The organism is Pelagerythrobacter aerophilus (genome assembly GCF_003581645.1).
Classification (GTDB): Bacteria; Pseudomonadota; Alphaproteobacteria; order Sphingomonadales; family Sphingomonadaceae; genus Pelagerythrobacter; species Pelagerythrobacter aerophilus.
In genome coordinates this window covers 395,858-451,380 of record NZ_QXFK01000014.1, presented here as the reverse complement: position 1 = coordinate 451,380, position 55,523 = coordinate 395,858, and the positions used below count along the sequence as shown (strand labels likewise).

The window sequence follows — 55,523 nt, the reverse complement described above, 5'->3', positions numbered from 1 at the left end:
AGCGACGGTGCATCGTGGTCCGTGGGCCGACTGATGAGCGGCTACCTCGCCTCGATCGCGCACAAGCCATCGCACAGTCGGCGGCAGGATGCGTGGAAGGCGATGAAGCCCTTCTGGGAGAACGTTGAGCCGGATCTGATCGGTGAGCCGATGTGCAAGGCGTACCGCAAGACCCGCCGAGTCGCCGACGCGACCGCGCGCTACGAACTCCTCCAGCTATCGACCGCGCTCAAATGGGGCAGGCGGGAAGGGCATATCACCGCAGCGCCAGCTATCTGGCTTCCACCGACGCCGGAGCGAGAGACGCGTCATCTATCCCGCGCCGAGTTCGCCAAGTTCTTCGGGGGCATCCGCGCTGAGCACGCGAAGGTCTACGTCATGCTCGGGCTGCACACGATGGCGCGCCCGTCGGCGATTCTCGATCTGACCTGGGATCGCGTCGACTTCATGCGCCGGCTGATCGATTTTCGGCCACCGGGCCGGGCGCAGACGGCGAAGCGGCGCACCATCGTGCCGATCAGCGATGAGCTACTCGAGACACTGCAGCGCGCCTACGAAGCGCGCACCTGCGAATACGTGGTCGAGCGCGGCGGGAAGAAGGTCGGCAACATCAAGAAGGCGTTTCAGGCGGCATCCGAAAGGAGCGCTGTCCATGCGACCCCTTACACGCTGCGCCACACCGGGGCGGTCTGGGCGGCCGAAGCGGGCGTGCCGATGGCGCAACTCGCTCAATTCATGGGCCATGATGATGATCGAACGACCCAGAAGCACTACGCGCGCTACAGCCCCGACTACCTTCGCAACGTCGCTAACGCGATTGGAAAAGGTTCGGTTGCGACCTCTGACCCCTGTTCCGGGGAGGTGTTAAGTGCTTGAAAGTAATTGGTCGGGGAGAGAGGATTCGAACCTCCGGCCCCTGCCTCCCGAAGACAGTGCTCTACCAGGCTGAGCTACTCCCCGACCGTGTCGGTCCCGTCCGGCGAAGTGCCGTGCGGGTCGAGGCAAGGCGGGCCCTATAGGCAGCGCGCGTCGGGGTGGCAAGCCGGCAATTGCAGGTCTAGGAAGTTGGCATGGCCAGCGCCGCACTTTCTGCCGATTCTTCGAATCGCGATCATCCCGAACAGCAGTATCTCGACCTCATGCGCCGCATCTGGAACGAGGGGAGCGAACGGGTGGACCGCACCGGTATCGGCACGCGATCGGTGTTCGGTGCGATGCTGCGCTTCGATCTCGCGGACGGCGCGATGCCGCTGCTCACCACCAAGCGGGTCTACTGGAAGACCGCGACGCGGGAGATGCTGTGGTTCCTCACCGGCGAGACGAACATTCGCCCGCTGGTGCTGCAGGGCGTGAAGATCTGGAACGAGTGGCCGCACGCCCAGTACGTGCGCGAGACGGGTGATGCGATCGCGCTGGAGGACTTCGTGCAGCGGATCGCCGAGGACGAGGCGTTCGCCGAACGGTGGGGCGATCTCGGCCCGGTCTACGGCAAACAGTGGGTCGACTGGCCAACGTACCGCTATCGGCCTGACGGCACCTACGAGAAGGGGCCGGGGATCAACCAGGTCGCGCAAGTGATCGAATCGCTGCGCACCAATCCGGGCAGCCGGCGCCATATCATCGAGGGATGGAATGTCGCCGAGCTCGACCGCATGGCGCTGCCGCCGTGCCACAAGACCTACCAGTTCCACGTTGCCGACGGCCGGCTCAATTGCGCGCTTTACCAGCGGAGCTGCGACGTTGCGCTGGGTCTGCCATTCAATCTTTGGTCGGGCGCGCTGCTTCAGCGGATGATCGCGCAGCAGGTTGAGCTCGAGCCGGGCGAATTCGTGTGGATGGGCGGCGACGTGCACCTCTATCTCAACCACGAGCACCTGATTACCGAGCAGCTTTCGAGGGAACCGCAGGGGCGGCCGCGGCTTGAGATAGTGCGGCGGCCGGAGACGATTTTCGACTATCGTCTCGAGGATTTCGAGGTCCGCGATTACACGCCGCTGGGGCCGATCAAGGCCCCTGTGGCGGTCTGAGACGGGAGAGCTTGACCCCTCCCGAGCTGTGAAATAAAATAACTCACACGTATAAGAATGCGTCTCACGCTTTGGGAGATCACCCTATGGCCGACAGGCCCGACGCGGACCGGGAAGCAGGGGCCAACAAGCCCACGCTCCGGCTTCACGTTCCCGAACCCAAATTCCGCCCTGGCGACACGGTGGACTTCAGTCATATCAAGGTCAGCGAGCCCGGTGCACAGCCGCGCCCCGACGAGGCGTGCGACGCCAAGGAGACGGCACCGCTCTGCCATGACCTGATCCGCGTTCTCGGCGACGACAATAAGGCTCACGGTCCGTGGGACCCGAAGCTCGATCCCGACACGCTGCGCACCATGCTCGGCCATTTCGCGCTCGTCCGCGCGTTCGACGAGCGCATGTTCCGCGGTCAGCGGCAGGGCAAAACCAGCTTCTACATGAAGTGCACCGGGGAAGAGGCGACCTCGGTTGCCGCCGCAATGGCGCTGGCGAGCGACGACATGGTGTTCCCCAGCTATCGCCAGCAGGGCGTGCTGATCGTGCGCGGCTACGACCTCGTCGAGATGATCAACCAGATCTATTCGAACAAGGGCGACAAGCTGAAGGGCCGCCAGCTCCCGATCATGTACTCGAGCCGCGAGCACAGCTTCTTCTCGATCAGCGGCAACCTCGCGACGCAGACGCCGCAGGCGGTAGGCTGGGCGATGGCGAGCGCGATGAAGGGTGACAGCCGCATCGCTGCGACCTGGGTGGGCGAGGGCAGCACGGCGGAAGGCGATTTCCATTCGGCCTGCACTTTTGCGACCGTCTATAATGCACCGGTTATCCTCAACGTTATCAACAACCAGTGGGCGATCTCCAGCTTCTCCGGTTTCGCCGGCGCGGAGCGGACGACCTTTGCCGCGCGCGCACTGGGATACGGGCTGGCGGGCTTGCGGGTCGACGGCAACGACGCGCTCGCGGTCTATGCCGCGCAGCGCTGGGCGGCGAACCGTGCGCGGGCCAATGCCGGGCCGACGCTGATCGAATACTTCACCTATCGGGCCGAGGGACACTCGACCTCCGACGATCCGACCGGCTACCGCAGCGCCCAGGAGCGTGAGGAGTGGCCGCTGGGCGATCCAGTGATGCGGCTCAAGAACCACCTGATCGCGCTGGGTGAATGGGACGAGGACCGCCAAGCGGAGATGGATCGCGAGGCGGCCGAGCGAGTCAAGGCCGCGACCAAGGAGGCCGAGAAGAACGGCACCCTCGGCCACGGCATGCACCAGCCGTTCCGCACCATGTTCGAGGACGTGTTCGAGGAACTGCCGTGGCATCTGAAGGAACAGGCCGAACAGGCGACGCGCGAGCGGCTGATCAAGTTCCACGGGGGGCGCCCGCAATGAGCGCCGAAGTGAAGGAAAACCAGGCTATAGAGAGCGGCACCGAGCGCCGCCTCAACATGATCGAGGCGATTAACGACGCGCTCGACATCATGCTGGAGCGCGACCCCGACGTGATCGTTATGGGGGAGGACGTCGGCTATTTCGGCGGCGTCTTCCGCTGCACCGCGGGCCTGCAGGAAAAGCACGGCAAGACGCGCGTGTTCGACACACCGATCTCCGAATGCGGTATCATCGGCGTCGCGGTGGGGATGGGGGCCTATGGCTTGCGGCCGGTGCCCGAAATCCAGTTCGCGGACTATATCTATCCCGGTCTGGATCAGCTGATCAGTGAGGCGGCGCGGCTGCGCTATCGCTCTGCGACCGAATACATCGCGCCGATGACGGTGCGCTCGCCGTTCGGCGGGGGGATCTTCGGCGGTCAGACGCACAGCCAGAGCCCTGAAGCGATCTTCACTCACGTCTCGGGTCTCAAGACGGTGATTCCATCGACGCCGTATGACGCGAAGGGCCTGCTGATCTCGTGCATCGAGGACAACGACCCGGTCATCTTCTTCGAACCGAAGCGGATCTACAACGGGCCCTTCAGCGGCTACTACGATAAGCCGGCCGAGCCGTGGAAACGCCACCCGCAGAGCGTGGTGCCGGAGGGGTACTACAAGATCCCGCTCGGCAAGGCGCGCACGGTGACCGAAGGCGACGCGATGACCGTGCTGACCTACGGCGCGATGGTCCACGTGGTCGAATCGGTCTGCCGCGAGAAGGGCATCGAGGCGGAAATCCTCGACCTGCGCACGCTCGTGCCGATCGATATCGAGGCGATCGAAGCCTCGGTCGAGCGCACCGGCAAATGCCTGATCGTGCACGAGGCGACCCGTACCTCCGGCTTTGGCGCGGAGCTCTCCGCGCTCGTCACCGAGCGCTGCTTCTATCACCTCGAGGCCCCGGTCGAACGCGTGACCGGCTTCGACACCCCTTATCCGCACAGCCTCGAATGGGCCTATTTCCCCGGCCCGGTTCGCATCGGCGAAGCGATCGACAAGCTCCTGAAGGATTGACGCACATGGCGAAGTTCACCTTCAATCTCCCCGACATCGGCGAAGGCATTGCCGAGGCCGAAATCGTCGACTGGCACGTGAAGATCGGCGACACGGTCGAGGAAGACGACCGCCTCGCCGACATGATGACCGACAAGGCGACCGTCGAGATGGAAAGCCCCGTCGCGGGCAAAGTCGTCGAGGTCGCCGGCGAGATCGGCGACACGATCGCGATCGGCTCCATGCTCGTCGTGATCGAGACCGAGGGCGAAGTGCCCGACGATGTGCAGGAGGAGGCGGAAGCCGCTCCCGCACCCAAGGCCGACGAGGTCGAGGAACGGATCGAAGTCGAGACCTCCGATGCGAGCGACGCCGACGATGCGATTGCGGCGGATCCCGAACCCGAACCGGCCGCTACGCCCGCACCTGCACCGGCAGCGACGCCGCATACGAAAGTCCTCGCCTCCCCTGCCGTGCGCGCCCGCGCGAAGGACCTCGGCATCGACCTCGCCGAAGTGAAACCGGCCGAGGACGGGCGCATCCGCCACGCGGATCTCGACGCGTTCCTCTCCTACAACGCCGGCAGCGGCTTCTCGCCCGCGGGCCGTGCGCGGTCGGACGAGCAGATCAAGGTCATCGGCCTGCGCAAGCGCATCGCGCAGAACATGGCCGAATCGAAGCGCAACATCCCGCATTTCTCCTATGTCGAGGAATGCGACGTGACTGAGCTCGAGCGGCTGCGTGCCGATCTCAACGCCAATCGCGGCAACAAGCCGAAGCTGACCATGCTGCCGCTGCTGATCTCCGCGATTTGCAGGACGTTGCCCGACTTCCCGATGATCAATGCGCGCTATGACGACGAAGCGGGTATGGTCACGCGCCACGGTTCCGTCCATCTCGGCATGGCGACCCAGACCGACAAGGGCCTGATGGTCCCCGTGATCCGCGACGCCCAGGCGAAGAACCTGTGGCAGCTCGCGCGCGAGATCGGCCGTCTGGCGGAAGCCGCGCGCGACGGGTCCGCGAAGTCGGACGAGCTCTCCGGCTCCACGCTCACGCTCACCTCGCTCGGTCCGTTGGGTGGCGTGGCGACGACGCCCGTCATCAACCGCCCCGAAGTCGCGATCATCGGGCCGAACCGGATCATCGAGCGACCGATGTTCGTGTCCGACGGCATGGGCGGCGAACGGATCGAGAAGCGCAAGCTGATGAACGTCTCGATCAGCTGCGACCACCGCGTGGTCGACGGCTACGACGCGGCGAGCTTTGTGCAGGAACTCAAGAAGTTGCTGGAAACGCCGGTGCTGCTGCTGGCGGACTGACCTGAATCCTCCCCATTTGCGCTTCGCGAAGATGGGGAGGATCGGGTAGGGTGCTTCCATGCGCACCGACCCACACATCGACGCCTATATCGACAAGGCCGAGGACTTCGCGCAGCCGATCCTCCGGCATGTCCGCGCTCTGGTGCATTCCGCGCTGCCGGAGGCCGAGGAAGCGATCAAATGGGGCATGCCGCATTTCATGGTCGGCGGGAAGAACGTGGTCGGGATGGCCGCGTTCAAGGCACATGCGGCAGTGATGATTCACGGCGAAGATGACTCGGCGGAAGGCATGGGTACTCTCGGCAAGATCGCGTCGCTCGAAGAACTGCCGCCGGACGAAGACCTCGCGGCGCGCTTCCGGGCGGCTGCCGACGCGTTCATTTCGGGAAAGGCGTCCAAGCGCGCGGCGAAGCCCAAGCCGAGATTCCGGTCCCGGAGGATTTCGCTCGGGCCCTCGACGCGGCGCCACGGGCGCGTGCGTTCTTCGATACGCTCGCGCCCTCCTATCGCCGCGAGTATCTGGAATGGATCGTCGAGGCCAAGCGCCCGGCGACCCGCACGAAGCGCATCGCCACCGCAGTCGAGTGGCTGGCCGAGGGCAAGAAGCGCAACTGGAAGTACGAGAGCTGCTAGTCGGCCGGCTCAGCGCACGATAGCACTGTAGGTCACCCGCGCGGCGCGCGCTGCGACGCTGCCGTCGTCGAAACGCCAGCGCAGATGCGTGACGTCTTCGGGCGAGGCGAGGCGCATACCGTCGCCGTCCGCGATTCGCATCGTGCCGAGCCGGCCCCAGTTGCGGCCGCCGTCGACCGACACCTCGAGCGCGTCGGAACTGCTGCGCTGGAAGGCGAGGGTGCGGGGTACTGCGCTGGAGACGGTGACCGGATCGCCGCTCCGCCTGCCGCGCCATTCGACCATCAGCACGACCTTGTCGCCGGGCCGCAGGTCCTCGGCCGGCTCGATCGTGCGAACCCGCTCCCCGTCGGGCGTGGTCGCGGTGCGTTCCACATAGACTGCGCGCGAGATACCGCTCGCCGATTGGGCCGCGACGCCGCTGGCGGCGAAGCAGGCAAGGCTGCCGATCACGAGGCCGATACGCATGGACTTCCCCCTCTGTCTCCTCGTGGTCCGAGGTGGCGGGAAGAGACGAAAATATGGTTAACGAAAGCCTCCGCACGGATGCTTTTCAACACCGTGAAAAAGCCGCGCGCGAGGCCATTGACAGCCCATTCAGGCTGCCCTAGTGGCGCGGCTCCCAAGCGGTGCACCGCCCGAGAATGCGCGGGTGTAGCTCAGTTGGTTAGAGCGCCGGCCTGTCACGCCGGAGGTCGCGGGTTCGAGTCCCGTCACTCGCGCCACTTGGGATTTTCTTCGAGATTTTGTTGGTAAGCATCGCAGCGGGTTGGCGGCAACGCCGCGCCGCACGTCAGCCCCAGCGGCCGGTTTCCATCCAGATCAGGAAGCGCCTGAGCGGCAACAGCCAGACGAGGCCCAGCGCGAGGTAGATCGGCGTCTGCGCCCAGGCGGGCCAGCCGCCGATGAGATCGGGCACGTAGCGCGCGATCAGCAGGCCGTAGACCGTCAGGCCGGCAAGCAGCCCCAGGATGCCTACCGGGAGGCGCCAGCTCGGTTCCTGCCGCATCAGAACGGTCCGTAGAGCCGCGTCGGCGTGACGACCAGGTCGAGCGGCATGTCGTGCGGCTCTACCGGCAGTTCGCCGACGAGCTGGCTGTCCCATGCAAGCCCGATCCGCAGCGTGTCCGGATGCGCTGCCAGCCAGCGGTCGTAATGCCCGCCGCCTTGTCCCAGGCGGTCGCCGCGATCGGTGAAGCCGAGCAGTGGCATGAACAGCACCTGCGGCTCGATCGCTTCGGCATCGGCGGCGGGCTGGCGAATCGCAAACGGGCCTTCGACGAGATCGCTCTCCCCGAACGGATCGGTGTGGAGCGCGAATTCCATCGGAGCCTCGCGCGTGGCGAAGCGGGGGAGGGCGACCGCGTGTCCGCGCTCGGCGAAGAACCGCGCATAGGATGCCGCCGGCGCCTCGTGCGGGTGCGCGACGTAGAGGCCGATCGCGGCAACTTCGGGCACGCGTTCGAGCAGCGGTGCAGGCGGCCGGTGGAAAACGAGCGCCCGAACCTGCTCCGGCAAGGCCGCGACATGCTCGCGGCGTGCGGCGCGCAGCGCCTTCCTCAGTTCGGCCTTGGTCATAGCCTCGCGTATATCGGGGAAATCGAGTGGCGGAACCACCATGGGTCGTTTTCCGGCGAAATCCTCTGACGCCTAAACGTCAGGTGGGCGCCGTATGCCCGGGTCCCCCGGACGAACCAGTGGACCAAGGCAGGGACAGCTCCCGTTGGATTGCTTATAGCCTCAGGGATATTCTAGCGGCTCGTGCCGGGCAGTCCCGCCGTCCTCTATTTAGGAGGTCGCCCGCTTGCTCTCAAGCTTCTCGGCGCAATTCTCCAGCAAATCGGCGAATCGTTCGAGAGCGGGGGCGAGATCCGGGTCGCGGAACAGGTCGGGCGTGGTCGATGGCGCCGTCTGTCCGGCCTTCAGGTCGTCGAGCTCCTTGCGCAGCGTTTCGATCTCGGCCCGGGCGGCTGCGGCGTCCACTTCCGCATCCTGATGGGCGGCGCGAAGCCGCTCGATCTCGTCGTCGCGCTCGGCGATCGCCTGACGCGCTTCTCCCCCTTCGGGCGCACCGCGGCGCTGTTCGTCGAGCTCGTCTGCGAGCAGGATCGAGGCGAAGAGCAGGTTCTGCGCGTCACGGGCGGTGAGATTGCTGCCGAGCTGCTGCAGCTTGGCGTCGACCATCTCGCCGAGGCGCGTGACGTGCGCCTCCTCACCGTCGGCACAGCCGACAGTGTACTCGCGCCCGCCGACAAGGAGCCTGACCTCGCTCATCGCTCGAGTCTCTCGATCAGCGTGTCCAGTTCCTTGAGAGCACCGACGGTCGCCTCGCGCAGCCGCTCGTGCTCGACCACCAGGCCGGAGACCGAGGGCGGGGCCGGGTTATAGTCGTCCGCCGCCTTGGCGATCCGGCCGAGTGCAGCCTCTATGCGCTGCACGGCGCGTTCGATACGCTCGCCATCCATGAGACCAAACTATCGCAAATGTGTGACCGCGCAAAGCCTTGCCGTCACCTGTTGATAACTTGCGCCCGCTCGGCGGCCGGGGACGTGCCGCTGCGCGCTGTTGACCTGCGCCTGCGCGTCCGCAAAGGCTTCGCGCGCCCGAATCGACCGGGCATGCGCATTACCTCACGTCCTCCAGGAGCATACCCCGCATGAGCCTCGATCCGACCCGCCTGGCGCCGATGGCCAATGCCATCCGGGCGCTGTCGATGGATGCGGTGCAGGCAGCGAATTCGGGGCATCCCGGCATGCCGATGGGCATGGCCGACGTCGCCGCCGTTCTGTGGTCGAAGTATCTGAAGTTCGACCCGTCCACGCCCGACTGGGCGGACCGCGACCGCTTCGTGCTCAGCGCCGGGCATGGCTCGATGCTGATCTACTCGCTGCTCCACCTCTCGGGCTATGCGCATCCGACGATGGAGGAGATCCGGAATTTCCGCCAGCTCGGTAGCCCCTGCGCCGGCCACCCGGAGAACTTCCTGCTCGACGGTGTCGAATGCACGACCGGGCCGCTTGGTCAGGGCCTGGCGATGGCGGTCGGCATGGCGATTGCCGAGCGGCATCTCAACGCCGAGTTCGGCGACGAACTGGTCGACCACCGCACCTGGGTGGTCGCCGGCGACGGATGTCTGATGGAAGGCATCAACCACGAGGCGATCGGGATCGCCGGGCACCTCAAGCTCGGCCGCATGATCGTGCTGTGGGACGACAACCGGATCACCATCGACGGCTCGACCGACCTGTCGACGAGCGAGGACATCTGCGCCCGCTATGAAGCGACCGGGTGGCATGTCGTATCGTGCGACGGTCACGATCCGGCCGACATCCAGCGCGCGCTGGACGAGGCGTTGGCGGACGAGCGCCCCTCGCTGGTCGCCTGCCGTACCGTCATCGGCAAGGGCGCTCCCAACAAGCAGGGCACGTCCGCGACCCACGGTGCGGCGCTCGGTGCCGAGGAAGTCGCTGCGGCGCGTGTGGAACTGGGCTGGGATGCGGAGCCGTTCGAGGTTCCCGAAGCGATTCTCGCCGATTGGCGCGCTACCGGGGAGCGCGGCGCCCGCACGCGCGGCGAATGGCACGAGCGGCTCGCGGCATCGGACCGCAAGGCCGAATTCGAGCGGCGCATGGCCGGCGATCTGCCGGCCGGCGAGGAGATCGCCGAGGCATTCGCCGAATGGCTCGGCAAGGACCAGAAGGTCGCCACCCGCAAGGCGTCCGAAATGGCGCTCGAGGTTCTCACGCCGCGTCTGCCCGAGATGGTCGGCGGCTCGGCCGACCTGACGGGCTCGAACAACACCAAGACCAAGGCAATGGAGCCGCTCACTGCCGACGACTACGGCGGGCGCTACGTCTATTACGGCATCCGTGAATTCGGCATGGCCGCGGCGATGAACGGCATGGCGCTGCACGGCGGCGTGATCCCCTACGGCGGCACGTTCCTGATCTTCAGCGACTACTGCCGCAACGCAGTGCGGCTCTCCGCCCTGCAGCAGACGCGGACGATCTATGTCTTCACCCACGATTCGATCGGGCTGGGCGAGGATGGGCCGACCCACCAGCCGGTCGAGCAGTTGATGAGCTTGCGGTTGATCCCCAACCTCAACGTGTTCCGCCCGGCAGATATCATCGAGACTGCCGAATGCTGGAACCTCGCGCTGCAGACCAAGGGCACGCCCTCGGTGCTCGCGCTGAGCCGGCAGGGTCTGCCTCAGCTCCGCCATGAGGGCGAGATGCTGAGCGGCAAGGGCGCCTACCGCCTGCGCGCGGCCGAGGCAGGGCGCAAGGTCGTGCTTATCGCGACCGGCTCCGAAGTGCAGGTCGCCTGCGATGTGGCCGATGCGCTTGAAAGCCAGGGCATCGGCACCGATGTGGTGTCCATGCCGTGCATGGAACTGTTCGAGGCGCAGGACGAGGCCTATCGGCGCGGCCTGCTGCCGGCGGATGCACTCAAGGTCTCGATCGAGGCCGGCTCGACCCTCGGCTGGGAGCGGTACACCGGCACGGACGGGCTGCAGATCGGCCTCGACCGCTTCGGCGCCTCCGCTCCGGCCGAGGCACTGTTCGAGAAATTCGGCTTCACCGCTGAAGCCATCGTTCCCAAAATTCAGGCCAAACTCAGCACTTAGCAGGAGCTCTTCATATGGCGACCAAGGTTGCGATCAACGGTTTCGGACGTATCGGGCGGCTCGTGGCGCGGGCTATCCTGGAGCGCGACGACCATGATCTCGAACTCGTCTCGATCAACGATCTCGCCGACACCAAGTCCAACGCCCTGCTGTTCGCGTTCGACAGCACGCATGGCCGTTTCCCCGGCAAGGTCGAGACCGACGGCAACGACCTGGTCGTCAACGGCAAGCGCATCCACGTCACCGCCGAGCGCGACCCGGGCAAGCTGCCGCACAAGGCGAACGGCGTCGACATCGTGCTCGAATGCACCGGCTTCTTCCAGTCCGACGAGGCAAGCCGTCCGCATCTCGACGCGGGCGCCAAGCGCGTCCTGATCTCCGCCCCGGCGACGGGCGTGTCCAAGACCATCGTGTTCGGCGTCAATCAGGACACGCTGACCGCGGACGACGTGATCGTCTCCAACGCGAGCTGCACTACCAACTGCCTCGCACCGGTCGCCAAGGTGCTGCACGAGACGGTGGGCATCGAGCGCGGCTTCATGACCACGATCCACAGCTACACCAACGACCAGCGCATGCTCGACCAGATCCACAAGGACCTGCGCCGCGCCCGCGCCGGCGCGCAGAACATGATCCCGACCACCACCGGCGCCGCGCGCGCGGTCGGGCTGGTCCTGCCCGAGCTCAAGGGCAAGCTCGACGGTTCCTCGGTCCGCGTGCCGACGCCCAACGTCAGCCTGATCGATCTCGCCTTCACGCCCGGCCGCGACACGAGCGCGGAGGAACTCAACGCGGCGCTCAAGGCTGCGTCGGAAGGCGCGATGAAGGGCGTGCTCGACTACACTGACCAGCCGCTCGTCTCGAGCGACTTCAACCACTATCCGGCAAGCTCGACCGTCGACAGTCTCGAGACCGCGGTGCTCGAAGGCAAGCTCGCGCGCGTGGTGAGCTGGTACGACAACGAGTGGGGCTTCTCCAACCGCATGATCGACACGGCCGGCGTGATGGCGGGGCTGCTTTGAGGGCTTGCCCCCTCCCGCTTGCGGGAGGGGCGCGAGACTTGCGGGCGCGAAGCGACCGCTAGTCGCAGCGGGGTGGGCCCTTTGCGGGCCCATGCCCACCCCGATCCCTCGCTGACGGGGGGCGAAGGAGATGCAAATGGCCAAGTTCAAGACCCTCGACGATCTCGGTGACGTGGCCGGAAAGGTCGCGCTCGTCCGAGTCGACCTCAACCTGCCGATGAAGGATGGCTCCGCCACCGACGTCACCCGCGTCGAGGCGAGCATGCCGACGATCCTCGAACTGGCCGATGCAGGCGCCAAAGTGCTGCTGCTCGCGCACTTCGGCCGGCCCAAGGGTCAGCGTCATTCGACCCTGAGCACGAGCTACGTCCAGGGCGACGTGTCGCGCGTTCTCGGGCGCGAGATCATGTTCATCTCCGAGGTGGCGGGCCCGGTGGTCGAGCAGTCGATCTCGATCCTGCGCAACGGCGACATCGGCCTGCTCGACAACGTCCGCTTCTGGCCGGGCGAGGAAGCGAACGATCCCGAGTTCGCGAAGGGCATCGCCGCCAACGCCGACTTCTACGTCAACGACGCTTTCTCCGCCGCACATCGCGCCCATGCCAGCACCGAGGGCCTAGCGCATCTGCTGCCCGCCTACGCCGGTCGCGCGATGGAGAAGGAACTGACCGCGCTCGACAAGGCGCTCGGCAATCCCGAGCAGCCGGTCGCGGCGGTGGTCGGCGGGGCCAAGGTCTCGACCAAGCTGGCGGTGCTCGAAAACCTCGTCGGGCGGGTGCAGCACCTGATCATCGGCGGCGGCATGGCCAACACCTTCCTCGCCGCGCGCGGGGTCGATGTCGGCAAGTCGCTGTGCGAGCACGAGCTGACCGCGACGGCCAACGCGATCATGGACAAGGCCGATCACGCGGGCTGCACGGTGCATCTGCCCTATGACGTCGTGGTGGCGAAGGAATTCGCCGCGAATCCGCCGTCTCTGCGTACCTGCAACGTGCACGAAGTCGCCGCCGACGAAATGATCCTCGACATCGGTCCGCAGGCGACCGAGGCACTCGCCGACGTGCTCAAGACCTGCCGCACCCTGGTCTGGAACGGCCCTCTCGGCGCGTTCGAGACCGAGCCGTTCGACACCGCCACCGTCGCGCTCGCCCGCACTGCCGCCGCGCTGACGCAGGACGGTTCGCTCGTCTCGGTCGCGGGAGGCGGCGATACGGTGGCGGCGCTCAATCATGCGGGTGTGGCGAAGGAATTCACTTACGTTTCAACCGCCGGTGGTGCCTTCCTCGAATGGATGGAGGGTAAGGAGCTTCCTGGCGTGGCGGCTTTGACGTGTTGAGATGGTTGGTCGCGCTCGCGCTGGCGGTCATGCCTCTGCCGGCCTCGGCTCAGGACGACTATGCCGAGTTCGGCGCGTTCCTCGAACAGGTCCGCAAGGATAGCGCAACACCCTCGCTCAGCGCGGTTATCGTCAAGGACGGCCGGATCGCCTGGGAAGGCTATTTCGGGACATACGACGACGAGGGGGATCTGCCGACAACGGCCGACACCACTTATTCGATCGCCTCGGTAACGAAGCCCATCGCGGCCACCGCGATTCTGGCCGAAGGACTTGCCGGCGATCTCGCTCTGGACACTCCCATGAGCGCGGACCCGGGTTGGGCCGACACCTGCGAATGGCTGTCGGGATCGCCGATCCCGTTCGGCGGTGGGGGCATCGACCGTCTCGGAAATCCCATAGCGCCGATGGATTGCGCCCGGCCGACGACGCTCGCCGAGATGCTCGACATGCGCGCCAACGGCGACGCGTTCGTCTACAACCCGATCGCCTTCGCCCGGATCGACCGTGCGATTTCGGGCGCCGGCGGCCGGACCCTGCGAGCGATCGTGCGCGACCGCGTGGCTGAGCCGTCAGGTATGCGCAACGTTGCGCTGGGGTGGCACGATCCCGAAGGCGGCGATGCATTGCGCTTTCTCGCGCCCCCGTTCCACGTGATCCACGGACGCCCGGTCAAGCAGGCGATATCCGACGACGATTTTCGGGCCGCGGCCGGGATCAAAGCCTCCCCGCGGGCGCTCGCCGCGTTCGATATCGCTTACGATGCCGGGGTGCTGATCCCACCCGCTTTGCGGAAGCGCCTGCTGGAAGACGTGGAGATCGGCCCACTCGGCGACTACCGGCAGGGCTGGTGGCTCGAGGACTGGAACGGCCAGCGCCTGATGTGGCACTCGGGTTGGGACGAGAAGCGATATTCGGCGCTCTATCTCAAAGTCCCGGGCAAGCGCCTGACATTGATCGTTCTCGCCAATACCGAGGCGCTGTGGTGGGGCAATTCGCTGGTCAAGACCGAGGTTTCCGAAAGTCCGGTCGCCCGGCAATTCCTCGAACGCTACGCGGAGTAGACTGGATGACCGTCTGGAGAAGAATGGCATGAGCGAGGCGTCGGCGGTTGGCGAGGGAAGCGGGCTCGCCCTGATTACCGAGGGCGAGTGGGCCGGCTGGTCCAGATGGATCGGCGACCCGTTCGAAGATCGCGCGGGCCCGTTCTACGACAAGGAGTTGGAGGACGGCTCGTTCGTCTCCGCCTTCCGCGCGGAAGAGCGGCACATGAACGGCGCCGGCTTCATGCACGGCGGATGTCTGATGACCTTCGCCGATTCGGCGATCTTCACGATCGCGCGCAAGGCGATGGACGGTAGTCACGGCGTCACGCTCCACCTCACCGGCGACTTCCTCGATCCAGCCCGCGTGGGCCAGTTGATCGAGGCACGCGGAGAGGTCGTGCGCGCGGGCGGCAAGACCGTGTTCGTGCAGGGCATCGTCACCGCCGACGGCCAGCCCGTGCTGCGCTTCGACGGGATCATCCGCAAGGTTTCCGGCACGCGCACCTGAACCCGGTTGCGGGCGCGGCGGGTGCTGGCTAAGGGCTCGCGCGCATACGAATGCATAAGCCAAGGGGTAGATGATGAATCAGCAGGAAATGACCGATCGCATCGCAACGGGCCGGGGCTTCATCGCCGCGCTCGACCAGTCGGGAGGTTCGACCCCGAAGGCGCTGCGCGGTTACGGCATCGAGGAAGGCGCCTGGAACGGCGACGACGAGATGTTCGCGCTGATTCACCAGATGCGCAGCCGCATCATCGAGAGCCCCTGCTTCGGTAACGGCAAGGTCCTCGGCGCGATCCTGTTCGAGAAGACCATGGACGGCACGAGCGGCGGCAAGCCCGTGCCCGAACGCCTGAAGGAACGCGGCATCGTCCCGTTCCTCAAGGTCGACAAGGGGCTGGAGGACGAGGCGAACGGCGTTCAGCTGATGAAGCCGATGCCCGATCTCGAGAACCTGCTCGCCCGCGCCCGGGACAAGGGCGTGTTCGGGACCAAGATGCGCTCGGTCATCAACGCAAATAACACTGCCGGGATCAAGGCGATCGTCCATCAGCAGTTTGCCGAAGGCGCGCGCATCCTGGCGATGGGCCTGATGCCGATCCTGGAGCCGGAATACGACATCAAGTCACCCGACCGCGCCGAGGGCGAGAAGGTCCTGCTCGAGGCGATCATGGAAGGGCTCGACGCGCTTCCCGAAGGCCAGCAGGTCATGCTCAAGCTGTCGATCCCGGCCGAGGCGGACCTCTATCGCCCCGCGATCGAGCATCCCGCCGTGCTGCGCGTGGTCGCGCTCTCGGGCGGCTACAGCACCGACGAAGCCTGCGCCGAGCTGTCGAAGAACCCCGGCATGATTGCGAGCTTCAGCCGCGGCCTGCTCCAGGACCTGCGCGCGGGCCAGAGCGACGAGGAATTCGACGCCACGCTCGGGGCGGCGATCAACCGTATCCACGCGGCCAGCGTGGCCTGACATCCTCCCCATTTGTGCTGCGAAAAAATGGAGAGGACCTGATTACCGCGCCTCGTACACGAACCGGTACTCCTCCGGCCGGGTCTCGCGATCGGCCTTCTTCTCGGGAATGCCCGAAACCAGTGCGATCACGCGGTCGTGGGTGCCGTAGGTTTCGCCCAGCGTGATATCGGTCGTGTCGCGCCAGCCGGTGCCGTCGATCTGCGTCTTCACGATCAGCCGTCCGGCCCAGACGCAGCGCGCGTTGTCGGGGCAGCGGCTGTCCTCCACCACGCCCTTGGGCGTCACCACCAGATCGCCGACCTGAACCGGCTGCCCGATCGGCACCGCGTAGCCCGCGGGCTTCGGCGTCCGCTCCACGTTCGGCGCGTCGGGAACCACCATGCAGGCGGCGAGCGAGAGCGAGGCGAGGCCGGCAGAGGCGAAGGCGAGGGCGCGGTTCATGAGCGCAATAAACGCGCACGGCCGCTTTCCGGGTCCTGAACGCGTGACGAATCCCCTCGGCCGCACTACCTACCGCGCGATGACCGATACGCCCCACAGCACGCAGCTCTACCTCATCTCGCCGCTCGACGTCGGCGGCGGCTTTCCCGACCGTCTGGCGCGCGCGCTCGATGCGGACGAGGTGGCGGCGTTCCAGTTCCGCGTGAAGGACGTGGACCAGCATGACGCGGCCCGGCTCGCCGCGCCGCTGCAAGAGATTTGCGCCGCGCACGACTGCGCCTTCATCGTCAACGATTCGATCGCGCTGGCGAAGCGCCTGGGGGCCGACGGCGTGCACCTCGGGCAATCCGACGGTTCGCCGAAGGAAGCGCGCGAGGCACTCGGGCGGGAGGCGCAGATCGGCGTCACCTGCCACGCCTCCAGGCATCTGGCGCTCGAAGCGGGCGAGGCCGGGGCGGACTACGTCGCCTTCGGCAGCTTCTTCCCGAGCGAGACCAAGGCGAGCGAGCACCGGCCCGATCTCGAGCTGCTCGCCTGGTGGCAGGCGGTAGTCGAGATTCCCTGCGTGGCGATCGGCGGCATCACGCCCGAGAATTGCGGTCCGCTGGTGGCGGCCGGTGCCGACTTCCTCGCGGTGAGCCATGCCATTTGGGGCGGCGATGAGGGCGAAGCCGTGCGTGCATTCCACCGCGCGATCGCCGCTGCGGCGCCGAAGGACTAGGCGCCTTTTTCCCCGCTTTCCGGGTATTTGCGCGGCAGGCGCGGAAATATCCCCGGCATCGCGCGTTCTTCGGGGCGAGGGGGCGGCCGCGCCCCGCCAACCGGGAGAACTCCATGCGCCTTGCACTTGCCGCCGCTTCCCTGATCGCCCTGTCCGCCTGCGGATTGAACGGCACCGACGGCGACGGGGCCGACAGCGAAGCGACTGCGGCTCCCGCCGCGCCGGCGGACGATAACCTCGCCGATTCGATGGCCTCGCACGATCCCGCACAGGGAGAGCGCACGGTGCCCGAGATTCCCGACAGCGAGGAACGGCCGATGATGCAGGCGCAGGTCGTGCTCGATCGGCAGGGCTTCGGTCCCGGCGTGGTCGACGGCGCCATGGGCATGAGCACCCGGAACGCGCTGCGGGGCTTCCAGGAGGCGAACGGACTGGAGGCGACCGGCGAGCTGGACGAACCGACGCGCCAGGCTCTCGCGCAGTGGGACAATATCGCCGCGACGCGCGTGGTGCGTATCCCCGAGGCCTGGGGGAAGCTCACCTTCACGCCGATCCCCGAAGATCCGGCCGAACAGGCGGAGATGGAGCGGCTCGGTTACGCGTCGCTGGCGGAGAAGCTGGCCGAGCGTTTTCATACCACCGTGGAGGTGCTCGCGGCGCTCAACCCCGGCGGAAAGCCAGCGGGTGCGGCGGGAGCCGCCGGGACGCCGGCAACGTCCGAGCCGACTGCAACGCCGGCTGCGCGCGGCAAGTCCGACGCGCAGGTGTCTTTCAGGGCAGGGCAGCTCATCCGCGTCCCCAACGTCGGGGCGGACCGGATCGCGCCGGGGACGATCGAGAATCCCGACTGGCAGCGCACACTGCAGATGCTCGGCGTCGGCAGCGAGCAGCCGGAGGTGGCGCGGATCGTCGTCAGCAAATCCAAGGGCACGCTGCGTGCCTATGACGGCGAGGACAAGCTCGTGGCGCTGTTCACCGTCACCTCGGGCTCGGAGCACGACCCGCTGCCCCTTGGCGAGTGGGGGGTGAAGGGCGTCGCCTTCAATCCGCCCTTCGCCTACGATCCCTCGCTGTTCTGGGACGTGCCCGACCACGAGGAGGAACAGCAGATTCCGCCGGGGCCGAACAACCCCGTGGGGGTCGTGTGGATCGATCTCACCAAGGAGCATTACGGCATCCACGGCACGCCGGAGCCGCAGACGATCGGCCGCACCCAGAGCCACGGCTGCGTGCGGCTGACCAACTGGGATGCGGCCCGGCTCGCGGAAATGGTGACGGGGAGCACGAAAGTGCTATTCGAGGCCTGATGGCGCTGAACTTTGTCGACAGGATGCTCACGGTGGTCATCACGGCCACGCTCACCTCGGCGGTGTGGATCGTCGCGGGTGGCAGCCTGATCGAGCTGGCCGACGGCGAGCATCAGCGCGACGCCACCCATCCGGCCGACGCGGCGCCGAGTCCGACTCCCTCGCCGAACGAAGACGGCGCCGTGCGGCGGGCGGATGCCGTCGGTGCCGCTGCCGCCCGTGCGCCCGATGCGATCGAGCTGCGCGAGCTGATCGTCCCGGTGCTTAACGTGCGGGCGCAGGATCTCTCCGATACCTTCACCGACGAGCGCGCCGACGCGCAGCGCCTGCATGAGGCGATCGACATCATGGCGCCCCGCGGCACGACGGTGATCGCGGCGGCGCCGGGGCGGATCGAGAAGCTGTTCCGCTCAAAGGCCGGCGGCAACACGATCTATGTCCGCTCGAACGACGGGCAGACGATCTACTACTACGCCCATCTCGACAAATACGCCGAAGGGTTGCGGGAAGGGCAGCGCATCCGGCGCGGGCAGCGGCTGGGTTCGGTCGGCAGCACCGGCAACGCCTCGGAGGACGCGCCGCACCTCCATTTCGCGATCCTGCGCACCACCGCCGATGCCGACTGGTGGGAGCCGGCGAACGCGGTCAATCCCTATCCGCTGCTGACGGCCAAGGCGCCCTAGCGCGACGGTCCGCGGACGCAGCGCACCCGGCGGGGCACGCCCTTGCTGTCGGTCCGCTGCAGCGTCGTGGTGCCCGTGCGGATGAACCGCTCGCCCTTGAGCGGGCCTCGGGTGAAGACCAGTCGATCGTCGGTCAGCAGATAAGTGCCCGATCCGGTCGCCGTCTCGTAGGTGGAGGCAGTGTCGATGGTGAACGCGCCGCCGGGAATCAGATTCCACGGCGCGCCCATCGCATCGCCCGGGGTCGAGCAGACGTAGGTCCCGTGCGGCAGCGTTCCGAGCTTGCCGCCCGGCGCGGCCTGCGCGGTGAGAGCGAGCGAGGCGAGGCCCGCCGCGGTGAGAAAGGCGATCGTGCGTCCCATCATGACGCGCCCGCTCCTAACAGCGCCGCCCGCCATACGCCAGCGACCTTGCCCGCGCCCCGCGGCTCCGCTAAGGCGCGGCGCGCGATTGCGGGCGGGATTTCTTCTCGCCCTTCCAACGAAGGCTCCTTGAACCATGAAAATCAGCGGCGTGGACATCCGTCCCGGCAACATCCTCGAATACGAAGGCGGCATCTGGAAGGTCGCCAAGATCCAGCACACCCAGCCCGGCAAGGGCGGGGCCTACATGCAGGTCGAGATGAAGAACCTGCAGGACGGCCGCAAGACCAACGTGCGCTTCCGCAGCGCCGACACGGTCGAGCGGGTGCGGCTCGACACCAAGGATTTCCAGTACCTCTACGAGGATGGCGAGATGCTGGTGTTCATGGACCAGGACACGTACGAGCAGATCCACCTGCCCGCCGACCTGCTGGGCGACGCCAAGGCGTTCCTGCAGGACGGGATGCAGGTCACGCTTGAGCTGTGGGACGAGAAGCCGATCTCGGTCGCGCTGCCCGAGCAGGTCGAGGCGACGATCGTCGAGGCCGACGCGGTGGTGAAGGGGCAGACCGCCTCCTCCAGCTACAAGCCCGCGGTGCTCGACAATGGCGTGCGCGTGATGGTGCCGCCGCACATCGAGAGCGGCACGCGCATCGTGGTCGACGTGTACGAGCGGACTTACGTGGGCAAGGCCGGGTAAGATGAGCGGAGGCGGCGACCCGAAGCTGGACGGGATCGACCTTCCCGCCAGCTATGTCCTGGGCGTGATCTACGACGACGAGTCGCTCACGCTGGAGATGGATTTCCGCCTTCTCGAATCGCATCCCCGATACCAGCCGCCCGGCGACGGGTCGGACGGCTGCTACGGCAAGGGCTTCATCCGCTTCGCCGATCTCGACGACCTGCGCCTGCGCAAGGCCAAGCCGGAAGAGGGGCGCGAAGTGAACTACAGCGACATCTACTCGGCCACGATCGACGGCGACTACGCCAATATCTCGAGCGGCTGGGGCGAAATCGAACTGACCGCGCGATCGATCCGCATCGCGCTCGACTGACGAGTACGGACACACAATGGCTCTTCCAGGACTGATCCGCGTGATGGAACGCGCCGCGCGCAAGGCGGGCGGCCGTCTGCGGCGCGACTTCGGCGAGATCGAACACCTGCAGGTGAGCCGCAAGGGGCCCTCGGACTTCGTCTCCAAGGCCGACCGGATCGCCGAACGCACGATCTACGACGAACTGCTCCACGCGCGCCCCGACTGGGGCTTCGTGATGGAGGAAGCCGGCACGATCGAGGGCGACCCCACCAAGCCACGCTGGGTCGTCGATCCGCTCGACGGCACCAGCAACTTCCTCCACGGCATTCCGCACTTCGCGGTCTCGATCGCGGCGCAAGAACCGAAGCTCGACGGCTCGGGCTGGGGCGAAGTGACCGCGGGCGTGGTGTACCAGCCGATCACCGACGAGACCTACTGGGCCGAGAAATCGCGCGGCGCCTGGCTGCACGACGGGCGGCTGCGTGTCTCCTCTCGCTCGCGCCTGTCCGATGCCCTGATCGGCACCGGCATCCCCTACGGCGGCCACGGCGATTTCGCCGAGTGGGGCCGGATCTTCGCCGCGATCGGCCCGCAGGTCGCCGGCATCCGCCGCTACGGCGCGGCCTCGCTCGATCTCGCATGGCTCGCCGCGGGCCGCTTCGACGGGTTCTGGGAAAGCGATCTCGCCGACTGGGACACCGCCGCGGGGTGCCTGCTCGTGCGCGAAGCCGGCGGCTTCGTCAGCGACTACCGCGGCCGTTCGCAGCCGATCCACGCGAAGCAGGTCCTCGCCGCCAACGACAGCCTCCATTCCAGGCTGCACAAGCTGCTGGCAGGCGCGCTGAAGGTCTAAGTGCGTTCTTGCCGGGGGGATACGGCTCCGCTATCCGCGCCCTCCCGCATCAGTGCCCCTGTGGCGGAATTGGTAGACGCGTTCGACTCAAAATCGAATTTCTACGGAAGTGCCGGTTCGAGTCCGGCCAGGGGCACCACAGCCTGCAAGGCGGCCAACCTCCGGCCTCCCGCACACTTCGGATGATAAAGGCCGCCGCCGCAACGGAACTACCGCTGCGAGCTACCGTTGTGCCGACACGGAACGGATTGGATCCGTGCATCGGAGTGAGGAAAATGAAGAAGCTTCTGACAATGCTGGCTTTAGGCGGCTCAGTGATGTTCCTGTCGGCCTGCAACACCGTTGAAGGGGCTGGTGAAGACGTAGAATCCGTCGGAGATTGCGCCGATGGAGTGGAAGGAAACTGCTAGCAGCAGCACGCCCAGAGAACTTCTGATGAGACGTCCAGAGGACTTCCGATGAGGCGGGCGCCGCCTCCATTTTGATCCTCTGGCGTCTCCTCAGTCCAACGTCTGCCGTCGCGTCGCTTGCAGACAAACTTGCGAAGGTGATTTCGGCGCCATGCGCGCTTGGGCCTCTGTGCGGGCCTGCGATACCCTGCCGTAAGCCCGCTGATCGCTCCAGCGCGGTGCCTGCGTTCGCCTCCTGAACATCCAGAATTTCCCGCAACTGCAACGGCCTATTGGAAGGGCTTCCCTTTCCGTCAGGCGGAATTGGCTTGATCTTGGCGGGCGGCTCTGGGAATTGCCCGGTAGATGTTCCCCGGCGTCCCTTCTTTCCACGCGATCGCCGCCATGGCGGTTACGGTCGCGATGTTCGTCGCTTTTGCCCGCGGGCGGATGTCGACCGAGATCATCTCGCTGCTCACCATCGCGGTGATCGCGGTCGGGCTGTACTTCTTCCCGCTTGAGGGCACCGGGCCCACCGACGGCCTCCAGCTCGCCTTCTCCGGCTTCGGGCACTATGCGCTGATCACGATCTGCGCGCTGATGATCATGGGCCGCGGCCTGGTGACGACCGGCGCGCTGGAACCTGCCGCGCGGTTCCTCGAGCGGGTGTTCAAGATCAATCTCCAGCTCGGCTTGCTGATTTCGCTGCTGATCGCCTTCGCGCTGTCGATGGCCGTGAACGACACACCGGTGCTGGTCCTGCTGCTGCCGATCTTCGTCAGCCTCGCGGCGCGGGGCGCCATGCCTGCCTCGAAGACCCTGATCCCGCTCAACGCAGCGGTGCTGATCGGCGGCATGGCAACCACGATCGGCACCTCGACCAACATCCTCGTCGTGTCGATCGCGCGCGATCTGGGCATGCCGCAGATGGGCGTGTTCCACTACACGCCGATCGTGCTCGTCGCGGCGCTGGTGGCCTTGCCCTACCTGTGGCTGGTCATGCCGCGTCTCCTCGGCGACAACCGGACGGAGGACAACCACGCGGCGCGGCGGTTCCACACCCGGCTGCGCGTGGGCGACGAGAGCGCGCTGAACGGTCAGGTTCTCGCGTCGATCCTGCCGAAATTGCCCGCGGATCTCGAATTCCACGACGCGCCGCAGGGCCCGATCCAGCCGCAGCAGCGGCTCAGCGTCTCCGGCACCCACGAGGCGCTGGAAGAAGCCATGCGCACGCTCAAGGGCGAGGTGGCGCCGGACTGGGTGCTCGACCGCATCCGCCGCAGTTCATCGGCCAGCGGCGAAGACATCGCGGTCGTCGAGATGACAGTGACGGCGGACTCGCGCCTGATCAACCGCACCCTGCCCACCTCCGGCATCGCCGACCTCTACGGCGTGGCCGTGCTGGGCATCCATCGCCCGCAGCGGCTGGTGGGCGAGCGGGACCGCTATAACGAAGGCGGCGACTTGCGCATCGCGGAAGGCGATGTGCTGCTGGTCATGGGTATTCCCAAGGATCTCACCAACTTCGCGCGCGCCGACAGCCTGCTGACGCTGGAGGGCATGCGCGAGCTTCCCCGCCGGTCGAAGGCGGTGCTCGCCGGCGGCATCATGGTCGGTTCGGTCGGGCTCGCTTCGATCGGGCTGCTGCCGATCGCGATTTCGGCGCTGGCGGGCGCGATCCTGATGTTCGTGACCGGGTGCGTGAAGTTCGACCGCGTCGGCCGCGCGCTTTCGGCACAGGTCATCGTGCTCGTGGCCGCGAGCATCGCGATCGGGCGGATCATTCTCGAAAGCGGTGCCGCTGCATGGCTCGGCGAAGCCATGGCGTCGGGGCTGCAGTTCCTCCCGCCGGCGGTGGTTCTCGCGGCGATCATGCTGTTCGTCACCCTGCTGACGAACTTTGCCTCGAATGCCACGGCGGCAACGGTGGGGACGCCGATCGCGTTCAACATCGCGCATCAGCTCGGCCTGCCGCCGGAGCCGCTGATCCTGGCCGTGCTGTTCGGGTGCAACCTCTGCTACGCGACGCCGATCGCCTACCAGACGAACATGCTGATCATGTCGGAAGGCGGATACGAGTTCAAAGACTACATCCGCACCGGCGTGCCGCTGGTGCTGCTGATGGTAACGACGCTCTCGATTCTGCTGGTGACCACCTACGGCATGTAGGGCCACGACGCCGCTGCCGAGGCGCGTGGCACGGTCTTTCCTACACGTCCTCGATCTGCAATGATCCTTTCCGATGACACGTGCGAGGGCGAGAGGGGCGGCCGAGGGCCTGGAGCTGACGGCAAATCCCAAGGTGACAGTCGAAAGTCACACTCGCGTGACCGCGGGTTCGGAAGGTCACGACAACCAGGGGATTATTCAATGATTGCAGTAGGTTCGCCGAACGCATTTGCCCGTCGAGTGTCAGCCTTGGCGGCTTCGGCCCTGGCTCTGGCGCTCGCTGCTCCGGCCCATGCCGACGAGTTGCGCGATGCGGTGGCGGCCGACATGCCCGCCCTGATGGAACTCTACCGCGATCTCCATGCCCATCCGGAGCTGAGCTTCGAGGAAGTCGAGACTGCGAAGAAGCTCGCCGCCCGCATGCGCGATCTCGGCTTCACGGTGACCGAGAACGTCGGCAAGACCGGCGTCGTCGCGGTGATGGAGAACGGCGCGGGGCCGACGGTCATGCTGCGGGCCGACATGGACGGGCTGCCGGTGGTCGAGCAGACCGGGCTGCCGTTCGCCTCGAAGGAAGTGGCCGTTCCTGCCTCCGGCGTGGAGACCGGCGTCATGCACGCCTGCGGGCACGACACGCACATGACCGCCTGGATCGGCGCGGCGCAGCAGCTCGCCGAGCGCAAGGACGAATGGTCCGGCACGCTGGTGATGATCCTGCAGCCGGCCGAGGAGATCGGCGAGGGCGCGCTGGCGATGATCGAGGACGGGCTCTACACGCGCTTTCCGAAGCCCGATTACGTGGTTGCCTTCCACGACGCTGCGCAGTTTCCCGCGGGGACGATCGGCTATTCGCCCGGCTACGCGCTGGCCAACGTCGACAGCGTCGACATCACGGTTCCCGGGGTCGGCGGGCACGGCGCCTATCCGCACACGACGAAGGATCCGATCGTACTCGCGAGCGCGATCGTGACGAAGCTGCAGACGCTGGTCAGCCGCGAGAGCAGCCCGCTCGACCCGACCGTGGTGACAGTCGGCAGCTTCCATGCGGGGGCCAAGCACAACATCATCTCCGACGAAGCGAAGCTGCAGCTGACCGTCCGCTCCTACAGCGACGAGACGCGCAAGATGCTGCTCGACGGCATTGCCCGCATCGCGCGGGGCGAGGCGATCGCGGCGGGCATGCCGGAGGACAAGATGCCGACGGTCACGGTCGCCGATCCCTATACGCCCTCGACCTTCAACTCGCCGGACTTCACCGAGGAAGTCATGGCCGGCTTCCGTACCCGCTTCGGCGAGGATCGCGTGGTCGAGGTGCCTTCGGTCATGGGCGGGGAGGACTTCAGCCAGTACCTGCGCGCCGATCCCGATGGGCTCAAGTCGCTGATCTTCTGGGTCGGCGGCGTGCCGCAGGCGCAGTTCGATGCCGCGAAGAACGGGGAGGGCACGCTGCCCTCGCTGCACAGCCCGTTCTGGGCGCCCGACGCGGAGAAGGTGATCGCGACCGCCGCCGAAGCGCTGACCGCGGCGACGCTCGACCTGCTGCCCGCTGCCGGTCAGTAGTCGAGCGAGCTCCCGCCGCCGCGCGCGAGCGAGCCTTCGAGCAGCGAGCGCGCCTGGCGGGAGCGGAGCTGGCGGAACTCGCGCAGCAGCGCTTCCTGTTCCGAGGGATCGAGCCGCTCGAACTCCTCCTTGGTGACGCCGAGCGCTGCATAGTCGATGCCGGTGCCGACCCGAGTGGTGCTGTTGTGCGGGAGATAGCCGCTTTCGCCCTGGGTGCTGGCGCCGGCGGTATCCATCGGCGCGCCGAACGTGCTCGCGGTGCCGCCGTAGTCGAAGGACGCCGCGTGGCCGCCGCGCAGGGCGGAGCTGGTGATCAATTCGGGCGTGCCGAACTTCTCCGCCTCCGCGCGCTTCAGCTCCGCCTGCCGGTCGCGCCGGGCCAGTTCGTCCGCCACCGCCTCGCGATTTTCGCCGTCCGCGAGGATCGCGAGCGCACTCGTCAGGCACACGGTGACGACGGCGAAGTGCCGGTACATCTTGGCGTTCAACACCGCCGGGTTCACACGCCGTGCCATCGGCCTCGAGGGCTGTCAGAAAATGGTTAAGATCCGGCAACGAGCCGCTTGAAACCATGACGGCCGCCGAGGTCCGAGGAACCCCGACGGCCGTACTCTCCTCCCCAGGAGATCGTTCGTCTGCTCAGTTATATGTTCCGAGCCGGTGATGCAGGGCGTTGATCCGGGCGAGCTCGTCGCGGTCTTCGGTCGTGCGAGCATGGCTGGCCAGCGCGGCGCGCAGCAGCTTGAAGTCCGCGGTCGAGAACAGCGCGCGGGCGCGGGACGGTTCTCGTGGCAGCGTTTCGTTGCTCATGATGCCTTCTCCTTCGGGCGGTGTCCGCGGCGGCTCGGGGGGCTCAGGCCGCCGCGAACTGGTTCATCGTGTTCGCCGTGCCGCCGGCTTTCAGCGCGGCCTCTCCGGCGAAGTATTCCTTGTGGTCGTCACCGATGTCGGAGCCGGCCATGTTCTGGTGCTTCACGCAGGCGATGCCCTGGCGGATCTCCTCGCGCTGCACCTGCTTGACGTAGCCGAGCATCCCTTCCTCGCCGAAGTAGCGCTTGGCGAGATTGTCGGTGCTGAGCGCCGCGGTGTGGTAGGTCGGCAGCGTGATGAGGTGGTGGAAGATCCCCGCCTCGCGCGCAGCGTCGGCCTGGAAGGTACGGATGCGCTCGTCGGCCTCGGCGGCGAGATCGGTGCCGTCGTAGTCGACGCTCATCAGCTTCGCCCGGTCGTAGGCGGCCAGGTCGCGTCCTTCCGCTTCCCAGGCATCGTAGACCTGCTGGCGGAAATTGAGCGTCCAGTTGAAGCTGGGCGAGTTGTTGTAGACCAGCTTCGCGTCCGGGATCACTTCGCGGATGCGGCTGACCATCCCGCCGATCTGGCCGATGTGCGGCTTCTCGGTCTCGATCCACAGCAGGTCCGCACCGTTCTGGAGCGCGGTCACGCAGTCGAGCACGCAGCGGTCCTCGCCCGTGCCGGGGCGGAACTGGTAGAGGTTGCTCGGCAGACGCTTGGGCCGCAGCAGCTTTCCATTCCGGGTGATCAGCACCTCACCGTTGCCGATCTGCGAGGGATCGACATCCTCGCAGTCGAGGAAGCCGTTGTACTGATCGCCGAGATCGCCCGGCTCGGTGCTGTAAGCGATCTGCTTGGTCAGCCCGGCGCCGAGGCTGTCGGTGCGGGCGACGATGATCCCGTCCTCCACGCCGAGCTCGAGGAAGGCGTAGCGGATCGCGCGGATCTTCTGCAGGAAGTCCTCGTGCGGCACGGTGACCTTGCCGTCCTGGTGCCCGCACTGCTTCTCGTCGCTGACCTGGTTCTCGATCTGCAGCGCGCAGGCGCCGGCCTCGATCATCTTCTTGGCGAGGAGATAGGTCGCCTCGGCATTGCCGAAGCCCGCATCGATATCCGCGATGATCGGCACGACGTGCGTCTCGTGGTTCTCGATCGCATGCTCCAGCCGCTTGGTCTCGACTTCGTCGCCACGCTCCCGGGCGGCGTCGAGATCGCGGAACAGCATGCCGAGCTCGCGCGCGTCGGCCTGTCGCAGGAAAGTGTAGAGTTCCTCGATCAGCGCGGGCACCGAGGTCTTCTCGTGCATCGACTGGTCGGGCAGGGGGCCGAATTCGCTTCGCAGCGCGGCGATCATCCACCCGGACAGGTAGAGATATCGGCCCTTGGTCGTGCCGAAATGCTTCTTGATGCTGATCAGCTTCTGCTGTCCGATGAACCCGTGCCAGCAGCCGAGCGACTGGGTGTAGGCGGCGGGGTCGGCGTCGTAAGCCGCCATATCCTCGCGCATGATCTTCGCGGTGTAGCGCGCGATATCGAGCCCGGTGGAAAAGCGGTTCTGGATCCGCATGCGTGCGACAGCTTCGGCATCGATCGCATTCCACGGCGCGCCCTGCGCGGCGATGGTGGTCCTGAACTCGTCGATCTTGCCCTGGTAGGTCACGTCGGTCGTCTCCTGAATCGATCTGCCGCTTCCGGCTTCGGAGACATTGATCGCGGGTTGGATCGCGCCTGGACAGATAAAATTACAAAGTTTCTTGTCCGATTGCGCAGAGTAGATCATCATGTGCTGTAAATTTGTAAAGGAATTTACATGGCGGATGATGCTATCTTCGCTGGTCCGGCCTTGCGACGCTTGCGCAAACGCGAGGGGCTGACCCAGTCTGCAATGGCCGCGCAACTGGCGATCTCGCCGAGTTATCTCAACTTGATAGAGCGCAACCAGCGCCCGTTGACGGCCCGGGTCATGGTGCAGGTGGTCGAGCGGTTCGATTTCGATCCCCGCAGCCTGCGCGAGTCCGAGAGTGTCGGCGGGATCGACGGACTCGCGCGGCGGCTTGCCGACCAGCGTTTCGCCGGGCTCACCATCGATCGCGACGAGATCGGCGAAGTGCTGGCCATGGCGCCTCACTTCGCGACCGCTTTTGCGCAGCTCTACGATACGGCGGGCGAAGGGGACCCCGAGGGCGAGGATCCGCTCGCCGGGTCCCGGCGCGAGATCGAGCGGTGGCGCAATCACTTCGCCGATCTCGACGCCGCGGCAGAGGAGCTTGCCGACGAACTGCGCTTGTCGCGCGCCGATATCGGCACCGCACTGGTCGAGCGTCTGCGGGAGCGGCACCAGATCGCGCTGCGCATCCTGCCGCGTGAAGTCATGCCGGAAGCGATCCGGCGGCTCGATTTGCATGCGCGGCAGTTGCAGCTTTCGGAAATGCTCTCGCCCGCGTCGCGCAACTTCCAGATCGCGGCACAGCTTGCGCAACTGGAGCAACGCGAAGCGATCCGCACGCTCGCGGCGGGCGGCCAGTTCCAGAGCGACGACGCGCGCAAGCTGTTCGAGCGGCACCTGCAAGGCTACTTCGCTGCGGCCCTGATCATGCCCTATGGCCGGTTCCTGCGGGCCTGCGATGCAACGGGGTACGATTTTCCGGTTCTCATGCGGCGCTTCGGCGTCAGTTTCGAGCAGCTTGCCCATCGGCTGACGACCCTTCAGCGGGTGGGCCAGCGCGGGCTTCCCTTCTTCATGGCCCGCCTCGACCGCGCGGGGCAGTTCTCCAAGCGGTTCGCCGGAGCGAGCGGGGCGACTTTCCTCGAATCCGAGGCAAGCTGCCCGCTATGGCACGTTCACCGGACCTTCGAGCGCGCCGGCGAATGGTGCGTGCAGGAGATCGCGCCGGACGTGGCGGAAGGAGCCCCCGATCACTGGCTGACGGTCTCCCGGCTGACCGAGGGCGTTGCTGCCGAAGGGGAGGCGCAGTTCGCCGTGGTCGTCGGAGTGGAAGCGCGTTTCGCTGCGGATCTGGCGGCCGCGCGGGGACATTCGCTCCGGCGTGAGCAGGCACAGCAGATCGGCCCCGGATGCCGTGCCTGCCACATCCCCGGCTGCCGCCAACGCTCGCTGCCGCCGCGCAATGCTCGGCTCGCGTTCGAGAACCACCAGCGCGGCATTACGCCGTTTCGCTTCGGCGCGGAGGGCTGACGAGGGAACCGCCGCTGGCGATCGGGAGTTTCCAGACCGGTAAGGGAGTAGAGACATGGTAGAAGAGCGCACCACCGAAGTCGAAACACCGCGAGGTGATACCCACACGCACACCACGGTCGTCACCGACGAGCCCCGCCGCGGTTCGAGCGGATGGATCATCGCGCTCGTGCTGATCGTGGCGCTTATCGTCGGCATCTATCTGTTCAGCCAGACCGGCGGCGCCGAAATCGCCAAGGACAATGCTGTTGCAGAAGCTGCCGGCGAAGTGGGCGACGCTGCCCAGCAGGCGGGCGATGCGGTCGATCGTGCGGCCGACGAAGTTACCGACGGGAACTGATTCCCGCTGATACCGTGCCCGTCCGCCTCTTCGGTGGACGGGGAGCGGTGTAAAATTTACCGACATTTCATTTCTGCATCGTAGTCCGGCTGTCCTTCGCAAGGATTTTCCGGACCGGGACAGAGATGATCCGCCTGTTCAAGCACTATATTCCCCATGCGGTGGTGCTGCTGGGGCTAGTCGACCTGCTACTGCTCATCGCGGCGGGCGAACTGGCTTGGCTGGCGCGCGCGACGCAGGCTGGGATCGACACCGGACCGCTATCCGAGCGGGTCGCGCCGCTCGCCGGCTTTGCGTTGACCGTGTGGACCGCAATGATCGCGGTCGGGGTCTACGGCAGCGAAGCCCTGCGTTCGATGCGCTATGCCTGTGCGCGGCTGCTGGTCGCGATCAGCCTTGCGATCATCGCGCTGTCGTTCATCGACTTCTTCCTTCCGGGGCTGACCTTCTGGCGCTCCACGCTCCTGTTCGCGATGGTCATTTCGGCGGCGCTGCTGGTGTTCGCGCGGCTTCTGATCGGTTCTTTCATCGGCACATCTATCTTTCGCCGGCGCGTGATGGTGCTTGGAGCGGGTCGGCGCGCACAACGCCTCCGCAAACTGGCGGAGCGCCCGGAGAGCGGTTTCGCGATCGTGTCCTATATCGCGATGACCGATGGCGAGCCGATGGTGGAGGAGGCGATCGCACGCTCGGCTATTCGCGACCTGGGCCGTTTCGTGGAGAACCTGGGCGTGAGCGAAGTCGTCCTCGCGCTGGAGGAACGGCGCAATGCGTTGCCGCTCAAGGACCTCCTGCGGGTCAAGACGATGGGCGTGCACGTCAACGACTTCAGCAGCTTCATCGAACGCGAGACCGGCCGGGTCGATCTCGATTCGCTCAACCCGAGCTGGCTGATCTTCTCCGACGGATTCTCCTCCGGCCGAATGGTATCGAGCGCGGCCAAGCGCCTGTTCGACATTGCCGCGAGCGGTCTGCTGCTGCTGCTCACGCTGCCGGTGATCGCGCTTTTCGCCTTGCTGGTGAAGCTCGACAGCAGAGGACCCGCCTTCTTCCGCCAGACGCGGGTCGGGCTCTACGGGCAGACGTTCAACCTCATCAAGCTCCGCTCGATGACGGCCGACGCCGAGAAGGACGGTGCGAAATGGGCGGAGCGCAACGATCCGCGGGTGACGCGGATCGGCAAGTTCATCCGCAAGGTGCGGATCGACGAGCTGCCACAGGTCTGGACGGTGCTGAAGGGGGAGATGAGCTTCGTCGGCCCGCGGCCGGAAGTGCCCCGTTTCGTCGCCGATCTTGAGCAGGAGCTGCCATATTACGCCGAGCGCCATATGGTGAAGCCGGGGATCACGGGCTGGGCGCAGATCAACTATCCCTATGGCGCTTCGACGGAGGATGCGCGGCACAAGCTCGAATACGACCTCTATTATGCGAAGAACTACACGCCCTTCCTCGACCTGCTGATCCTCCTCCAGACCTTGCGGGTGGTGCTCTGGCCGGAGGGCGCGCGGTGATCGAGCGCATCCGGAATCTTTTCAGGCAACGCTACGATTACCGCGCCGAATGGCTGCGTTTTACGCGCACCATGGGCCAGGGTGGATCGGCGGGTGAAGCGCTGCCGGAGCGCGCGATCCGCGCCATTGCGGAGATGACCGACAGCGCCGGGGGGGTGCTGTTCATGCCCGAACAAGACGGCAGTCTTGTTCTGGCTGCGCGCTGGCGCTGGTCCGCGATCGAGGTGCCGGTCGTCGCCTTCCCGATCGAGTTTGCGGCAAAGATCGAGCGGACCGGAGACATCGTCGATATTGGCGAGGTGAACGGCGGGTTCGAGACGGGGTGGAGCGGAGCGCTGCCCGACTGGCTTGCCGCCGCGACCCACGACGCCTGGGCGCTCGTGCCACTGCTTCATCTCGGCCGTCTGCATGGCGTCATCGTTCTGGCGCGTCCGGCCACGCCCCGGCGGCTCGACCGGGAGGACATCGACCTGCTCGGCATCGTCGGCCGGCAGCTCGCGAGCTATCTCGCCGAGCGCGCCGGGCAGGAAGCGCTGATGGAGGCGCGCCAGTTCGACGAGTTCAGCCGCCGCATCGCCTTCGTGATGCACGACGTGAAGAACCTTGCCAGCCAGCTCTCGCTGCTCGCCCGAAATGCAGAGCGCCATGCGGATAACCCGGCCTTTCGTGCCGACATGCTCGTGACCTTGCGGAACAGTGCGGACAAACTCAACGCGCTGCTCGCCCGCCTCGGCCGCTATGGCGCAGGGGGCGGTGCGGCGCGCGAGCGGGTGGGGCTGCGCGAACTGGCCGCGCGAGCCAAGGCCCGGCTTGCCGACGACGCTTCGCTGATCGTCATCGATTCGGGGGATGTTGCGGTGCTCGCCGACGCGGAAGCGCTCGAGCAGGCGCTGGTTCATCTCGTGCAGAATGCGATCGAGGCGAGCGAGGGACACGGTCCGGTCTATCTCGACGTCACGAGCGACGGTGTGCGCGGGCGGATCGACGTGATCGATTCCGGTGAAGGGATGTCGGCCGATTTCATTCGAGACGGGCTGTTCCGTCCCTTCGTTTCGTCCAAGCCGTCGGGATTCGGTATCGGGGCGTTCGAGGCACGCGAACTGGTGCGCGCGATGGGCGGACGGCTCGACGTCGATTCGCGGGAAGGGATCGGTACTCGCTTCTCCATCAGCCTGCCGCTGTTCGCTGCAGCCGAGCTCATTCGCACCGTGGAGGCGGCATGATGGCTCGGGAAAAACCCCGCCTCCTGATCGTCGAGGACGACGAAGGCCTCCAGGCGCAGCTCAAGTGGGCCTACGAGGATTTCGAGGTCGTCTGCGCCACCGACCGTGAAACGGCGCTCGCCGCACTGCGCGCCGAAGAGCCGGCGGTGGTGACCCTCGATCTCGGCCTGCCGCCCGATCCTGACGGGGTGAGCGAGGGCTTTGCCGTGCTCGATGCGATCATGGCGCTGAAGCCCGACACCAAGGTGATCGTAGCGTCCGGCCATGGCGCCCGGGAAAGTGCCCTCGCAGCGATCGCGCGCGGCGCCTACGACTTCTACCAGAAGCCGGTCGATATCGAGGCGCTCGGGCTGATCGTCCGGCGCGCCTGCAACCTGCGGCAGATCGAGCAAGAGAACCGCAGTCTGGTCCTCCAGGCGGCGGAGGACAGGACCGTGCTCGGCGGTCTGATCACCGCGGCGCCCGAGATGATGAAAGTCGCGCGCACGATGGAGCGGGTGGCGAACACGGGCGTCTCGATCATGCTGCTCGGCGCGAGCGGGACGGGTAAGGAATTGCTCGCGAGGGGCTTGCACCAAGCGAGCGATCGGGCCGGCGGTCGGTTCGTCGCGATCAATTGTGCGGCAATCCCCGAAACGCTGCTCGAGGCCGAATTGTTCGGGCACGAGAAGGGGGCTTTCACCGGCGCGGTGAAGACCACCGAAGGCAAGATCGAGCAGGCGCACGGCGGAACGCTGTTCCTCGACGAAGTCGGCGACATTCCGCTCCCCCTGCAAGTCAAGCTGCTGCGCTTCCTGCAGGAGCGGCAGATCGAGCGGATCGGCGGGCGCAAGGCGATCGATGTCGACACGCGGATCGTATGCGCGACGCACCAGGATCTCGAGGCGATGATCGCTGAGGGCCGATTTCGCGAAGACCTGTTCTATCGGCTGGCGGAGATCGTGGTGAAGATCCCACCGCTGTCGGAGCGCGCGGGCGACGCGGTTTTGCTGGCACGGGTATTTCTCAAGCGCTTTACGGCCGAGATGAACCCTGCCGTGGGCGGCTTCGCACCCGATGCGCTCGCGGCCATCGACGGCTGGAGCTGGCCGGGCAACGTGCGCGAGCTGGAGAACCGCGTGAAGCGCGCGGTGATCATGGCCGACGGGAAGCTGATCACCGCGGCGGATCTCGACCTCGGCGCGGGCGACGAAGATGATTTCCCGCTCAACCTGAAGAGCGCACGGGAACGGTCGGACCGGAAGATGATCCGCCACGCACTGGCGCGAAGCGAAGGCAATATCTCGCATACTGCCAAGTTGCTCGGGATCAGCCGGCCGACGCTCTACGACCTGCTCAAGCAGTATGACTTGCAGGCGTAAACCGGTCTTGCTCCGGGCGTTGGCGGGCTTCGCCCTGCTGACCCTGGTTGCATGCGGTCAGGGAGAGCCCCAGCTCGCCCCGCTCGATGCGGCGCGCGCTGCACTGGCACGCGGTGACGGGCTGAACGCGGAGATCGTGCTGCGGCGGATGCTGGAACAAGGCACTCCGCGGGCCGACGTCGCGGCCTATCTCGGACAGGCGGAGCTCGCGCAGGGCAAGGTTATCGAGGCGCGCGACTGGCTCGGGTCCGGCGACTTCTCGCCTGCCACGAGAGCGCATGGCTTCCACATGCTCGGCGTGCTGGAAATGCGCGGAGGCAACCTTCCCGCCGCCGGTGCCGCTTTCGACCGGGCCCTGCAAATCGATCCGGACGACCCCGAGTTGTGGGTCGATATCGGCCGGCTGCGCTATCTCGGCGGCGAGCACACTCTCGCTCTCGAAGCGTCGGAACGTGCGGTCGCTCTCGATCCGCACAATCCGAAAGCATTGTGGTTCAGGGGACAACTGGATCGCGACGTTCGCGGTATGGCGGCCGCGTTGCCCTGGTTCGAAGCGGCGCTGGAGGCCGCGCCGGAGGACGCCGATATCCTGGCGGACTATGCCGCCACGCTTGGAGAGAGCGGACGGGCGGCCGAGATGCTCACGGCTGTGCGGCGGATGGCGGAAGTCGCTCCCGGCGATCCGCGCCTCTACTTCCTCCAGGCTATCCTGGCTGCACGCGCGGGCGATTTCGACCTCGCACGGGGATTGTTTTCGCGCCGGGGAGATCTCGATCGCCTGAGTCCGGCCACGGCGCTGCTCTCGGGCGTGATCGATCTCCGGAGCGGCAATCCTGCAAGCGCGGCGCAGATCTTCGACCGCCTGCTCCTGAGCCAGCCCGACAACCGCCGCGTGCGTCAGTTGCTCGCCCACGCGCTGCATCTCTCGGGAAATGACCGGGAACTGGTCTATCGCTTCGGCGATGCTGCGCTGCGTCCCGATGCCGATCCCTATCTCGCCGCAACTGTCGGGCGTGCGTACGAAGCGCTGGGGGAGCGGGGCAAGGCTGCGCCGCTGCTGGAAAAGGCGAGCCGAGCGGGCGGGCCCGGGCTGGCGCCTTTCGCAACGGCCGTACCGGTGGAGATCGCGCAGGCGAGAGGTGGAGCAACGGGGACTGACGCGGTTACGCTCGTGCGCGGACTGATCGCCGCTGAGCGGCTGAAGGAGGCGATCGCGGCGGCGGAGGCATTTCGCGGACGGTTTCCCGGTTCCGCCGATGCGCTCGGGCTGGCCGGGGACGCCTTGCTGGTAGCGGGACGATCTGACGAAGCGCTCGAGGCGTATCGCGCGGCCGCCGGCATCCGGAGGTCGTGGCCGCTGACGCGCCGCATGCTCGCGACATACGCTGCGCAGAACGACCGCTCCGCCGCCTATGCGTTGCTCACCGATCAGGTGCGCGCGGCGCCGCGCAACCGGGAGGCGGCGGCCATGCTTGCGCTGCTCGCCTTCGATACGGGCCGGCGGGAACAGGGTACAGCACTGCTAGACCACGCGCTGGCTTCGGGTGGCGCGCACGACCCGCGGCTTTGGGCGCTGAAAGCCGAAGCCGACTTGCTGCAGGGCGATGTCGCCGGAGCACGCGGAGCGGCCGAGCGTGCTTATCGCCTTCAGCGCAGCGATCCACTGGCGAGGCGCGCTCTGGCGCGTGCGTTCACCGCCTCCGGCAGCGTCGAAGCGGCGCGAGCGCTCGCGGAGCGCTAGCCCACTCGACAGGCGAACGGCCGTTGGGCATGGCCGCGCGGTGACCATCCCGATCATCTCTCGCATCGACCCGATGGTTCGCTTGCTCGTTCTGACCATTGCACTGGCAACGATCTTTCCGGCCGTGGGGGAAGGGCGGGAGGTGGCGCAGGTGGTGTCGAACTTTGCTATCTTTGCGCTGTTCGCGCTTAATGGACTGAGATTGCCGCGGGATGAGGTGCTGCTGGGGTTGCGGCATGCGCGGTTTCTGGTGCCGCTGCTGATGTGGTGCTTCGGGGCGATGGCGCTGGCGGGGCTGGGGCTGTCGCACATCGGCGCAGGCCATCTGCCGCGGGAGCTTGCGATCGGCTTGCTGTTCCTCGGCACCCTTGCCTCGACCGTCCAGTCGGCGACGGCCTACAGCTCGCTCGCCGGCGGCGACGTCGCGCGCTCGGTGGTGGCGGCGGCGCTGCTCAATATCGCGGGCGTGTTCGTCACCGCGCCGCTGTTCGCCGCGATGGGCGGCTTCGCAGCGGCCGACATCGGCATCGGCGGGCTGGGCAAGATCCTCGCGCTGCTGGTCGTGCCGTTCGTGCTGGGGCAGGCGCTGCAGAGCGTCGGGCGGTCATGGGTGCGGGCGCATCCGGCGCTGGTGTCGACCACGGACCGGCTGGCGATCGCGATCGCGGTCTACGTAGCCTTCTCGGGCGCGGTCGAGCAGGGCATCTGGAGCGCGCTGGAGACGGAGCAGTGGGCGCTCCTGCTCGGCCTGCTGCTTGCGTTCCTGACGATCGGCTTCGGCGGGAGCTGGCTCTTCTCGGGCCTGTTCCGGCTCGATCGGCCGACGCGCATCTCGTTCATGTTCGCCGGAGCGCACAAGAGCGTGGTGAGCGGCGCGCCGATCGCGCTGATCCTGTTTCCCCCGGCGAGCGCGGGCCTCGTGATGGCGCCCCTGCTCGCCTACCACCTGCTGCAACTGGTGGTCTCGGCCCCGCTGGCTACTCGACTGTCCCGCTCTCGCCCTTGACCCCCTCCAGCCGGTTGTGGCGCACCGACCACCACAGCGACAGACCGATCAGGATCGCACCGATCAGGCCGGTGATCGTCTCCGGGATGTGGACGACCGCGGAGAACAGCATGATCAGCCCGAGCGCGATGATCGCCCAGAACGCGCCGTTCTCGAGGAAGCGATACTGCGCCAGCGTGCCCTGTTTGACGAGGTGGATCGTCATCGAACGCACGAACATCGCGCCGATCGAGAGGCCCAGCGCGATCACGATCATGTTGTTCGACAGCGCGAAGGCGCCGATCACGCCGTCGAAGCTGAACGAAGCGTCGAGCACGTTGAGATAGAGGAACCCGCCCAGGCCGCTGCGCACCACCGCGCCCTGCAGCCGGGCCGCTTCGGCCTTCATCTCGAGGATCGTGTTGACCCCCTCGACCGCGATGAAGGTGACGAGGCCGAGGATGCCGGCGATGAGGAACGTCAGCGCATCGGCGGGATCGAGCATCGTCGAAATGCCCCACATGACCAGCAGGAGCAGCGCGATCTCCGCCGCGGGCAGGGCGGCGAAGCGGGCAAGCTGGACCTCGACGATGCGGATCCAGTGCACGTCCTTGTCGAGATCGAAAAAGAACTTGAGTCCGACCATGGCAAGGAACGCACCGCCGAACCCGGCGATTCCGACATGGGCGGAACTGACGATCTCCTCGTACCGCTGCGGATCGTTCAGCGAGAGATTGAGCGTCTCGATCGGCCCGAGGCCGGCGGCGATCGCCACGATCGCCAGCGGAAAGATGACACGCATGCCGAACACGGCGAAGGCGATGCCCCAGGTCAGGAAGCGTCGCTGCCAGATCTCGTCCATCTCCTTGAGCACCGAGGCGTTGACCACCGCGTTGTCGAAGCTGAGCGAGACCTCCAGCACGGAGAGCACGACGATGATCCACAGCAGCGACGCGGTCGCCCCCAGATCGCCCGTGCTCGACCAGCCGTACCAGGCGCCGAGCGCCAGACAGATCAGCGTGAAAATGAAGGAGAATCTGTAGAAGCGAATCAGCGTGGCCATGCGGCGATCCCGTCGAAATATCTGCGCCCGTGAAGCGAGCGCGCGCTAGAAAATCCGCGGTGGAATCGCAAGTTCCCCGCACCGCCGTTTGCCGGCCTATTTGGGCTGGTAGGTCTGCTCCTCGCCCGGGAACGCGCGGCTGCGCACTTCGGCGGCGTACGTCTCCGCCGCCTTCGCGATGATCTCGGCGATTTCCTCGTAGCGCTTTACGAAGCGCGGCACCCGTTCGAACATGCCGAGCATGTCCTCGGCCACCAGCACTTGCCCGTCGCAGCGGGCCGAAGCGCCGATCCCGATCGTCGGGCAGGAGATGCTCTCGGTCACCTCGATCGCGATCGGTTCGACCACTCCCTCGACGACGACCGCGAAGGCGCCGGCCTCGTCGAGCGCCTTCGCATCGCCGACGATCTTCTCCGCCTCGGCATCGCTGCGTCCGCGTGCGCCGTAGCCGCCGAGCACGTTGACCGCCTGCGGCGTCAATCCGACGTGACCCATCACCGGAATGCCGCGCTGGCTGAGGAAGGCGACCGTTTCGGCCATGGCCGCCCCGCCTTCGAGCTTCACGCCCGCCGCGCCGCTTTCCTTGAGCAAGCGCGAAGCGCTCTCGAACGCGTGCTGCGGCGAAGCCTCGTAGCTGCCGAAGGGCATGTCGACGATCACCACCGAATGGTAGCTGCCGCGCACCACGGCAGCCGCATGGTTGGCCATCATGTCGAGCGTGACGGGAACGGTGGAGGGCAGGCCGTAGATCACCTGGCCGAGCGAATCGCCGACCAGCAGCAGGTCGCAGTGCGCGTCGAGCAACTGCGCCTGACGCGCGGTGTAGGCCGTCAGCATCACCAGCGGCTCTTCGGTAACGCCGTCCTTCTTGCGCTGCCGGATTTTGGGCACCGTCAGGCGCCGCATCGGTTGGGGAGTGGGGGTTGCGCGGCTGGTCGCAGTGTCGAGCTGGAAGGTCGTGGACATGCCGGCCTTCTAGCTCGCCGGTGGGCAACCGCCAACCGTACCCTTGGCCTTGCGCGCTAAACTTGCAACAGGGGACCTGAGGAACGGGAAAGGGAACGATCGATGGTCGCAACGCCGAACGTGCAAGTGGGAGAGCAAGGCTGGTCCTCGCGAACGGCCTTCATCCTCGCGGCGGTGGGCGCGGCGGTGGGCCTCGGCAACATCTGGCGTTTCCCGACCCTTGCCGGCGAGAACGGCGGCGGGGCCTTCGTGCTGTTCTACCTGGGCTGCGTGCTCCTGATCGGGATGCCGCTGATGCTGTCGGAATTCGTCGTCGGGCGATCGGGCAAGTCGGATGCGGTCCAGTCGGTCTCGCGCGTGGCCGAACAGTCGGGCGTTTCCCGCCGGTGGCGGGTGTTCGGCGGAATCGAGATCCTCGCCGGTTTCCTGATCCTCTCGTTCTATTCGGTCGTTGCCGGCTGGGTGATCTACTACGTCTGGCTCTCGGGCGGCGATTTCCTGTCTAATGCGCTCGCAGGGGAGCCCTTGCGGGGCGCCTTCCCCGATCTGGGGCAGGACGCGGTCAGCGGCATGATGGGGGATCTCTTCGCGAGCCCCGGCCGCCTGATCCTGGTCCACGCGTTGTTCATGGCGGTGACGATCTGGATCGTCGCCAACGGCGTGCACGACGGGATCGAGAAGGCGGCGCTCTGGCTGATGCCGGCCTTCTTCGTCCTTCTCGTCTGCATCACGATTTACGGGGCGTTCACGGGCGACTTCGGCGAGGCGCTGAGCTTCCTGTTCACCCCCGACTTTTCAAAGCTCACGGCGCCGGTGATGAACGAGGCGCTGGGCCAGGCGTTCTTCTCGCTCAGTCTCGGTGCGGGCGGCCTGATCACCTACGGCGCCTATGTGGGGAAGGACGTCAACCTCGGCCCCACGGCGGCGACCATCAGCCTCACCGATACGGCGGTGGCCCTGGTTGCGGGGCTGATGATTTTCCCCATCGTTTTCGCGGTCGGGCTCGATCCGTCCGCCGGTCCGGCGCTGATCTTCCAGTCGCTGCCCGTTGCCTTCCAGACGATGCCGGGAGGATCGCTGATCGGGTTGCTGTTCTTCGTCCTGATCTTCTTCGCCGCGCTGACGAGTTCCATTTCCCTGCTCGAAGGGCCGACCGCCTGGGCGATGGACCGCTTCGGGCTGAGCCGGCCGAAGGCGGCATCGCTGCTCGGCTTCGTATCCTTCCTGATCGGTATCGCCTGCGCGCTGGGGTACAACGTGTGGGCGGACGTCAGGCCGCTCGGCTTCTGGAGCATCTTCGCGGAGACCGACATTCTCGACACGCTCGACGGATTTACCGGCAAGATCATGCTGCCGCTCGCCGGGCTCTTGCTGGCGCTCTTCGTCGGCTGGAGGGCCGACCGGCGCCTGGTGGAGAGCCAGAGCGGGCTTTCCGGCGGCATGTTCGCGCTGTGGCGGTTCCTCGTCGCCTGGCTCTGTCCGGTGGCGGTGGCTCTGATTCTGCTGTTCGGCCTGTTTCCAAGTTTGTTGACAGCTTGATGAATCCCGCTTGCCAGCGCAACGCGATCGCATAAAACGGCGCGCCGGCTGGGAGGGGCGAGGGACTCTCGCTCGGGCCGCGGGGAGTCCCTGATGTTTTTCGATCGCGTCAAGCCGCTGGATGCCATCATCGAGACGGCGCAAAAGAAATCGCTGCACCGTTCGTTGAGCGGTTTCCAACTGATGCTGTTCGGCATCGGCTGCGTCATCGGCACCGGCATTTTCGTGCTGACCGCCGCCGGCGCGCAGAAGGCCGGACCGGGTCTGATGCTCGCCTTCGCCATTGCCGGCGCAGTCTGCATCGTCGCCGCGCTGTGCTACGCGGAAGTCGCCGCGATGATCCCCGTGGCGGGATCGGCCTACACCTACAGCTATGCCTCGGTCGGCGAGTTTCTCGCCTGGACGGTCGGCTGGGCGCTGATTCTCGAATACGCCGTGGCGGCCAGCGCCGTTTCGGTCGGCTGGTCCGGCTATTTCAGCGGGACGATACTGAACGAATTTCTCGGCATACATTTGCCGGCGTGGCTCAGCGCGGGGCCGCTGGCGCTGGGCGGTGCGCCGGGCGGGTTCATCAATCTGCCGGCGCTGCTCATCGCCATGCTCATTACCTGCCTGCTGATGATCGGGACGAGCGAAAGCGCCAAGGTCAACGCCGTTCTCGTGGCGATCAAGGTCACGGCGCTCACGGTGTTCGTTGCGCTGACGTTCACGAGTCCGGAATTCGACACCGACAAGTTCAATCCGTTCCTGCCCGCAGGTGTGTTCGGAGGCATCGGCACCGGGCTCGGTGCTGTCGGCGCGGCGGCGACGATCTTCTTCGCCTACGTCGGCTTCGACGCGGTTTCGACCGCCGCGGAGGAAACCAAGGATCCTCAGCGCAACGTGCCCTTCGGTCTGATCGGGTCGCTGCTGTTCTGCACGGTGTTCTACATCCTCGTCGCAGCCGGTGCGATCGGCACGATCGGCGGGCAGCCGATCATGGGCCCGAACGGCATTCCGTTCCCTGCTGGGTCGGAAGAGCTCGCGCGTCAGTGCGCGCTGCCGCAATATGCTGCGTCGCTCGTCTGCTCCGACGAGGCGCTGGCGCACGTGCTGCGTCAGATCGGCTGGTCGGGCGTGGGCAATATGCTGGGCGTCGCGGCGTTCCTCGCGCTGCCCTCGGTCATTCTCGTGCTGATCTTCGCGCAGACGCGCATCTTCTTCGTCATGAGCCGCGACGGCCTGCTACCCGAACGGCTCAGCACGGTGCACCCGAAGTGGAAGACGCCGCATATCGTGACGTTCCTCACCGGCCTCGTGGTGGCGGTGGGTGCCGCGTTCTTCCCCGTCGGCCTGCTGGCGGACTACGCCAACGCGGGTACGCTCTACGCTTTCTTCATGGTGGCCGTGACGGTGATGGTCCTGCGTGTGAAGGATCCCCATCGGCCGAGGCCTTTCCGCATGGCGGGCGTGTGGATCGTCGCGCCGCTGGCGCTCGCGGGATGCGTGTTCCTTTACGTCAACCTGCCGATCGAGGCGATCCTGGTGCTGCCGGGGTGGGGCGTGATCGGCGTGGCGATCTACTTCCTCTACAGCCGCAGCCGCAGCCATCTGGGCCGCGGTATCGTGGAAGTGGTGGACGAGGTCGCCGGGGAGGAGACGATGGTCCCGATCCATCCGGATGGACGCGCGGACTGACCACGCATTTCCTGCGTGAAATGGGAAGGGCCGCCCGGCGAGGCGGCCCTTTTCTGTTAGGCGGCGTAATGCCCTAGAGCGTGGTTTCGGCGTGCTGCTCGCTCGCGTCCTCGCGGACGTCCATGCCGAGCGCCATCTTGGCGGTGTCGAGCAGACCCATGTCGCCGTTCCAGATCTCCGCTTCGCCCAGGTCCATGCGCAGGAACAGGATGTCGGGGTCGTCCTTGCCGCCGTCGAACCAGGCTTCGGCGAAGTTGCTCCAGAACTGGTCGAAGCGTTCGCGGCTGGTCTCGACCGTCAGCGTGCCGTGGAAGCGCGCGTAGATGTCGTGGCTCTTGCCCTCGAACGTCGCGGTGGCGGGGCCGAGCGCGGCGAACTTCCCGTGTTTGTGGGTGAAGAACCAGATTGCGCTGTTCGCATCCTTGTCGAGCTGCGCGCTCATCGGCACCGCGCTGGTCGTGTCGCTGTCGAGCTGGAGGAAGAGGAACGGCGAATCCGCGAGTGCCGTCCAGAACTTGGTCTTCAGCTTGTCGGGGTCGCCTTGGCGGTATTTCATGGGATAGCTCCTTTCGTGGTGGCAACGGAGTGGCGGGAGCTTTCGTTCCTCGCGGCACCCAGCGGTTGCCAAGCGGCACGGAGTGGAACATAATGGGAACATATGAGTCGTTCCTCCATGCCCAAGACGCTTTCCGATCTGTGCGATGTCGATGCGCTCGCCGCCGCGCGCAGCACGCGCTGGCGGCCCGGGCTTGCCGCACCTGCGCACAGCGAGATCTTCGCCAGCGGGTGCGAGGGCGGCGGCGCGGGGTTGGCGCTGGCGCTTGCCTGCGATGCGCTGCGTTCGTGCGAGAACTCGCGCCCGGTGCTCTGGGTGCAGGACCGCGCGGCGGTACGGCTGACCGGGCGTCCCTACCGTCCCGGACTTCCGCCGGAGCTGCGTCGCCGGCTGATCCATGTCGTGGCGGAGAAGGCGGAAGATGCGCTGTTCGCCCTGGAGGAAGGGCTGCGCTGCCGCGACCTCGCTTTCGTGATCGGCGAGATGACGGGCAATCCCAAGGCGCTCGATTTCACCGCCTCGCGCCGGCTGAGCCTTACCGCGGAGAAGCACGGCGTGCCGCTGTGGCTGGTGCGGCTCGATGCGGAGCGCGATCTTTCCTCCGCCCGGATGCGGTGGAACGTGCGCGCCGCCGCCTCGCCGCCGCCGCGCTGGAATGCGGCCGCGCCCGGCACTCCGAGCTGGCACGCCGAACTGTTCCGCGCACGGGCTCACGCCCCTGGAGAATGGATATTGTGTGATGACGGAGGAAGTCTCGTCGCCGCCCCGCCGCATTCTGTCGGTGTGGCTGCCGCGGCTGGCGATCGACCGCTGGCGGCTGGGTGAAGGCTGCGCGCGCGGGGAGGGGCCGGATGCCGAGCCGCTCGCGCTGATCGCCGAAACCGCCCACGGGCCGCGCATCGATGCGGTCAACGATGCCGGCCGCGCCGCAGGGGCGCGGCGCGGCATGATGCTGGCCGACGCCCGCACGCTTTGCCCGCATCTGAAGGTTGCGCCGTCCGATCCGGCGGGCGACCTTGCATTCCTCGAGAAGCTGGCCGTCTGGGCTCAGGGGTGGGGGCCGTGGAGCGCACTCGATGCACCCGATGGCCTGGTAGTCGACGTCACAGCCGTAGCGCACCTGTTCGGCGGCGAAGCGCGGTTGCTTGCCGATGCGCAAGCCGCTTTCGCCCGCCGCCGCCTGATCGCGCGGCTCGCGATCGCGCCGACCGCAGGCGCAGCCTGGGCGCTGTCGCATTTCGGACCGGAGCGCGCGATCCTGCAGCCGGGCGACGATGCGGCCACATGCCTTCGCGAGTTGCCGGTAGCCGCGCTGCGGCTCGACGACGAGGTGCTCGTCGTGCTCCGCCGCCTCGGCCTCAAGCGGCTGGGCGACCTGCACGGGATCGGCCGCGGCGCGCTCCACCGGCGCTTCCGCAACCGCAAGTCGCCCGCGGCCAATCCGCTGATCCGAATGGACCAGCTCCTCGGCCGCGTATCGGAGCCGCTGCTACCCGTGATCCCGCAGCAGGCGCCACTCGCCCAGCGCCGGTTGCTCGAACCGATCCGTCATCGCGAGCTGCTCGACCAGGTGGTGGCCGATCTGGCCGGCGACATGGGGCGCGAACTCGAAGGCAAGGGGCAGGGCGCCCGGCGGCTCGAACTGGGCCTGTGGCGCGTGGATGGCGAAGTCGTGGTACGACATCTCGAGCTCTCGGCCGCCACGCGCGATCCGGCGCATATGTGCCGATTGTTCTCGGCCAAGCTGGAGGATGTCGACGCCGGGTTCGGTATCGAGATGGTGCGCATGCGCGCGAGCTGGACCGAGCCGCTGGCGCTGGAACAGGGCGATATCGAGACGGCGGCCGAGACGCAGGGCACTTCGCTTTCCGCCTGCATCGATCGTCTGACGGTGCGGCTCGGCGAGAAGGCGGTGCACCGCCCTGTCGTGCACGCCAGCCATATGCCCGAGCGCGCGCAGCGCTGGCGGCCGCCGCTGGAGCGCGAGCCTGCCGCGCAGGAGGACCTGCGCTTCCACGCCCGGCCGCTGAAGCTGCTCGACCGGGCGGAGAAGATCGCCGTGCTCTACGCCACACCGGACGGGTATCCGAAAGCCTTCCGTTGGCGTGGGCAGGTGCGCGAGATTGCGCGTGTCGAAGGTCCCGAACGGATCGCGCCCGAATGGTGGCGCTCGAAGTCGACCGCCCGTCTGCGCGATTACTATCGGATCGAGGACACCACGGGGTGCCGCTACTGGATCTACCGTCACGGATTGCCCGATGACGGACGGGGCGGACTGCCGGACTGGTTTCTGCAGGGGCTATGCGCATGAAAGCGCTAGGCAAATCCACCATTGGAACATATAGGGAACGAATGGAGTCGCAGCCCATCCTCGAAAGGCTCGAGATCCTCGCCGATGCCGCGAAGTACGATGCTTCGTGCGCTTCTTCAGGCACCTCCAGCAGGAACAGCCTCGGCAGCAAGGGCATCGGCTCGACCGAAGGCATGGGCATCTGCCACGCCTACGCTCCCGACGGCCGCTGCATCTCGCTGCTGAAGATCCTGCTGACCAACCACTGCGTGTTCGACTGCCACTACTGCATCAACCGCAAGAGCTCGAACGTGCGCCGGGCCCGCTTCACGCCGCAGGAAGTCGCGGACCTCACGCTCAGCTTCTACCGCCGCAATTACATCGAGGGGCTGTTCCTCTCCTCCGGCATCGTGAAGAGCTCCAACCGCACGATGGAGCAGTTGATCGAAGCCGCGCGTATCCTGCGCGAGGAGCACGACTTTCGCGGCTATATCCACCTCAAGACCATCCCCGAGGCCGATCCGGAACTGGTTCATCAGGCGGGGCTCTATGCCGACCGCGTCTCGATCAACGTCGAATTGCCGACCGACAGCGGCCTCACCCGCCTCGCGCCCGACAAGAATGCGCGCCAGATCGAAGGTGCGATGGGGAGGACGAAAGACGACATCGCCGAGGCGAGTGATGCGAAGAGGAAGTTCCGCCACGCGCCGCGTTTCGCACCCGCGGGCCAGTCGACGCAGATGATCGTCGGTGCGGACGCGGCGACCGATGCGGATATCGTGGGCAAGGCGAGCCGGCTCTACGGCAGTTTCGGGCTGCGCCGCATCTATTACTCGGCCTTCAGCCCGATCCCCGACGCTTCGGCAGTGCTGCCGCTGAAGCGTCCGCCGCTGATCCGCGAACACCGGCTCTATCAGTCCGACTGGCTGATGCGCTTCTACGGCTACAAGCCCGCCGAGGTGATGCAGGCGGCCGGGGTGGACGGAATGTTGCCGCTCGACATCGATCCGAAGCTCGCCTGGGCGCTCAAGTTCCGCGATCGCTTCCCGCTCGACGTCAACCGTGCGGCGCGCGAGGACCTGCTGCGCGTGCCCGGGTTGGGCGTCGGCGCGGTCGACCGCATTCTCGCCGCGCGCCGCCACCGTACGCTGCGCCTCGACGATGTCGCGCGGCTGACCCAGTCGATCGCCAAGGTTCGCCCTTTCCTGTGCACGGTGGATTGGCGCCCGACCACGCTCACCGACCGCGCCGACTTGCGCGCGCTGCTGGCGCCGAAGCAGGAGCAACTGGAGCTGTTTGCGGCATGAGCCCGCTCCGGCATATTGAACCCGACACCTGCTACCTCGTGCATCTGCCAGAGCCGGACGATTTCGACGCCTGGCGCGAGCGGGCGCGGACACTGATTCAGTGCGGTGTGCCGCCCGACCGCATCGTCTGGACGGCACCGGGCGGAGCGGGCGATCTTTTCGCGCAGGGGGATCCGCGCCTGCCCGTGCCGGATCCGGAGGCGCCGCCCGTGCGTGCGAGCCGCCGCTTCGTGGAACTCGCGCGCAATGCCATGCTCCACACCGATGCGGAGCGTTTCGCGCTGCTCTACCGCGCACTCTGGCGGCTTCAGGCGAATCCGCGGGTCATGGAGGACAAGGCCGACCTCGATATCCGCCGCATCGAGGAACTCGACAAAGCGGTGCGCCGCGACAGCCACAAGATGCACGCTTTCGTCCGCTTCCGCCGCGTCGAATCCGACGAAGAGGAGAACGGCGAGCACTACGTCGCCTGGTTCGAGCCGGAGCATCATATCCTGCGTGCGAACGCAGGGTTTTTCGTGCGCCGCTTCGCCAACATGAAATGGTCGATCTTGACTCCCCGCGGCAGCTTGCACTGGGACGGCGAGACGCTGGAGGAAGGGCCGCCCGCGCAGCGTGCCGACGCGCCGACCGGCGATCCGATGGAGGATCTCTGGCGCACCTATTACGCATCGATTTTCAATCCCGCGCGTTTGAAGGTCGGGGCGATGCTTAAGGAGATGCCCCGCAAGTACTGGAAGAACATGCCCGAGGCGGCGCTCATTCCCGAGCTTATCGCCGGGGCGCAGAAGCGGGAATTGCAGATGGTCGCAGAAGGCGCGCTGGAAACCGAAGACCGGCCGGAGACGCTCAAGGCAGTCGACAAGGCGATCCATCAATGCCGCCGATGCCGATCGGCTGCCTCGACAACCAGGCGGTGATGGGGGAAGGGCCGAAAGGCGCGGCGCTGATGATCGTAGGCGAACAGCCGGGCGATCAGGAGGATTTGGCCGGCCGGCCTTTCGTGGGCCCCGCGGGGCAGTTGCTCGACCGGTACCTCGAGAAGGCCGGGGTCGACCGCAAGGACGCCTACCTCACCAACGCGGTCAAGCATTTCAAGTTCGTCCAGCGTGGCAAGCGGCGGCTGCACCAGTCGCCGACCGCGAAGGAAATCGATATCTGCCGCTGGTGGCTGGAGAGCGAACGCGCGATCGTCCAGCCCAGGCTGATCCTTGCCACGGGCGCCAGCGCCGCGCGCGGCCTGCTCGGCAAGACGGTGAGTATTTCGAAAACGCGCGGCGAACCCATTCCGCTCGAGGACGACAGCGAACTGTGGGTCACCGCGCATCCTTCCTACCTCCTGCGCCTCGATGGCGAGGCGAAGGAGAAGCAGACGCGCCTGTTCGAAGCCGATCTTGCCGCGGTGAAGGAGCGGTTGGCGGAACTGGCGGGATGAACTCGCAATTTCATTGTCATTCCCGCGAAAACGGGAATCTGTCTCCGACCGATCGGAGCTGGATCCCGGGTGCGCGGGAATGACGAAATGAAGGGCGGCGCACAAACATGCCCGATGCCCCGATCACACCCGGCATGCGCCGGATCGAGATCGATCCCGACCTGATCGATGCGCCGCCGCGCGCGCCGTTCGTCGAGCTGGGGCTGGTCTCCAATTTCAGCTTCCTGCGCGGGGCGTCGGATGCTCCGGATCTGGTGAGGGCCGCACGCGAGCTAGGCTATGATGCGATCGGGATCGCCGACGCGAATACGATGGCCGGCGTCGTGCGCATTCACATGAATGCAAAAGAACTTAAAATGCGGCCGGTTATCGGCTGCCGGATAGAAACTGTCGAAGGTCTTTCCTTCCTTGCCTATCCCATCGACCGTGCGGCCTATGGCCGGTTGTGTCGGCTGATCTCGGCCGGACGCATGAAAACCCTCGACGGCGAGTGGCAGGACAAGGGCGTATGCGACATCTCGCTCGCCATGCTCGCCGACCATGCGCAAGGGGTGCAGTTGATCCTGCTGCCGCCGGACGATCTTGCAAAGCAGTTCACGATCGCGGTGCCGAACAACGTCATCCCGTTCCCCGCGCCGGATTCACGTGCTGTCGAAGGTGTCTCTGCACCTTTGCGTGAAATAACAGAAGATTTTGCTGATCTCCTGCCGCATCTTGTGAGCCAGCTTCCGGCCTTGCGTCACCTGGCGGCGTCATACCTCTACGCGGGTGACGACATCGCGCGGATCGACCGGCTCGACACGCTGGCAAGGGCGAACGGGCTTGCGCTGCTTGCGACCAATGACGTCCATTATCATGCCCCCGACAGGCGGCCTCTGCAGGATGTCATGACGGCAATCCGTCACAAGACGACGGTGGCCGAGGCCGGGCACCTGCTGTTCGGCAATGCCGAGCGGCACCTCAAATCGCCGGACGAGATGGTCAAGCTGTTCGCGCGCTGGCCCCACGCCATCGCGGCGGCGCGCGAGGTGGCGGATGCCTGCACCTTCAACCTGGCGGAACTGCAGTACGAATACCCGGACGAGATCTATCCCGACGGCATGACGCCGCAGCAATACCTTGAAAAGTCGACGTGGGAGGGGGCGCAGGGGTACTATCCGGACGGCGTGCCCGACAGTGTGAAGAAAGCGCTCGATCATGAATTGGCGCTGATCGAAAAGCTCAAGCTCGCCCGCTACTTCCTGACCATCAAGGATATCGTCGATTACGCGCGAACGCGGAAGCCGCCGATCCTGTGCCAGGGGCGCGGATCGGCGGCCAATTCGGCGGTCTGCTATTGCCTCGGAATCACTGCGGTCGATCCTGCCAAGCATCAGTTGCTTTTCGAGCGCTTCATTTCCGCCGAGCGCAACGAGCCGCCCGATATCGACGTCGATTTCGAGCATGAGCGGCGCGAGGAGGTGATCCAGCACATCTATGACAAGTATGGCCGCCACCGTGCAGGTCTGTGCGCCACGGTGATCCATTACCGCCCGCGCATGGCGATCCGCGAGGTCGGCAAGGCGATGGGCCTGTCCGAAGACGTGACGTCGGCTCTGGCGCGCACCGTCTGGGGCGGGCATGGTCGGAAGATCGACGAGAACCACGTCATGCGGGAAACGGGTCTCGACCTTTCCGACCCGCACTTGAGACGAGTTCTCAAGTTGACCGAGCAGATGATCGGGATGCCCCGGCATCTCAGTCAGCATGTCGGCGGTTTCATTCTGACCCAGGGACCGTTGCTCGAGACGGTGCCGATCGGCAACGGGGCCATGGCCGATCGCACTTTCATCGAATGGGACAAGGACGACATCGACGACCTCGGCATCCTCAAGGTCGACGTGCTCGCGCTCGGGATGCTGACCTGTATCAGGAAATGCTTCGATCTCGTTGAAAAGCATTGTGGAGAGGCACCGAAGCTTACCACGGTACCCGATGAAGAGGCTGTCTATGACATGCTGTGCAGGGGCGATTCGATCGGCGTCTTCCAGGTGGAGAGCCGTGCTCAGATGAACATGCTGCCCCGCCTGCGTCCGCGCTGCCTCTACGATCTCGTCGTTCAAGTGGCGATCGTGCGGCCCGGCCCGATCCAGGGCGATATGGTCCATCCCTACCTGAAGCGACGAAAGGAACGGCGCGAGGGGAAGAAGGCCTTCGAACTGCCGGGGCCCGCGCCAGAGCATGGTCCACCGGACGAACTCTCATCCATCTTGGAGCGGACGCTCGGCGTGCCGATCTTCCAGGAGCAGGCGATGAAGATCGCGATCGACGCGGCCGAGTTCACCTCGGTCGAAGCGAACCGGTTGCGCAAGGCCATGGCGACGTTCCGGAACCGCGGGACCGTCGACGAACTGGAAGAGCGGATGGTCGGCAGGATGATCGAGCGCGGCTACGATCCCGAGTTCGCCGAACGCTGCTTCAACCAGATCAAGGGTTTTGGCGAATACGGCTTCCCCGAAAGCCACGCGGCGAGCTTCGCCCATCTGGTCTACGTCTCGAGCTGGCTCAAGTGCCACTATCCCGCGGTCTTCGCCTGCGGGCTGCTCAACTCACAGCCGATGGGGTTCTACGCCCCCGCACAGATCGTGCGCGACGCGCAGGAGCACGGCGTCACCGTATTGCCGATCGACGTCAATATGTCTGACTGGGACTGCACACTGGAGAGCTGCGCTGACCAGCCTCCCGACAAGGACCGCTGGGACAGGCATGTCGCGCTGCGCCTGGGGTTGCGGCAGGTCGATGGCTTCCCCGAGCACATTGCCGCCAAGGTCGTCGACGAGCGGGCCAGGAACGGTCCCTACCGCGACGTTGCCGATCTGCGCGACCGGGCGAAAGTGCCCGTGGGCCACATTGAGCGGCTCGCGAGTGCGGACTGCTTCGGCTCGCTCGGACTGTCGCGCCGGCAGGCGCTGTGGGACGCGCGCAGCCTCGTGGCGGCGCCCGACTTGCCGCTGTTCGGCTTTGCCAAAGCGCGCGACGAGGGCGTGGAGAGAGACGTCACCCACCTGCCGCAGATGCCACTCGGCGAGGAAGTCGTCACCGATTACCAGACGACGCGGCTCAGCCTGAAGGCGCATCCCATGTCGTTCCTCCGTGCCGAGCTCAACGCGCGGGGGGTCGTACGCACCTGCGATCTGCGCACGCGCAAGTATCGCTCGATCGTCAATGTCGCCGGAGTGGTGCTGATCCGCCAACGGCCGGGCTCGGCCAAGGGGGTATGCTTCATCACGCTGGAGGACGAGACCGGTGTGGCCAATCTCGTTATCTGGCCCGATCTGATGGAACGGCAGAGAACCGTCGTGATGGGCGCGCGTTTGATGGAAGTGCGCGGACGAGTGGAATACGACGGCGAGGTGATCCATGTCATCGCCAGCGATCTGGTCGACGCGACCCATCAGCTTCGCAAGCTGTCGGACGACACGCCGGGCGCGCCGACCGAGGACGATTACCGCCACAGGCACCCCCGCAACGTGCGGATCATTCCCAAGTCGCGGGATTTCCATTGAGCCGCGGACACTGGCGCATCTCCCGCCGCATCGGCCACTTTCGCGGGGACCGACGCGTGGTCTGGCTGCTGATCGCCGTCGGCCTGCTGCTGGCCGCGCGCGGGTGGCTGGCTGATCATCCGCAACACAACCCTTGGGCGCCGCTCGACCTCAACGATCCGCCGGGTTGGGCGACGCAAAGCAAGCTGCTCGCGCTCAAGGACGATCCAGTCGAATGCCGTGCGGTGCTCGAACGCAGCGGCGTCGCGTTCCGTGCGCTGGAGCCGCGGGGTGAGGGGGCGTGCCGGCTCGAGGACCGCACGGTGCTCGCCGCGCTGCCGCTCTCGCCCGACATGCCCCCGACCACCTGTCCGGTGGGCATCGGGCTCGAGCTATGGCTGCGTGACGTCGTGCAGCCGGCGGCGGTCGAGAGCTTCGGTGCCGAAGTGACGCGGATCGAGCATTTCGGCGCCTTTAGCTGCCGGCGCCTCTATGGCCGGGCGGAGGGACGCTGGAGCGAGCACGCGACGGGCAATGCGATCGATATCGCCGCCTTCGTGCTCGCGGATGGGCAGCGGATCGCGGTGCTCGGCGACTGGACCGGCGCGGATGAGGAGGCGGCGTTCCTGCACGAGGTGCGCGACGGCGCCTGTCCGCTGTTCGCCACCGTGCTCTCGCCCGACTACAACGCCGCGCACGCGGACCATTTCCACTTCGACCAGTCCGGCCGCTATATGGGTGTCTGCCGGTAGCGGCCTCAGACCGCTTCGAACGCGTACCCGGCCGAACGTACTGTGCGGATCGGGTCGGGCGCGCCGGTCAACTCGATCGCCTTGCGCAGGCGGCGAATGTGCACATCGACGGTGCGCAGCTCGATATCGCTGCCGGTGCCCCAGACGCCGTCGAGGAGCTGGTTGCGGCTGAAGACGCGGCCCGGGCTTTCCATGAAGAACTTGAGCAGGCGGTACTCGGTCGGGCCCATCTGCAGCGTCTGTCCGCGGCGGGCGACCTTGTGCGCCACGGGGTCCAGCTTGATGTCGCCGACCTCGATCGTCTCACCGGCGAGGGCCGGGCGGATGCGGCGCAGGACGGCGGCGACGCGCGCTAGCAGTTCACGGGGAGAAAAAGGCTTGGTCACATAGTCGTCCGCGCCGGTCTCGAGGCCGCGTATGCGGTCATCCTCCGCCTCGCGCGCGGTCAGCATGATGATCGGGACGTGCGCAGTCGCCTTGTCGCGGCGCAGGCGGCGGCAGACCTCGATGCCACTGGTCCCCTCGATCATCCAGTCGAGGATGACGAGGTCGGGCACTTCCTCGGCAGCCAGCACCAGGGCTTCATCACCGTCGGCCGTGGCGCGAACGCGGTAGCCTTCGTTGGCGAACCGGTACTCGAGCAGTTCCGAAAGAGCGGGGTCGTCTTCGACGAGAAGGAGCGTTGCGGTGGTCATGACGAATTCAAGACACCGCGATTATTTCACTTTGACGACACGCGTGTCATGAATCGTCGTCGGCCGGATAAGTGCCGGTTGCCGCAAAATGCACCATTTCGGCGACGTTGGTGGCGTGGTCGCCGATCCGCTCGATGTTGCGAGCGACGAAGAGGAGCTGGGCGGCCGTCGAAATGGTTGAAGGATTCTCGACCATATGACTGACAAGATTACGGAAAATCGAGTTGTAGAAGTTGTCGACCTTGCGATCGGCCGCGATCACCTCGCGTGCCAGCACGGGATCGCGCGCACCATAGGCGGTGAGCACGTCGTGGACCATCTCGGCCGCGAGCTCGCCCATCGCGGGCAGCAAGGTCAGCGGCTCGAAATGCCGGCGGTCGGCGATCTCGCGGCTCGCCTTGGCGATCGCCTTCGAATAGTCGCCGATCCGCTCGACCACGCCGGCGATCTTGAGCGCCGCGATCACTTCGCGCAGATCGTCCGCCATCGGCGCGCGGAGCGCGATCACGCGCACGGCGAGCTTATCGACCTCGGATTCCAGGGCATCGATCTTCTTGTCGCCCTTGATGATCTGCTTGGCGAGAGCATCGTCGCCCTTCACCAGCGCATCCATGGCGTTCTGCACGGCCACTTCGGCAAGGCCGCCCATCTCCGCGATCAGGCCGCGAAGCCGGGTAATGTCCTCGTCGAACGCCTTGACTGTATGCTCGGTCATCAGCCGTACCTGCCCGTAATGTAATCCTTCGTCCGCTCTTCGAGCGGATTGGTGAATATGTCAGAAGTCCGGCCGTATTCCACCATCTTTCCGAGGTGGAAGAACGCCGTGCGCTGGCTGACGCGCGCGGCCTGCTGCATCGAGTGGGTGACGATGACGATGGCGTAGCGGCCGTTGAGTTCGTCGATCAGTTCCTCGATCTTGGCGGTCGCGATCGGGTCGAGCGCGGAGCACGGCTCGTCCATCAGGATCACTTCGGGATCGACCGCGATCGCGCGCGCGATGCACAGGCGCTGTTGCTGGCCGCCGGAGAGAGCGGTGCCGCTATCCTCCAGCCGATCCTTCACCTCGTTCCACAGGCCTGCGCGCTGGAGCGAAGTCTCGACGATCGCATCGAGTTCCTGCTTGCCTTCGGCCAGGCCATGGATGCGGGGGCCATAAGCGATGTTCTCGTAGATCGACTTGGGAAAGGGGTTCGGCTTCTGGAACACCATGCCCACGCGCGCACGGAGCTGCACGACATCCATTTTCGAGCGATAGATGTCCTCGCCGTCGAGCAGGATCTCGCCCTCGACGCGGGCGGAGGGGATCGTGTCGTTCATGCGGTTGAGCGTGCGCAGGAAGGTCGACTTCCCGCAGCCCGAGGGGCCGATGAAGGCAGTGACGTACTTCGTCGGGATCTCGATCGAAACGTTATCGATCGCCAACTTGTCGCCGTAGAACACGGAAACGTCCCGCGCGCTCATCTTCGCTTCGGTGTCGTCCAGGTTGGGATGGATTACGGTCACCACTTTTTCTCGAATTTGTTGCGCAGGTAGATGGCGAGGCCGTTCATCACGAGGAGGAACAGCAGGAGGACGATAATGGCCGCGGATGTCCGTTCGACGAAACCGCGATCGATCTCGTCCGACCATAGGAAGATTTGCACCGGCAGAACAGTCGCTGGCGAGGTGAACCCGTCGGGCGCCGAGGCGACGAAGGCGCGCATGCCGATCATCAGCAGCGGCGCGGTCTCGCCCAGCGCGCGGGCCATGCCGATGATTGTGCCGGTGAGAATGCCGGGAAGGGCGAGCGGGAGGACGTGGTGGAACACCACCTGCACCGGCGACGCGCCGATCGCCAACGCACCGTCGCGGATCGACGGCGGTACCGCCTTGATCGCATTGCGGCCGGAGATGACGATCACCGGCATCGTCATCAGTGCCAGCGTCATGCCCCCGATCAGTGGGGCGGATCGCATGCTCGGGAAGATCCACAGGAACACCGCCAGGCCGAGAAGACCGAAGATGATCGAGGGGACCGCAGCCAGGTTGTTGATCGACACCTCGATCAGATCGGTCCAGCGGTTCTTGGGCGCGTATTCCTCGAGATAGAGCGCGGCGAGCACGCCGATCGGGAAAGCGAGCGCAAGGGTAACGATCATCGTCAGGATCGAGCCCTTGAGCGCGCCCCAGATGCCCACCTGCTGCGGATCGGTGGCGTCGGCCCGCGTCAGGAACCCGACGTCGAAGGCAGTCCCCAGCTTGTCCTGCTCTGCGAGCCGCGTGGCGAGGGCCTGCATTTCTGCGGGACCTTCGCCGCTAAGCGCGGCGGCCAGACCGGGACTGGCCGGAAGATCGAACACTGCGGTGGTGTCCAGCAGAGAGGGATCGTCGATGATCGCCTGGCCGACCTCGCGCCAGGCACCGCTGCCGAGCTGCGCGGCGCCCTGCGGGCCCAGTTCCTGCTCGGCGAAGAATTCGACGACGGAGGGCAAGTCCTGCGCCTCGAGGCTCTGCATGCCGCCGGGCTGCGACAGCACCGCCGGGTCGCCGGCGATGCCGGCTTGCGTGAAGTCGATCGGCACCGTCAATTCGGCGCGCTGGAAACCGCCGATCCCGTTCAGCGTCATCGTCACCAGCAGGAAGGCCAGCACGACGATCGAGAACATGATCGCGGCGATGCCCGCGAGCCTGAAGCGGCGTTCGGCCGCGTAGCGCTTCTTCAGCCGCGCCTCGAAGGCGGGGGTGCGCGTCGGGGGCGTGCGCTCATTCATAGGCTTCACGGAACCTCTTCACGACGCGCAGGGCGATGAAGTTGAGGCCGAGCGTGACCAGGAACAGCACGAAGCCGAGCGCGAAGGCGCTCAGCGTTGCCGGATGGTCGAAGCTGCCTTCGCCGGTCAGCATGGCGACGATCTGCACGGTCACGGTGGTCATAGCCTCCAGCGGGTTGGCGCTGAGATTGGCGGCGGTCGATGCGGCCATGACGACGATCATCGTCTCGCCGATCGCGCGGCTGATAGCGAGCATGACACCGGCGACGATGCCGGGCAGCGCCGCGGGGACGAGCACGCGGCGGATGGTCTCGGACGTCGTCGCGCCCATCGCAAGGCTGCCGTCGCGCATCGCCTGCGGGACAGCAGCGATCGAATCGTCGGCCAT

Annotated in this window: 53 protein-coding genes, 3 tRNA genes and 1 pseudogene (2 of these 57 running past the window's edge); 38 read left to right on the top strand and 19 right to left on the bottom strand. The window is 66.3% G+C overall.

Translation table 11 applies throughout. The features are described from left to right. Nucleotides 1–876, top strand: the 3' portion of a protein-coding gene (locus tag D2V04_RS06050; protein ID WP_228766282.1) for a tyrosine-type recombinase/integrase. It extends 162 nt beyond the left edge of the window; only the last 876 of its 1,038 coding nucleotides appear in the window; the start codon falls outside the window, past its left edge; its stop codon occupies nucleotides 874–876. A gap of 7 nt (nucleotides 877–883) precedes the next feature. Here the strand turns inward: D2V04_RS06050 and D2V04_RS06045 are convergent. Next, a tRNA-Pro gene (locus D2V04_RS06045) sits at nucleotides 884–960 on the bottom strand. Nucleotides 961–1,070: 110 nt separating this feature from the next. Here D2V04_RS06045 and thyA point away from each other — a divergent pair. The 5 genes from thyA (at nucleotide 1,071) to D2V04_RS18465 (ending at nucleotide 6,435) form a co-directional block, all read left to right on the top strand. Beyond that, nucleotides 1,071–2,027 carry a thymidylate synthase gene (gene thyA, locus D2V04_RS06040; RefSeq protein ID WP_119512363.1) on the top strand — a complete coding sequence of 319 codons (957 nt, stop codon included), beginning with the start codon at nucleotides 1,071–1,073 and terminating at the stop codon, nucleotides 2,025–2,027. 86 nt (nucleotides 2,028–2,113) lie between these two features. Continuing rightward, nucleotides 2,114–3,415 (top strand): 3-methyl-2-oxobutanoate dehydrogenase (2-methylpropanoyl-transferring) subunit alpha, encoded by a 1,302-nt coding sequence (locus D2V04_RS06035; RefSeq protein WP_119512362.1) that lies wholly within the window; start codon nucleotides 2,114–2,116, stop codon nucleotides 3,413–3,415. Beyond that, nucleotides 3,412–4,470 (top strand): alpha-ketoacid dehydrogenase subunit beta, encoded by a 1,059-nt coding sequence (locus D2V04_RS06030; protein ID WP_119512361.1) that lies wholly within the window; start codon nucleotides 3,412–3,414, stop codon nucleotides 4,468–4,470. The genes D2V04_RS06035 and D2V04_RS06030 overlap by 4 nt, the downstream gene beginning before the upstream one ends. 5 nt (nucleotides 4,471–4,475) lie before the next feature. Next, a complete protein-coding gene (locus D2V04_RS06025) occupies nucleotides 4,476–5,771 on the top strand; it encodes a dihydrolipoamide acetyltransferase family protein (RefSeq protein ID WP_119512360.1) in 1,296 nt (431 codons plus the stop codon). Nucleotides 5,772–5,829: 58 nt separating this feature from the next. Beyond that, nucleotides 5,830–6,435: an iron chaperone gene (locus tag D2V04_RS18465; protein ID WP_449015093.1), complete on the top strand. Its 606-nt coding sequence runs from the start codon at nucleotides 5,830–5,832 to the stop codon at nucleotides 6,433–6,435. Here the strand turns inward: D2V04_RS18465 and D2V04_RS06015 are convergent. Beyond that, nucleotides 6,414–6,872, bottom strand: a complete 459-nt coding sequence (locus tag D2V04_RS06015) for a hypothetical protein (protein WP_119512359.1) — start codon at nucleotides 6,870–6,872, stop codon at nucleotides 6,414–6,416. The genes D2V04_RS18465 and D2V04_RS06015 overlap by 22 nt on opposite strands. Before the next feature lie 180 nt (nucleotides 6,873–7,052). Here D2V04_RS06015 and D2V04_RS06010 point away from each other — a divergent pair. After that, a tRNA-Asp gene (locus D2V04_RS06010) sits at nucleotides 7,053–7,129 on the top strand. A gap of 68 nt (nucleotides 7,130–7,197) precedes the next feature. On the opposite strand, the gene D2V04_RS06005 is transcribed toward D2V04_RS06010, so the two are convergent. From D2V04_RS06005 to D2V04_RS05990, 4 genes are all read right to left on the bottom strand, one after another. Beyond that, entirely contained in the window at nucleotides 7,198–7,413 is a 216-nt protein-coding gene (locus tag D2V04_RS06005) for a DUF2842 domain-containing protein (RefSeq protein ID WP_119512358.1), read from the bottom strand. Continuing rightward, nucleotides 7,413–8,024: a 5-formyltetrahydrofolate cyclo-ligase gene (locus D2V04_RS06000; RefSeq protein ID WP_228766281.1), complete on the bottom strand. Its 612-nt coding sequence runs from the start codon at nucleotides 8,022–8,024 to the stop codon at nucleotides 7,413–7,415. The genes D2V04_RS06005 and D2V04_RS06000 overlap by 1 nt, the downstream gene beginning before the upstream one ends. Nucleotides 8,025–8,192: 168 nt before the next feature. Next, nucleotides 8,193–8,678, bottom strand: a complete 486-nt coding sequence (locus D2V04_RS05995; protein ID WP_119512357.1) for a cell division protein ZapA — start codon at nucleotides 8,676–8,678, stop codon at nucleotides 8,193–8,195. Beyond that, entirely contained in the window at nucleotides 8,675–8,869 is a 195-nt protein-coding gene (locus D2V04_RS05990) for a hypothetical protein (protein ID WP_119512356.1), read from the bottom strand. The genes D2V04_RS05995 and D2V04_RS05990 overlap by 4 nt, the downstream gene beginning before the upstream one ends. A gap of 191 nt (nucleotides 8,870–9,060) precedes the next feature. Here D2V04_RS05990 and tkt point away from each other — a divergent pair, with 191 nt between their 5' ends. From tkt to D2V04_RS05960, 6 genes are all read left to right on the top strand, one after another. Further along, nucleotides 9,061–11,034 carry a transketolase gene (gene tkt / locus D2V04_RS05985; protein WP_119512355.1) on the top strand — a complete coding sequence of 658 codons (1,974 nt, stop codon included), beginning with the start codon at nucleotides 9,061–9,063 and terminating at the stop codon, nucleotides 11,032–11,034. Between the two features lie 14 nt (nucleotides 11,035–11,048). Next, on the top strand, nucleotides 11,049–12,056 hold the full coding sequence (gene gap / locus D2V04_RS05980; protein ID WP_119512354.1) for a type I glyceraldehyde-3-phosphate dehydrogenase: 1,008 nt from the start codon (nucleotides 11,049–11,051) through the stop codon (nucleotides 12,054–12,056). A 136-nt stretch (nucleotides 12,057–12,192) separates the two neighbouring features. Further along, nucleotides 12,193–13,392, top strand: a complete 1,200-nt coding sequence (locus D2V04_RS05975) for a phosphoglycerate kinase (protein ID WP_119512353.1) — start codon at nucleotides 12,193–12,195, stop codon at nucleotides 13,390–13,392. After that, the gene (locus D2V04_RS05970; protein WP_147391777.1) at nucleotides 13,389–14,456 is read left to right on the top strand and encodes a serine hydrolase domain-containing protein; all 1,068 of its coding nucleotides are present in this window, start codon (nucleotides 13,389–13,391) and stop codon (nucleotides 14,454–14,456) included. The genes D2V04_RS05975 and D2V04_RS05970 overlap by 4 nt, the downstream gene beginning before the upstream one ends. A gap of 28 nt (nucleotides 14,457–14,484) precedes the next feature. After that, a complete protein-coding gene (locus D2V04_RS05965; protein ID WP_119512351.1) occupies nucleotides 14,485–14,946 on the top strand; it encodes a PaaI family thioesterase in 462 nt (153 codons plus the stop codon). Between the two features lie 73 nt (nucleotides 14,947–15,019). After that, nucleotides 15,020–15,907: a fructose bisphosphate aldolase gene (locus tag D2V04_RS05960; RefSeq protein ID WP_119512617.1), complete on the top strand. Its 888-nt coding sequence runs from the start codon at nucleotides 15,020–15,022 to the stop codon at nucleotides 15,905–15,907. Between the two features lie 42 nt (nucleotides 15,908–15,949). Here D2V04_RS05960 and D2V04_RS05955 read toward each other — a convergent pair whose 3' ends face one another. Continuing rightward, the gene (locus D2V04_RS05955) at nucleotides 15,950–16,351 is read right to left on the bottom strand and encodes a hypothetical protein (protein ID WP_119512350.1); all 402 of its coding nucleotides are present in this window, start codon (nucleotides 16,349–16,351) and stop codon (nucleotides 15,950–15,952) included. A gap of 79 nt (nucleotides 16,352–16,430) precedes the next feature. Here D2V04_RS05955 and thiE point away from each other — a divergent pair, with 79 nt between their 5' ends. From thiE to D2V04_RS05940, 3 genes are all read left to right on the top strand, one after another. Continuing rightward, a complete protein-coding gene (thiE, locus tag D2V04_RS05950) occupies nucleotides 16,431–17,072 on the top strand; it encodes a thiamine phosphate synthase (RefSeq protein WP_119512616.1) in 642 nt (213 codons plus the stop codon). 113 nt (nucleotides 17,073–17,185) lie between these two features. After that, nucleotides 17,186–18,379, top strand: a complete 1,194-nt coding sequence (locus D2V04_RS05945; protein WP_119512349.1) for a L,D-transpeptidase family protein — start codon at nucleotides 17,186–17,188, stop codon at nucleotides 18,377–18,379. After that, on the top strand, nucleotides 18,379–19,062 hold the full coding sequence (locus D2V04_RS05940; RefSeq protein ID WP_407672057.1) for a M23 family metallopeptidase: 684 nt from the start codon (nucleotides 18,379–18,381) through the stop codon (nucleotides 19,060–19,062). The genes D2V04_RS05945 and D2V04_RS05940 overlap by 1 nt, the downstream gene beginning before the upstream one ends. On the opposite strand, the gene D2V04_RS05935 is transcribed toward D2V04_RS05940, so the two are convergent. Continuing rightward, entirely contained in the window at nucleotides 19,059–19,427 is a 369-nt protein-coding gene (locus tag D2V04_RS05935; protein WP_119512348.1) for an elongation factor P, read from the bottom strand. The genes D2V04_RS05940 and D2V04_RS05935 overlap by 4 nt on opposite strands. Before the next feature lie 133 nt (nucleotides 19,428–19,560). Between D2V04_RS05935 and efp the strand changes: the two genes are divergently transcribed. From efp to D2V04_RS05900, 7 genes are all read left to right on the top strand, one after another. Then, the gene (gene efp / locus D2V04_RS05930) at nucleotides 19,561–20,124 is read left to right on the top strand and encodes an elongation factor P (protein WP_119512347.1); all 564 of its coding nucleotides are present in this window, start codon (nucleotides 19,561–19,563) and stop codon (nucleotides 20,122–20,124) included. A 1-nt stretch (nucleotide 20,125) separates the two neighbouring features. Continuing rightward, nucleotides 20,126–20,479 carry a hypothetical protein gene (locus D2V04_RS05925; RefSeq protein ID WP_119512346.1) on the top strand — a complete coding sequence of 118 codons (354 nt, stop codon included), beginning with the start codon at nucleotides 20,126–20,128 and terminating at the stop codon, nucleotides 20,477–20,479. Nucleotides 20,480–20,495: 16 nt separating this feature from the next. Continuing rightward, the gene (locus tag D2V04_RS05920; protein ID WP_119512345.1) at nucleotides 20,496–21,314 is read left to right on the top strand and encodes an inositol monophosphatase family protein; all 819 of its coding nucleotides are present in this window, start codon (nucleotides 20,496–20,498) and stop codon (nucleotides 21,312–21,314) included. Nucleotides 21,315–21,368: 54 nt separating this feature from the next. After that, nucleotides 21,369–21,453 (top strand) — tRNA-Leu (locus D2V04_RS05915). A gap of 136 nt (nucleotides 21,454–21,589) precedes the next feature. After that, a complete protein-coding gene (locus tag D2V04_RS05910; protein WP_119512344.1) occupies nucleotides 21,590–21,724 on the top strand; it encodes an entericidin A/B family lipoprotein in 135 nt (44 codons plus the stop codon). 345 nt (nucleotides 21,725–22,069) lie between these two features. Beyond that, a complete protein-coding gene (locus D2V04_RS05905) occupies nucleotides 22,070–23,872 on the top strand; it encodes an SLC13 family permease (protein WP_228766280.1) in 1,803 nt (600 codons plus the stop codon). Between the two features lie 201 nt (nucleotides 23,873–24,073). After that, nucleotides 24,074–25,432, top strand: coding sequence for an amidohydrolase (locus tag D2V04_RS05900; protein ID WP_119512343.1), 1,359 nt, complete (start codon nucleotides 24,074–24,076; stop codon nucleotides 25,430–25,432). Here D2V04_RS05900 and D2V04_RS05895 read toward each other — a convergent pair. The 3 genes from D2V04_RS05895 to D2V04_RS05890 all read right to left on the bottom strand — a co-directional run bounded on the left by D2V04_RS05895 (nucleotide 25,426) and on the right by D2V04_RS05890 (nucleotide 27,884). Next, nucleotides 25,426–25,920 (bottom strand): hypothetical protein, encoded by a 495-nt coding sequence (locus tag D2V04_RS05895; RefSeq protein WP_147391776.1) that lies wholly within the window; start codon nucleotides 25,918–25,920, stop codon nucleotides 25,426–25,428. The two genes, D2V04_RS05900 and D2V04_RS05895, sit on opposite strands and share 7 nt — an antisense overlap. A 151-nt stretch (nucleotides 25,921–26,071) precedes the next feature. Next, complete coding sequence (locus D2V04_RS17885) at nucleotides 26,072–26,242, bottom strand: hypothetical protein (RefSeq protein WP_182849676.1); 171 nt, start codon at nucleotides 26,240–26,242, stop codon at nucleotides 26,072–26,074. A gap of 43 nt (nucleotides 26,243–26,285) precedes the next feature. Further along, nucleotides 26,286–27,884: an isocitrate lyase gene (locus D2V04_RS05890; RefSeq protein ID WP_119512613.1), complete on the bottom strand. Its 1,599-nt coding sequence runs from the start codon at nucleotides 27,882–27,884 to the stop codon at nucleotides 26,286–26,288. Between the two features lie 150 nt (nucleotides 27,885–28,034). On the opposite strand from D2V04_RS05890, the gene D2V04_RS05885 reads away from it, so the two are divergent. From D2V04_RS05885 to D2V04_RS05855, 7 genes are all read left to right on the top strand, one after another. Next, complete coding sequence (locus D2V04_RS05885; protein ID WP_119512341.1) at nucleotides 28,035–29,420, top strand: helix-turn-helix domain-containing protein; 1,386 nt, start codon at nucleotides 28,035–28,037, stop codon at nucleotides 29,418–29,420. A 55-nt stretch (nucleotides 29,421–29,475) separates the two neighbouring features. Continuing rightward, nucleotides 29,476–29,760: a hypothetical protein gene (locus D2V04_RS05880; RefSeq protein ID WP_119512340.1), complete on the top strand. Its 285-nt coding sequence runs from the start codon at nucleotides 29,476–29,478 to the stop codon at nucleotides 29,758–29,760. A gap of 125 nt (nucleotides 29,761–29,885) precedes the next feature. Beyond that, on the top strand, nucleotides 29,886–31,271 hold the full coding sequence (locus D2V04_RS05875) for a TIGR03013 family XrtA/PEP-CTERM system glycosyltransferase (protein ID WP_119512339.1): 1,386 nt from the start codon (nucleotides 29,886–29,888) through the stop codon (nucleotides 31,269–31,271). Continuing rightward, the gene (gene prsK, locus D2V04_RS05870) at nucleotides 31,268–32,494 is read left to right on the top strand and encodes an XrtA/PEP-CTERM system histidine kinase PrsK (RefSeq protein WP_182849675.1); all 1,227 of its coding nucleotides are present in this window, start codon (nucleotides 31,268–31,270) and stop codon (nucleotides 32,492–32,494) included. Before D2V04_RS05875 ends, prsK begins: the two co-directional genes overlap by 4 nt. Further along, nucleotides 32,494–33,855: a PEP-CTERM-box response regulator transcription factor gene (prsR, locus tag D2V04_RS05865; RefSeq protein WP_119512337.1), complete on the top strand. Its 1,362-nt coding sequence runs from the start codon at nucleotides 32,494–32,496 to the stop codon at nucleotides 33,853–33,855. The genes prsK and prsR overlap by 1 nt, the downstream gene beginning before the upstream one ends. Before the next feature lie 19 nt (nucleotides 33,856–33,874). Continuing rightward, nucleotides 33,875–35,596 (top strand): tetratricopeptide repeat protein, encoded by a 1,722-nt coding sequence (locus D2V04_RS05860; RefSeq protein ID WP_119512336.1) that lies wholly within the window; start codon nucleotides 33,875–33,877, stop codon nucleotides 35,594–35,596. 40 nt (nucleotides 35,597–35,636) lie between these two features. Further along, nucleotides 35,637–36,602, top strand: a complete 966-nt coding sequence (locus tag D2V04_RS05855) for a bile acid:sodium symporter family protein (protein WP_228766279.1) — start codon at nucleotides 35,637–35,639, stop codon at nucleotides 36,600–36,602. Here the strand turns inward: D2V04_RS05855 and D2V04_RS05850 are convergent. After that, nucleotides 36,574–37,644, bottom strand: a complete 1,071-nt coding sequence (locus D2V04_RS05850; protein WP_119512335.1) for a DUF475 domain-containing protein — start codon at nucleotides 37,642–37,644, stop codon at nucleotides 36,574–36,576. The genes D2V04_RS05855 and D2V04_RS05850 overlap by 29 nt on opposite strands. A 96-nt stretch (nucleotides 37,645–37,740) precedes the next feature. After that, complete coding sequence (gene panB / locus D2V04_RS05845; protein ID WP_119512334.1) at nucleotides 37,741–38,610, bottom strand: 3-methyl-2-oxobutanoate hydroxymethyltransferase; 870 nt, start codon at nucleotides 38,608–38,610, stop codon at nucleotides 37,741–37,743. Nucleotides 38,611–38,712: 102 nt separating this feature from the next. On the opposite strand from panB, the gene D2V04_RS05840 reads away from it, so the two are divergent. Continuing rightward, complete coding sequence (locus D2V04_RS05840; protein ID WP_119512333.1) at nucleotides 38,713–40,149, top strand: sodium-dependent transporter; 1,437 nt, start codon at nucleotides 38,713–38,715, stop codon at nucleotides 40,147–40,149. 93 nt (nucleotides 40,150–40,242) lie between these two features. Continuing rightward, complete coding sequence (locus D2V04_RS05835; RefSeq protein WP_119512332.1) at nucleotides 40,243–41,826, top strand: amino acid permease; 1,584 nt, start codon at nucleotides 40,243–40,245, stop codon at nucleotides 41,824–41,826. A gap of 73 nt (nucleotides 41,827–41,899) precedes the next feature. Here D2V04_RS05835 and D2V04_RS05830 read toward each other — a convergent pair whose 3' ends face one another. Then, nucleotides 41,900–42,382, bottom strand: a complete 483-nt coding sequence (locus tag D2V04_RS05830; RefSeq protein WP_119512331.1) for a pyridoxamine 5'-phosphate oxidase family protein — start codon at nucleotides 42,380–42,382, stop codon at nucleotides 41,900–41,902. A gap of 102 nt (nucleotides 42,383–42,484) precedes the next feature. On the opposite strand from D2V04_RS05830, the gene D2V04_RS05825 reads away from it, so the two are divergent. From D2V04_RS05825 to D2V04_RS05800, 6 genes and pseudogenes are all read left to right on the top strand, one after another. Continuing rightward, entirely contained in the window at nucleotides 42,485–43,207 is a 723-nt protein-coding gene (locus tag D2V04_RS05825) for a hypothetical protein (RefSeq protein ID WP_228766278.1), read from the top strand. Then, nucleotides 43,122–44,693 (top strand): DUF6504 family protein, encoded by a 1,572-nt coding sequence (locus D2V04_RS05820; protein ID WP_119512329.1) that lies wholly within the window; start codon nucleotides 43,122–43,124, stop codon nucleotides 44,691–44,693. The genes D2V04_RS05825 and D2V04_RS05820 overlap by 86 nt, the downstream gene beginning before the upstream one ends. A 41-nt stretch (nucleotides 44,694–44,734) precedes the next feature. Next, nucleotides 44,735–45,979, top strand: a complete 1,245-nt coding sequence (locus D2V04_RS05815; protein ID WP_119512328.1) for a putative DNA modification/repair radical SAM protein — start codon at nucleotides 44,735–44,737, stop codon at nucleotides 45,977–45,979. Continuing rightward, nucleotides 45,976–47,414 (top strand): annotated as a pseudogene (locus D2V04_RS05810) (UdgX family uracil-DNA binding protein). Before D2V04_RS05815 ends, D2V04_RS05810 begins: the two are co-directional and overlap by 4 nt. Before the next feature lie 107 nt (nucleotides 47,415–47,521). Continuing rightward, nucleotides 47,522–50,959 carry an error-prone DNA polymerase gene (locus D2V04_RS05805; protein WP_119512327.1) on the top strand — a complete coding sequence of 1,146 codons (3,438 nt, stop codon included), beginning with the start codon at nucleotides 47,522–47,524 and terminating at the stop codon, nucleotides 50,957–50,959. Continuing rightward, nucleotides 50,956–51,690, top strand: a complete 735-nt coding sequence (locus D2V04_RS05800) for an extensin-like domain-containing protein (RefSeq protein ID WP_119512326.1) — start codon at nucleotides 50,956–50,958, stop codon at nucleotides 51,688–51,690. Before D2V04_RS05805 ends, D2V04_RS05800 begins: the two co-directional genes overlap by 4 nt. Before the next feature lie 5 nt (nucleotides 51,691–51,695). On the opposite strand, the gene phoB is transcribed toward D2V04_RS05800, so the two are convergent. The 5 genes in view from phoB to pstC are tightly spaced (at most 46 nt apart) and all read right to left on the bottom strand, a layout consistent with a single transcriptional unit that may run on beyond the window. Continuing rightward, nucleotides 51,696–52,385 (bottom strand): phosphate regulon transcriptional regulator PhoB, encoded by a 690-nt coding sequence (gene phoB, locus D2V04_RS05795; RefSeq protein WP_119512325.1) that lies wholly within the window; start codon nucleotides 52,383–52,385, stop codon nucleotides 51,696–51,698. 46 nt (nucleotides 52,386–52,431) lie between these two features. Next, complete coding sequence (gene phoU, locus D2V04_RS05790) at nucleotides 52,432–53,100, bottom strand: phosphate signaling complex protein PhoU (protein ID WP_182849674.1); 669 nt, start codon at nucleotides 53,098–53,100, stop codon at nucleotides 52,432–52,434. Next, entirely contained in the window at nucleotides 53,100–53,846 is a 747-nt protein-coding gene (gene pstB, locus D2V04_RS05785; RefSeq protein WP_228766309.1) for a phosphate ABC transporter ATP-binding protein PstB, read from the bottom strand. The genes phoU and pstB overlap by 1 nt, the downstream gene beginning before the upstream one ends. 38 nt (nucleotides 53,847–53,884) lie before the next feature. Then, the gene (pstA, locus tag D2V04_RS05780) at nucleotides 53,885–55,135 is read right to left on the bottom strand and encodes a phosphate ABC transporter permease PstA (protein WP_119512323.1); all 1,251 of its coding nucleotides are present in this window, start codon (nucleotides 55,133–55,135) and stop codon (nucleotides 53,885–53,887) included. After that, nucleotides 55,128–55,523, bottom strand: the 3' portion of a protein-coding gene (gene pstC / locus D2V04_RS05775) for a phosphate ABC transporter permease subunit PstC (RefSeq protein WP_119512322.1). Its footprint extends 990 nt past the window's final position; 396 of the gene's 1,386 nt are visible here — the last part of the coding sequence; its start codon lies beyond the right edge, outside the window; the stop codon is at nucleotides 55,128–55,130. The genes pstA and pstC overlap by 8 nt, the downstream gene beginning before the upstream one ends.

Coding starts and splice junctions, on each gene's coding strand:
- thyA (WP_119512363.1), top strand. CDS start 1,071: ATGGCCAGCGCCGCACTTTCTGCCGATTCTTCGAATCGCGATCATCCC.
- D2V04_RS06035 (WP_119512362.1), top strand. CDS start 2,114: ATGGCCGACAGGCCCGACGCGGACCGGGAAGCAGGGGCCAACAAGCCC.
- D2V04_RS06030 (WP_119512361.1), top strand. CDS start 3,412: ATGAGCGCCGAAGTGAAGGAAAACCAGGCTATAGAGAGCGGCACCGAG.
- D2V04_RS06025 (WP_119512360.1), top strand. CDS start 4,476: ATGGCGAAGTTCACCTTCAATCTCCCCGACATCGGCGAAGGCATTGCC.
- D2V04_RS18465 (WP_449015093.1), top strand. CDS start 5,830: ATGCGCACCGACCCACACATCGACGCCTATATCGACAAGGCCGAGGAC.
- D2V04_RS06015 (WP_119512359.1), bottom strand. CDS start 6,872: ATGCGTATCGGCCTCGTGATCGGCAGCCTTGCCTGCTTCGCCGCCAGC.
- D2V04_RS06005 (WP_119512358.1), bottom strand. CDS start 7,413: ATGCGGCAGGAACCGAGCTGGCGCCTCCCGGTAGGCATCCTGGGGCTG.
- D2V04_RS06000 (WP_228766281.1), bottom strand. CDS start 8,024: ATGGTGGTTCCGCCACTCGATTTCCCCGATATACGCGAGGCTATGACC.
- D2V04_RS05995 (WP_119512357.1), bottom strand. CDS start 8,678: ATGAGCGAGGTCAGGCTCCTTGTCGGCGGGCGCGAGTACACTGTCGGC.
- D2V04_RS05990 (WP_119512356.1), bottom strand. CDS start 8,869: ATGGATGGCGAGCGTATCGAACGCGCCGTGCAGCGCATAGAGGCTGCA.
- tkt (WP_119512355.1), top strand. CDS start 9,061: ATGAGCCTCGATCCGACCCGCCTGGCGCCGATGGCCAATGCCATCCGG.
- gap (WP_119512354.1), top strand. CDS start 11,049: ATGGCGACCAAGGTTGCGATCAACGGTTTCGGACGTATCGGGCGGCTC.
- D2V04_RS05975 (WP_119512353.1), top strand. CDS start 12,193: ATGGCCAAGTTCAAGACCCTCGACGATCTCGGTGACGTGGCCGGAAAG.
- D2V04_RS05965 (WP_119512351.1), top strand. CDS start 14,485: ATGAGCGAGGCGTCGGCGGTTGGCGAGGGAAGCGGGCTCGCCCTGATT.
- D2V04_RS05960 (WP_119512617.1), top strand. CDS start 15,020: ATGAATCAGCAGGAAATGACCGATCGCATCGCAACGGGCCGGGGCTTC.
- D2V04_RS05955 (WP_119512350.1), bottom strand. CDS start 16,351: ATGAACCGCGCCCTCGCCTTCGCCTCTGCCGGCCTCGCCTCGCTCTCG.
- thiE (WP_119512616.1), top strand. CDS start 16,431: ATGACCGATACGCCCCACAGCACGCAGCTCTACCTCATCTCGCCGCTC.
- D2V04_RS05945 (WP_119512349.1), top strand. CDS start 17,186: ATGCGCCTTGCACTTGCCGCCGCTTCCCTGATCGCCCTGTCCGCCTGC.
- D2V04_RS05940 (WP_407672057.1), top strand. CDS start 18,379: ATGGCGCTGAACTTTGTCGACAGGATGCTCACGGTGGTCATCACGGCC.
- D2V04_RS05935 (WP_119512348.1), bottom strand. CDS start 19,427: ATGATGGGACGCACGATCGCCTTTCTCACCGCGGCGGGCCTCGCCTCG.
- efp (WP_119512347.1), top strand. CDS start 19,561: ATGAAAATCAGCGGCGTGGACATCCGTCCCGGCAACATCCTCGAATAC.
- D2V04_RS05925 (WP_119512346.1), top strand. CDS start 20,126: ATGAGCGGAGGCGGCGACCCGAAGCTGGACGGGATCGACCTTCCCGCC.
- D2V04_RS05920 (WP_119512345.1), top strand. CDS start 20,496: ATGGCTCTTCCAGGACTGATCCGCGTGATGGAACGCGCCGCGCGCAAG.
- D2V04_RS05910 (WP_119512344.1), top strand. CDS start 21,590: ATGAAGAAGCTTCTGACAATGCTGGCTTTAGGCGGCTCAGTGATGTTC.
- D2V04_RS05905 (WP_228766280.1), top strand. CDS start 22,070: ATGTTCCCCGGCGTCCCTTCTTTCCACGCGATCGCCGCCATGGCGGTT.
- D2V04_RS05900 (WP_119512343.1), top strand. CDS start 24,074: ATGATTGCAGTAGGTTCGCCGAACGCATTTGCCCGTCGAGTGTCAGCC.
- D2V04_RS17885 (WP_182849676.1), bottom strand. CDS start 26,242: ATGAGCAACGAAACGCTGCCACGAGAACCGTCCCGCGCCCGCGCGCTG.
- D2V04_RS05885 (WP_119512341.1), top strand. CDS start 28,035: ATGGCGGATGATGCTATCTTCGCTGGTCCGGCCTTGCGACGCTTGCGC.
- D2V04_RS05880 (WP_119512340.1), top strand. CDS start 29,476: ATGGTAGAAGAGCGCACCACCGAAGTCGAAACACCGCGAGGTGATACC.
- D2V04_RS05875 (WP_119512339.1), top strand. CDS start 29,886: ATGATCCGCCTGTTCAAGCACTATATTCCCCATGCGGTGGTGCTGCTG.
- prsR (WP_119512337.1), top strand. CDS start 32,494: ATGGCTCGGGAAAAACCCCGCCTCCTGATCGTCGAGGACGACGAAGGC.
- D2V04_RS05850 (WP_119512335.1), bottom strand. CDS start 37,644: ATGGCCACGCTGATTCGCTTCTACAGATTCTCCTTCATTTTCACGCTG.
- panB (WP_119512334.1), bottom strand. CDS start 38,610: ATGTCCACGACCTTCCAGCTCGACACTGCGACCAGCCGCGCAACCCCC.
- D2V04_RS05840 (WP_119512333.1), top strand. CDS start 38,713: ATGGTCGCAACGCCGAACGTGCAAGTGGGAGAGCAAGGCTGGTCCTCG.
- D2V04_RS05835 (WP_119512332.1), top strand. CDS start 40,243: ATGTTTTTCGATCGCGTCAAGCCGCTGGATGCCATCATCGAGACGGCG.
- D2V04_RS05830 (WP_119512331.1), bottom strand. CDS start 42,382: ATGAAATACCGCCAAGGCGACCCCGACAAGCTGAAGACCAAGTTCTGG.
- D2V04_RS05825 (WP_228766278.1), top strand. CDS start 42,485: ATGAGTCGTTCCTCCATGCCCAAGACGCTTTCCGATCTGTGCGATGTC.
- D2V04_RS05820 (WP_119512329.1), top strand. CDS start 43,122: ATGACGGAGGAAGTCTCGTCGCCGCCCCGCCGCATTCTGTCGGTGTGG.
- D2V04_RS05815 (WP_119512328.1), top strand. CDS start 44,735: ATGGAGTCGCAGCCCATCCTCGAAAGGCTCGAGATCCTCGCCGATGCC.
- D2V04_RS05805 (WP_119512327.1), top strand. CDS start 47,522: ATGCCCGATGCCCCGATCACACCCGGCATGCGCCGGATCGAGATCGAT.
- phoB (WP_119512325.1), bottom strand. CDS start 52,385: ATGACCACCGCAACGCTCCTTCTCGTCGAAGACGACCCCGCTCTTTCG.
- phoU (WP_182849674.1), bottom strand. CDS start 53,100: ATGACCGAGCATACAGTCAAGGCGTTCGACGAGGACATTACCCGGCTT.
- pstB (WP_228766309.1), bottom strand. CDS start 53,846: ATGAGCGCGCGGGACGTTTCCGTGTTCTACGGCGACAAGTTGGCGATC.
- pstA (WP_119512323.1), bottom strand. CDS start 55,135: ATGAATGAGCGCACGCCCCCGACGCGCACCCCCGCCTTCGAGGCGCGG.